This is a genomic window from Pantoea sp. GM_Pan_3, from assembly GCF_026541045.1.
Taxonomy (GTDB): Bacteria; Pseudomonadota; Gammaproteobacteria; order Enterobacterales; family Enterobacteriaceae; genus Pantoea; species Pantoea anthophila.
This window is the reverse complement of record NZ_JALNVA010000001.1, coordinates 173015-230382: the sequence shown is the minus strand read 5'-3', so window position 1 is coordinate 230382 and position 57368 is coordinate 173015. Positions and strand designations below refer to the sequence as shown.

The 57368-nt window shown below is 58.1% G+C and carries 52 protein-coding genes and 2 riboswitches (2 of these 54 running past the window's edge); of the genes, 29 read left to right on the top strand and 23 right to left on the bottom strand.

What is annotated here, in order from left to right:
* From OXR04_RS00945 to OXR04_RS00890, 12 genes are all read left to right on the top strand, one after another.
* Nucleotides 1-743, top strand: partial view of an MdtB/MuxB family multidrug efflux RND transporter permease subunit gene (locus OXR04_RS00945; protein WP_267371616.1) — the end only. The gene continues 2380 nt to the left of window position 1, outside the view; only the last 743 of its 3123 coding nucleotides appear in the window; the start codon falls outside the window, past its left edge; the stop codon is at nt 741-743.
* A complete protein-coding gene (gene mdtC, locus OXR04_RS00940; protein WP_267371618.1) occupies nt 740-3814 on the top strand; it encodes a multidrug efflux RND transporter permease subunit MdtC in 3075 nt (1024 codons plus the stop codon). Before OXR04_RS00945 ends, mdtC begins: the two co-directional genes overlap by 4 nt.
* A 52-nt stretch (nt 3815-3866) precedes the next feature.
* Nucleotides 3867-5273, top strand: a complete 1407-nt coding sequence (locus OXR04_RS00935) for an MFS transporter (RefSeq protein WP_046102204.1) — start codon at nt 3867-3869, stop codon at nt 5271-5273.
* Complete coding sequence (gene baeS, locus OXR04_RS00930) at nt 5270-6655, top strand: two-component system sensor histidine kinase BaeS (RefSeq protein ID WP_058956693.1); 1386 nt, start codon at nt 5270-5272, stop codon at nt 6653-6655. The genes OXR04_RS00935 and baeS overlap by 4 nt, the downstream gene beginning before the upstream one ends.
* A 6-nt stretch (nt 6656-6661) precedes the next feature.
* Nucleotides 6662-7369, top strand: coding sequence for a two-component system response regulator BaeR (baeR, locus tag OXR04_RS00925; RefSeq protein ID WP_009089220.1), 708 nt, complete (start codon nt 6662-6664; stop codon nt 7367-7369).
* 123 nt (nt 7370-7492) lie between these two features.
* Nucleotides 7493-8872, top strand: coding sequence for a tRNA 5-hydroxyuridine modification protein YegQ (yegQ, locus tag OXR04_RS00920; protein ID WP_267371624.1), 1380 nt, complete (start codon nt 7493-7495; stop codon nt 8870-8872).
* Nucleotides 8873-9094: 222 nt separating this feature from the next.
* Complete coding sequence (gene yegS / locus OXR04_RS00915) at nt 9095-9994, top strand: lipid kinase YegS (RefSeq protein WP_267371627.1); 900 nt, start codon at nt 9095-9097, stop codon at nt 9992-9994.
* A 203-nt stretch (nt 9995-10197) separates the two neighbouring features.
* Nucleotides 10198-11412 carry a D-mannonate dehydratase ManD gene (gene manD / locus OXR04_RS00910; RefSeq protein ID WP_009089214.1) on the top strand — a complete coding sequence of 405 codons (1215 nt, stop codon included), beginning with the start codon at nt 10198-10200 and terminating at the stop codon, nt 11410-11412.
* 10 nt (nt 11413-11422) lie between these two features.
* Nucleotides 11423-12433, top strand: coding sequence for a Zn-dependent oxidoreductase (locus OXR04_RS00905; protein WP_267371630.1), 1011 nt, complete (start codon nt 11423-11425; stop codon nt 12431-12433).
* Nucleotides 12434-12513: 80 nt separating this feature from the next.
* Nucleotides 12514-13797: an MFS transporter gene (locus tag OXR04_RS00900; RefSeq protein WP_058956697.1), complete on the top strand. Its 1284-nt coding sequence runs from the start codon at nt 12514-12516 to the stop codon at nt 13795-13797.
* Between the two features lie 65 nt (nt 13798-13862).
* A complete protein-coding gene (locus OXR04_RS00895; RefSeq protein ID WP_267371633.1) occupies nt 13863-15329 on the top strand; it encodes a mannitol dehydrogenase family protein in 1467 nt (488 codons plus the stop codon).
* A gap of 100 nt (nt 15330-15429) precedes the next feature.
* Nucleotides 15430-16116, top strand: a complete 687-nt coding sequence (locus tag OXR04_RS00890; RefSeq protein ID WP_140029045.1) for a GntR family transcriptional regulator — start codon at nt 15430-15432, stop codon at nt 16114-16116.
* Between the two features lie 58 nt (nt 16117-16174).
* Here OXR04_RS00890 and thiD read toward each other — a convergent pair whose 3' ends face one another.
* From thiD to OXR04_RS00870, 4 genes are all read right to left on the bottom strand, one after another.
* Entirely contained in the window at nt 16175-16975 is an 801-nt protein-coding gene (gene thiD, locus OXR04_RS00885; protein WP_267371635.1) for a bifunctional hydroxymethylpyrimidine kinase/phosphomethylpyrimidine kinase, read from the bottom strand.
* Nucleotides 16962-17759, bottom strand: a complete 798-nt coding sequence (gene thiM, locus OXR04_RS00880; RefSeq protein ID WP_267371638.1) for a hydroxyethylthiazole kinase — start codon at nt 17757-17759, stop codon at nt 16962-16964. Before thiM ends, thiD begins: the two co-directional genes overlap by 14 nt.
* 34 nt (nt 17760-17793) lie before the next feature.
* Nucleotides 17794-17890: riboswitch (TPP riboswitch) on the bottom strand.
* A 225-nt stretch (nt 17891-18115) separates the two neighbouring features.
* Complete coding sequence (locus OXR04_RS00875; RefSeq protein ID WP_267371640.1) at nt 18116-18445, bottom strand: DUF1493 family protein; 330 nt, start codon at nt 18443-18445, stop codon at nt 18116-18118.
* On the bottom strand, nt 18439-18897 hold the full coding sequence (locus OXR04_RS00870; protein ID WP_267371642.1) for an STM2901 family protein: 459 nt from the start codon (nt 18895-18897) through the stop codon (nt 18439-18441). Before OXR04_RS00870 ends, OXR04_RS00875 begins: the two co-directional genes overlap by 7 nt.
* 176 nt (nt 18898-19073) lie before the next feature.
* Nucleotides 19074-19172: riboswitch (TPP riboswitch) on the bottom strand.
* A gap of 306 nt (nt 19173-19478) precedes the next feature.
* Between OXR04_RS00870 and OXR04_RS00865 the strand changes: the two genes are divergently transcribed.
* Both OXR04_RS00865 and OXR04_RS00860 read left to right on the top strand, forming a co-directional pair.
* Nucleotides 19479-19676: a hypothetical protein gene (locus OXR04_RS00865; protein WP_072052741.1), complete on the top strand. Its 198-nt coding sequence runs from the start codon at nt 19479-19481 to the stop codon at nt 19674-19676.
* A gap of 99 nt (nt 19677-19775) precedes the next feature.
* On the top strand, nt 19776-20735 hold the full coding sequence (locus OXR04_RS00860) for an AEC family transporter (RefSeq protein WP_267371644.1): 960 nt from the start codon (nt 19776-19778) through the stop codon (nt 20733-20735).
* 63 nt (nt 20736-20798) lie between these two features.
* Here the strand turns inward: OXR04_RS00860 and ahpF are convergent, their stop codons facing one another.
* Together ahpF and ahpC are read right to left on the bottom strand one after the other, a co-directional pair.
* Complete coding sequence (ahpF, locus tag OXR04_RS00855; RefSeq protein WP_009089198.1) at nt 20799-22367, bottom strand: alkyl hydroperoxide reductase subunit F; 1569 nt, start codon at nt 22365-22367, stop codon at nt 20799-20801.
* A gap of 71 nt (nt 22368-22438) precedes the next feature.
* Nucleotides 22439-23002, bottom strand: coding sequence for an alkyl hydroperoxide reductase subunit C (ahpC, locus tag OXR04_RS00850; protein ID WP_010617942.1), 564 nt, complete (start codon nt 23000-23002; stop codon nt 22439-22441).
* 234 nt (nt 23003-23236) lie between these two features.
* Between ahpC and OXR04_RS00845 the strand changes: the two genes are divergently transcribed.
* The gene (locus OXR04_RS00845) at nt 23237-23692 is read left to right on the top strand and encodes a GNAT family N-acetyltransferase (RefSeq protein WP_058956703.1); all 456 of its coding nucleotides are present in this window, start codon (nt 23237-23239) and stop codon (nt 23690-23692) included.
* On the opposite strand, the gene apbC is transcribed toward OXR04_RS00845, so the two are convergent.
* Nucleotides 23689-24801 carry an iron-sulfur cluster carrier protein ApbC gene (apbC, locus tag OXR04_RS00840; RefSeq protein WP_267371664.1) on the bottom strand — a complete coding sequence of 371 codons (1113 nt, stop codon included), beginning with the start codon at nt 24799-24801 and terminating at the stop codon, nt 23689-23691. The genes OXR04_RS00845 and apbC overlap by 4 nt on opposite strands.
* Nucleotides 24802-24976: 175 nt before the next feature.
* Between apbC and metG the strand changes: the two genes are divergently transcribed.
* From metG to sanA, 6 genes are all read left to right on the top strand, one after another.
* Entirely contained in the window at nt 24977-27010 is a 2034-nt protein-coding gene (gene metG / locus OXR04_RS00835) for a methionine--tRNA ligase (RefSeq protein ID WP_046102221.1), read from the top strand.
* Between the two features lie 206 nt (nt 27011-27216).
* Nucleotides 27217-27609: a CidA/LrgA family protein gene (locus tag OXR04_RS00830; protein ID WP_267371667.1), complete on the top strand. Its 393-nt coding sequence runs from the start codon at nt 27217-27219 to the stop codon at nt 27607-27609.
* A complete protein-coding gene (locus OXR04_RS00825) occupies nt 27602-28294 on the top strand; it encodes a CidB/LrgB family autolysis modulator (protein WP_267371669.1) in 693 nt (230 codons plus the stop codon). Before OXR04_RS00830 ends, OXR04_RS00825 begins: the two co-directional genes overlap by 8 nt.
* 120 nt (nt 28295-28414) lie before the next feature.
* The gene (gene cdd, locus OXR04_RS00820) at nt 28415-29305 is read left to right on the top strand and encodes a cytidine deaminase (RefSeq protein WP_267371671.1); all 891 of its coding nucleotides are present in this window, start codon (nt 28415-28417) and stop codon (nt 29303-29305) included.
* Between the two features lie 268 nt (nt 29306-29573).
* Nucleotides 29574-31271, top strand: coding sequence for an NAD-dependent malic enzyme (locus OXR04_RS00815; RefSeq protein WP_046102224.1), 1698 nt, complete (start codon nt 29574-29576; stop codon nt 31269-31271).
* 135 nt (nt 31272-31406) lie between these two features.
* Nucleotides 31407-32126 carry an outer membrane permeability protein SanA gene (gene sanA, locus OXR04_RS00810; RefSeq protein ID WP_267371675.1) on the top strand — a complete coding sequence of 240 codons (720 nt, stop codon included), beginning with the start codon at nt 31407-31409 and terminating at the stop codon, nt 32124-32126.
* A 436-nt stretch (nt 32127-32562) separates the two neighbouring features.
* Here the strand turns inward: sanA and mglC are convergent, their stop codons facing one another.
* The 7 genes from mglC to OXR04_RS00775 form a co-directional block, all read right to left on the bottom strand.
* A complete protein-coding gene (gene mglC / locus OXR04_RS00805) occupies nt 32563-33573 on the bottom strand; it encodes a galactose/methyl galactoside ABC transporter permease MglC (protein ID WP_009089178.1) in 1011 nt (336 codons plus the stop codon).
* Between the two features lie 19 nt (nt 33574-33592).
* The gene (gene mglA, locus OXR04_RS00800; protein WP_046102225.1) at nt 33593-35113 is read right to left on the bottom strand and encodes a galactose/methyl galactoside ABC transporter ATP-binding protein MglA; all 1521 of its coding nucleotides are present in this window, start codon (nt 35111-35113) and stop codon (nt 33593-33595) included.
* Between the two features lie 68 nt (nt 35114-35181).
* The gene (mglB, locus tag OXR04_RS00795) at nt 35182-36177 is read right to left on the bottom strand and encodes a galactose/glucose ABC transporter substrate-binding protein MglB (RefSeq protein WP_009089175.1); all 996 of its coding nucleotides are present in this window, start codon (nt 36175-36177) and stop codon (nt 35182-35184) included.
* A 307-nt stretch (nt 36178-36484) separates the two neighbouring features.
* Nucleotides 36485-37525 carry an HTH-type transcriptional regulator GalS gene (gene galS, locus OXR04_RS00790; RefSeq protein WP_009089173.1) on the bottom strand — a complete coding sequence of 347 codons (1041 nt, stop codon included), beginning with the start codon at nt 37523-37525 and terminating at the stop codon, nt 36485-36487.
* Nucleotides 37526-37672: 147 nt separating this feature from the next.
* A complete protein-coding gene (yeiB, locus tag OXR04_RS00785) occupies nt 37673-38833 on the bottom strand; it encodes a DUF418 domain-containing protein YeiB (protein WP_267371682.1) in 1161 nt (386 codons plus the stop codon).
* Between the two features lie 50 nt (nt 38834-38883).
* Entirely contained in the window at nt 38884-39549 is a 666-nt protein-coding gene (folE, locus tag OXR04_RS00780; protein WP_009089168.1) for a GTP cyclohydrolase I FolE, read from the bottom strand.
* Between the two features lie 124 nt (nt 39550-39673).
* The gene (locus OXR04_RS00775) at nt 39674-40801 is read right to left on the bottom strand and encodes a YbfB/YjiJ family MFS transporter (RefSeq protein WP_267371686.1); all 1128 of its coding nucleotides are present in this window, start codon (nt 40799-40801) and stop codon (nt 39674-39676) included.
* Nucleotides 40802-40918: 117 nt separating this feature from the next.
* Here OXR04_RS00775 and OXR04_RS00770 point away from each other — a divergent pair, with 117 nt between their 5' ends.
* The 3 genes from OXR04_RS00770 (at nt 40919) to fghA (ending at nt 43901) form a co-directional block, all read left to right on the top strand.
* Nucleotides 40919-41830 (top strand): LysR family transcriptional regulator, encoded by a 912-nt coding sequence (locus OXR04_RS00770; RefSeq protein ID WP_046102228.1) that lies wholly within the window; start codon nt 40919-40921, stop codon nt 41828-41830.
* Nucleotides 41831-41921: 91 nt separating this feature from the next.
* Nucleotides 41922-43046 carry an S-(hydroxymethyl)glutathione dehydrogenase/class III alcohol dehydrogenase gene (locus OXR04_RS00765; protein WP_009089162.1) on the top strand — a complete coding sequence of 375 codons (1125 nt, stop codon included), beginning with the start codon at nt 41922-41924 and terminating at the stop codon, nt 43044-43046.
* Between the two features lie 12 nt (nt 43047-43058).
* On the top strand, nt 43059-43901 hold the full coding sequence (gene fghA / locus OXR04_RS00760) for an S-formylglutathione hydrolase (protein ID WP_265138855.1): 843 nt from the start codon (nt 43059-43061) through the stop codon (nt 43899-43901).
* Nucleotides 43902-43972: 71 nt separating this feature from the next.
* Here fghA and OXR04_RS00755 read toward each other — a convergent pair whose 3' ends face one another.
* The 5 genes from OXR04_RS00755 to OXR04_RS00735 form a co-directional block, all read right to left on the bottom strand.
* On the bottom strand, nt 43973-44761 hold the full coding sequence (locus OXR04_RS00755; protein ID WP_046102230.1) for an ABC transporter ATP-binding protein: 789 nt from the start codon (nt 44759-44761) through the stop codon (nt 43973-43975).
* Nucleotides 44761-45837, bottom strand: a complete 1077-nt coding sequence (locus OXR04_RS00750; protein WP_267371692.1) for an iron ABC transporter permease — start codon at nt 45835-45837, stop codon at nt 44761-44763. The genes OXR04_RS00755 and OXR04_RS00750 overlap by 1 nt, the downstream gene beginning before the upstream one ends.
* Nucleotides 45838-46143: 306 nt before the next feature.
* A complete protein-coding gene (locus tag OXR04_RS00745) occupies nt 46144-47610 on the bottom strand; it encodes an amino acid permease (RefSeq protein WP_154927620.1) in 1467 nt (488 codons plus the stop codon).
* A gap of 116 nt (nt 47611-47726) precedes the next feature.
* Nucleotides 47727-48593, bottom strand: a complete 867-nt coding sequence (yieE, locus tag OXR04_RS00740) for a DNA-binding transcriptional regulator YeiE (RefSeq protein WP_111208541.1) — start codon at nt 48591-48593, stop codon at nt 47727-47729.
* Between the two features lie 18 nt (nt 48594-48611).
* Nucleotides 48612-48977 carry a YkvA family protein gene (locus OXR04_RS00735; RefSeq protein ID WP_046102233.1) on the bottom strand — a complete coding sequence of 122 codons (366 nt, stop codon included), beginning with the start codon at nt 48975-48977 and terminating at the stop codon, nt 48612-48614.
* Nucleotides 48978-49083: 106 nt separating this feature from the next.
* Between OXR04_RS00735 and OXR04_RS00730 the strand changes: the two genes are divergently transcribed.
* Together OXR04_RS00730 and nfo are read left to right on the top strand one after the other, a co-directional pair.
* Entirely contained in the window at nt 49084-50136 is a 1053-nt protein-coding gene (locus OXR04_RS00730; RefSeq protein WP_267371700.1) for a YeiH family putative sulfate export transporter, read from the top strand.
* Nucleotides 50137-50187: 51 nt separating this feature from the next.
* Complete coding sequence (gene nfo / locus OXR04_RS00725; RefSeq protein ID WP_058956715.1) at nt 50188-51033, top strand: deoxyribonuclease IV; 846 nt, start codon at nt 50188-50190, stop codon at nt 51031-51033.
* Between the two features lie 88 nt (nt 51034-51121).
* Here nfo and fruA read toward each other — a convergent pair whose 3' ends face one another.
* The 4 genes from fruA to OXR04_RS00705 all read right to left on the bottom strand — a co-directional run bounded on the left by fruA (nt 51122) and on the right by OXR04_RS00705 (nt 55448).
* Nucleotides 51122-52840, bottom strand: a complete 1719-nt coding sequence (gene fruA, locus OXR04_RS00720) for a PTS fructose transporter subunit IIBC (protein WP_058956716.1) — start codon at nt 52838-52840, stop codon at nt 51122-51124.
* A 16-nt stretch (nt 52841-52856) separates the two neighbouring features.
* Complete coding sequence (gene fruK / locus OXR04_RS00715; protein WP_009089145.1) at nt 52857-53795, bottom strand: 1-phosphofructokinase; 939 nt, start codon at nt 53793-53795, stop codon at nt 52857-52859.
* On the bottom strand, nt 53792-54922 hold the full coding sequence (fruB, locus tag OXR04_RS00710) for a fused PTS fructose transporter subunit IIA/HPr protein (protein WP_267371705.1): 1131 nt from the start codon (nt 54920-54922) through the stop codon (nt 53792-53794). The genes fruK and fruB overlap by 4 nt, the downstream gene beginning before the upstream one ends.
* Before the next feature lie 271 nt (nt 54923-55193).
* The gene (locus OXR04_RS00705) at nt 55194-55448 is read right to left on the bottom strand and encodes a YkgJ family cysteine cluster protein (RefSeq protein WP_009089140.1); all 255 of its coding nucleotides are present in this window, start codon (nt 55446-55448) and stop codon (nt 55194-55196) included.
* Between the two features lie 163 nt (nt 55449-55611).
* Here OXR04_RS00705 and yeiP point away from each other — a divergent pair, with 163 nt between their 5' ends.
* The 3 genes from yeiP to OXR04_RS00690 all read left to right on the top strand — a co-directional run.
* Nucleotides 55612-56184 (top strand): elongation factor P-like protein YeiP, encoded by a 573-nt coding sequence (gene yeiP, locus OXR04_RS00700; protein ID WP_267371708.1) that lies wholly within the window; start codon nt 55612-55614, stop codon nt 56182-56184.
* Nucleotides 56185-56256: 72 nt separating this feature from the next.
* Nucleotides 56257-57240, top strand: a complete 984-nt coding sequence (locus OXR04_RS00695) for a GTP-binding protein (protein WP_267371710.1) — start codon at nt 56257-56259, stop codon at nt 57238-57240.
* A gap of 42 nt (nt 57241-57282) precedes the next feature.
* On the top strand, nt 57283-57368 hold the 5' end (the start) of the coding sequence (locus OXR04_RS00690; protein WP_009089134.1) for a phosphatase PAP2 family protein. Its footprint extends 622 nt past the window's final position; 86 of the gene's 708 nt are visible here — the first part of the coding sequence; its start codon is at nt 57283-57285; its stop codon lies beyond the right edge, outside the window.

The following is a 57368-nucleotide window of genomic DNA, read 5'->3' as shown; positions in this document are numbered from 1 at the left end:
CCATCGCCCGCATCGAACAGCGCCATGCGCCCCTCAGCATCAGCCATCTCGACCAGTTTCCTTCGGCGACCTTCTCCTTCAACGTCGCTGACGGCTACTCGCTGGAAGATGCGGTGAAAGCGGTGTCACAGGCTGAAGCGGAGCTGGGGATGCCGGCGGAGATGATGACCCAGTTCCAGGGCAGCACCCTGGCGTTCGAAGCGGCGCTGAGCAGCACCGTCTGGCTGATTGTGGCGGCGATTGTCGCGATGTATATCGTACTGGGCGTGCTCTATGAGAGCTTTATCCACCCCATCACCATCCTCTCCACCTTGCCCACGGCCGGTGTCGGCGCGCTGCTGGCACTGATGCTCAGCGGTAACGAGCTGGATATTGTGGCGATCATCGGCATCATCCTGCTGATCGGTATTGTGAAAAAGAATGCCATCATGATGATCGACTTTGCGCTGGCGGCCGAACGTGAACAGGGGATGAAACCCTATGACGCCATCTATCAGGCCTCACTGCTGCGCTTCCGTCCGATTCTGATGACCACGCTGGCGGCCCTGCTGGGTGCGCTGCCGCTGATGCTCAGCACCGGCGTCGGCGCGGAACTGCGTCATCCGCTGGGGATTGCGATGGTCGGCGGCCTGATTCTGAGTCAGGTGCTGACCCTGTTTACTACGCCGGTGATCTACCTGCTGTTTGATCGCCTGGCGCACGCCACCCGCCGCCGCTTCGGCCGCACGGAGGCCGCAGAGTGAAGTTCTTTGCCCTGTTTATTCACCGGCCCGTCGCCACCACCCTGCTGACGCTGGCCATCGCGCTGGCCGGAATTCTGGGGTTCCGGCTGCTGCCGGTTGCCCCGCTGCCGCAGGTCGATTTTCCGGTGATCGTCATCTCCGGCTCGCTGCCGGGGGCCTCACCCGAGATCATGGCGTCGTCGGTCGCCACGCCGCTGGAGCGGTCGCTGGGACGTATCGCGGGCGTCAGTGAAATGACCTCGATGAGCTCGCTGGGCAGTACCCGCATCATTCTGGTGTTCGATTTCGATCGCGACATCAACGGTGCCGCGCGCGACGTGCAGGCTGCGCTCAACGCGGCGCAAAGCCTGCTGCCGACCGGCATGCCCTCACGTCCGACTTACCGCAAAGTGAACCCCTCTGATGCGCCGATTATGATCATGACGCTGACCTCGGATACCTACAATCCGGGCCAGCTCTACGATTATGCCTCGACGCAGCTGGCGCAGAAGCTGTCACAGATTCAGGGGGTCGGCGACGTTACCGTGGGGGGCAGTTCGCTGCCCGCCGTGCGCGTGGCGCTGAATCCGCAGGCGCTGTTTAATCAGGGGGTCTCGCTGGATGCGGTGCGCACCGCCATTTCCGACGCCAACCAGCGCCGCCCGCAGGGCGCAGTGGATGATTCACAGCAGCGCTGGCAGTTGCGCACCAATGACGCGCTGCAGACCGCCCGCGAGTATCAGCCGCTAATCGTGCATTATAAAAACGGCGCGGCGGTGAAGCTGTCTGATGTGGCGACCGTGGAAGATTCGGTTCAGGACGTACGCAACGCCGGGATGTCACGCGGTAAACCGGCCGTGCTGTTACTGATCCGCAAAACCCCTGACGCGAACGTCATTGAGACGGTTGACCGCATCCGTGCCGAGATGCCGCTGCTGCATGAGGTGATCCCGGCCGCCATCGACCTGCAGATTGCCCAGGATCGCTCCCCTACCATCCGCGCTTCGCTGCATGAAGTGGAGCAGTCGCTGTTAATCGCCGTCGGGCTGGTGATTCTGGTGGTGTTCGTGTTCCTGCGCTCCGGACGCGCCACGCTGATCCCCGCCATCGCCGTGCCGGTCTCGCTGATTGGCACCTTCGCGGCCATGTACCTGTGCGGCTTCAGCCTCAACAACCTGTCGCTGATGGCGCTGACCATAGCCACCGGCTTTGTGGTGGACGATGCGATCGTGGTGCTGGAGAACATCGCCCGCCATGTAGAAGCGGGTATGAAACCGCTGGCCGCCGCGCTGAAGGGCGTGCGCGAAGTGGGCTTTACCGTGCTGTCAATGAGCCTGTCGCTGATTGCGGTTTTCCTGCCGCTGCTGATGATCGGCGGGCTGATTGGCCGGTTCTTCTCTGAATTTGCCATTACCCTGTCGGTGGCGATCGCCATCTCGCTGGTTATTTCGATCACCCTGACGCCGATGATGTGCGCGTATCTGCTGAAGCCTCACGCGCCACGCAGCCAGCCGCGCCGGCGCGGTGCAGGTCGGCTGCTGATGGCGATCCAGCAGGGCTATGGCCGATCGCTTAGCGTGGTGCTGAACCATGCGCGCTGGGTGCTGCTGCTCTTTTTCGCCACGATTGCCCTGACCGGCTGGCTGTTTGTCTCAATCCCGAAAACCTTTATGCCGGAACAGGATACCGGTCGACTCGCCGGGTTTATCTCCGCCGACCAGAGCATCTCGTTTCAGGCGATGCGCAGTAAGCTGCAGGATTTCATGGAGATCGTCGGAGCCGACCCGGCGGTGGACAGCGTGGTGGGCTTTACCGGCGGCATGCGCACCAACAGCGGCTCCATGTTTATCTCCCTGAAACCGCTCTCTGAGCGGAAAGAGAACGCCCAGGCGATTATCGCCCGGCTGCGCGACAAGCTGGCGAAAGAGCCGGGTGCCAGCCTCTATCTGAATGCGGTGCAGGATCTGCGCGTCGGCGGCCGGGAGTCGAACGCCGGATACCAGTATTCGCTGCTGTCGGACGATCTCAATGCGCTGCGCACCTGGGAGCCAAAAATCCGTCAGGCGTTCTCTGCCCTGCCGCAGCTGGCGGATGTGAACTCCGATCAGCAGGATAAAGGCAGCGAGATGGCGCTGACCTACGATCGAGAAAGCATGGCCCGTCTGGGCATCGATGTCTCCGAAGCCAATGCGCTGTTAAATAACGCCTTTGGCCAGCGGCAGATCTCCACCATCTACCAGCCGCTTAACCAGTACAAAGTGGTGATGGAGGTGGATCCGCGCTATACCCAGGATATCAGCGCCCTGTCACAGATGTTTGTGATAAACAGCGAAGGCAAAGCGATTCCGCTGTCGTGGTTCGCCCACTGGCAGCCCGCCAATGCCCCGCTGTCGGTGAACCATGAAGGGCTGTCGGCCGCCTCGACCATTTCGTTCAATCTGCCGGAAGGGGTTTCGCTGTCACAGGCCTCTGACGCGATTGAGCGCACCATGACCGCGCTGGGCGTGCCTTCCAGCGTACGCGGCAGCTTTGCCGGCACGGCACAGGTGTTTCAGCAGTCGCAAAGCAGCCAGCTGTGGCTGATGCTGGCGGCGATTGCCGCGGTCTATATCGTGCTGGGGATCCTCTATGAGAGCTATGTGCATCCGCTGACGATCCTTTCCACACTGCCTTCGGCGGGCGTGGGCGCGCTGCTGGCGCTGGAACTGTTTGATACGCCCTTCAGCCTGATTGCCCTGATTGGTATTCTGCTGCTGATCGGTATCGTGAAAAAGAACGCCATCATGATGGTCGATTTTGCGCTGGAAGCTGAGCGCAACGGCCAGCTCAGCGCACGGGATGCCATTTTCCAGGCGTGTCTGCTGCGCTTCCGGCCGATCATGATGACCACACTGGCGGCGCTGTTTGGCGCGCTGCCGCTGGTGTTATCCAGTGGCGACGGGGCGGAACTGCGTCAGCCGCTGGGGATTACCATTGCAGGGGGTCTGGTGATGAGTCAGTTACTGACGCTTTACACCACGCCAGTGATCTACCTGATGATGGATAAGCTGCGGCGCAGAAAGCGGTCGCGGTCAGCCGCACCGCAGACGTAACGCCTGAGGCTGCGGCAGGGCACCGGGCAAACCATCTGAATCGGGGGAAGGGATGAGTACGCAAAGCACGAACGTCCGCTGGCAGTTGTGGATTGTCGCCATCGGCTTTTTTATGCAGACGCTGGACACCACCATCGTGAATACGGCTATTCCGGCGATGGCGCACGATCTGGGCGTCAGCCCGCTGCACATGCATGCGGTGATCGTCTATTACGTCCTCACCGTGGCGGTGATGCTGCCGGTCAGCGGCTGGCTGGCGGATCGCTTTGGCGTGCGCAACATCTTCTTCAGCGCGATCCTGCTGTTCAGTCTGGGATCGCTGCTGTGTGCCCTCTCCGGCACGCTGGATCAGCTGGTGCTGGCGCGGGTGGTTCAGGGGATTGGTGGTGCCATGATGGTGCCGGTGGGGCGACTGACGGTGATGAAAATCGTTCCGCGTGAGCAGTATATGGCCGCCATGACCTTTGTCACCCTGCCCGGCCAGATTGGCCCGCTGCTGGGCCCGGCGCTGGGCGGGGTGCTGGTCGAATATGCCAGCTGGCACTGGATCTTCCTGATCAATATCCCGGTCGGCATCGCCGGCGCGATTGCCACCCTGATGCTGATGCCCAACTACAGCATGCAGACCCGCCGCTTCGATTTTGCCGGTTTTTTTCTGCTGGCCGCCGGTATGGCGACCCTGACGCTGGCGCTGGACGGTCAGCGCAGCAGCGGCGGCTCCGCCCTGCTGCTGGGTGCGATGATCCTCGCGGGCCTGTTCTCGCTGCTGTTCTACCTGATGCACGCACGCGGCAATGATAACGCGCTGTTCAGCCTGAAGCTGTTTGATAACCGCCTCTACGCTATCGGCCTGCTGGGCAGTTTTACCGGCCGTATCGGCAGCGGCATGCTGCCCTTTATGACGCCCATCTTCCTGCAGCTCGGCATGGGCTACAGCCCGTTCCACGCCGGTCTGATGATGATCCCGATGGTTCTGGGCAACATGGGGATGAAGCGTATTGTGGTGCGCATCGTTAATCGCTATGGCTATCGCAACGTGCTGGTGATGTCGACCGTGGCGCTGGCGCTGGTGGTGCTGCTGTTTCCGCTGGTGGCGATCCTGGGCTGGGTCTGGCTGCTGCCGCTGGTGCTGTTTCTGCAGGGCATGGTCAACGCCATTCGCTTCTCCTCGATGAACACGCTGACGCTGAAAGAGCTGCCGGACACGCTGGCGTCGAGCGGAAACAGCCTGCTGTCGATGATTATGCAGCTGTCGATGAGTATTGGCGTCACCGTCGCCGGGCTGCTGCTGGGCGCCTTTGCTCAGGAGGGCGCAGCCAACAGCGCAGCAGAACATCAGATGTTTATTTACACCTACCTGTGCATGTCACTGATTATTATCCTGCCCGCGCTGATCTTCTGGCGCGTTCCGCCGCAGGTGAGCAGCAACGTCGATTTGCGACGCCGGAGAAAACAATGAGAGTTAACCTGCGCCTGGGTATCGGGGCCAAACTGTTTATGGCGATTTTCGCCACCTGCATGCTGGTACTGATTACCATGCACTGGGGAGTCCGCCTCAGCTTTGAGCATGGCTTCGTCGACTATATCAAGCGCGGCAATCAGCAGCGCCTGAGCCTGCTCGGCGATGCGCTGGCCGATCAGTATGAGCAGCACGGCAACTGGGATTTTCTGCGCCACAACGACCGCCTGGTGTTCACCATGCTGCGTTCGCTGGAGCAGAATCCGGGCAACAGTCAGCTGCCGCCGCATGGCTGGCGCACCCAGTTCTGGATCCTCGACCAGCAGTACAGGGTGCTGGTCGGGCCGCCCACGCCGGTGCCGCCCGAGGGCACGCGACGCAACATCACCACCAGCAACGGTAAGGTGGTCGGCTGGGTTATCGGCTCACCGCCGGAGCGGCTGACGCGCAGCACCGACATTAACTTCGATCAGCAGCAGCGCCGCACCAGCTGGATTATCGTTGGCCTCTCGACGCTGCTGGCGGCGCTGGCCACCTGGCTGATGGCGCGCGGGCTGCTGGCCCCGGTCAAACGGCTGGTCGACGGCACCCATCATCTGGCCGCGGGCAACTTTGCCACCCGCGTCGAAGTCAGCAGCCGGGACGAACTGGGCCAGCTGGCCGGTGACTTTAACCTTCTCGCCAGCTCGCTGGAGAAAAACGAAAGCATGCGCCGCGCCTTTATGGCGGATATCTCCCATGAGTTACGCACGCCGCTGGCCATTCTGCGCGGTGAACTGGAAGCGATGCAGGATGGCGTGCGCAAACTGACGCCGGAAGCGATCGCTTCGCTGCAGAGTGAAGTGGTGGTGCTGACCAAGCTGGTGGATGACCTGCATCAGCTGTCGCTGTCGGATGAGGGCGCCCTGGCCTACCGCAAACAGGCGACCGACCTGGTACAACTGCTGGAAGTCACGGCGGGCAGCTTTGCCGAACGCTACCGCGCGCATGGCCTGACGTTAAAGCTGAACCTGCCCGATGATGCTCCCTTCTTCGGCGATCCCGATCGCCTGATGCAGCTCTTCACTAACCTGCTGGAGAACAGCCTGCGCTACACCGACAGCGGTGGCCGGGTTGAGGTGACGCTGAAGTATCAGGCTCCGCACTGGCGGGTAGAGTTTGATGACAGCGCGCCGGGCGTGGATCGGGAACATCAGGCGCAGATTTTTGAACGTTTCTTCCGCACCGAAGGCTCCCGTAATCGGGCCAGCGGCGGATCGGGACTCGGTCTCGCCATCTGTAAGAACATTGCCGACGCGCACGGCGGCGATATCTCTGCGTCGCACTCTGATTTAGGTGGACTGAAAATCGCGCTACACTTGCGCTATGTTCCCCTTGCGTAGACGCTTATGAGCCTGGAAAACCACGACCCGCTGATTCTGGTGGTCGAAGATGAGCCCAAACTGGCGCAGCTGATGATCGACTATCTGCACGCCTCCAATTACCGCACCCATCACATCGCCGACGGCAACGGCGTGCTGGATTATGTGCGCCAGACCCCACCCGATCTGATGCTGCTGGACCTGATGCTGCCCGGCACCGACGGTTTAACGCTGTGCCGGGAAATCCGCCGTCATTCGGAACTGCCGATTATTATGGTCACCGCCCGCACCGAGGAGATCGATCGGCTGCTGGGGCTGGAGCTGGGTGCCGATGACTATATCTGCAAACCCTTCAGCCCGCGGGAAGTTGTCGCGCGGGTTAAGACCATTCTGCGCCGGGTAAAACGTTCGGCGGAAGAGCCGCAGAGCAGTTCGCTGCTCAGAGTCGATGAGAGCCGCTTCTCGGCCAGCTGGCGTGATAAGCCGCTCGATTTAACCCCGGCCGAGTTTCGTCTGCTGAAAACCCTGTCGCTGGAACCGGGCAAGGTCTTTTCGCGCGAGCAACTGCTCAACCATCTCTATGATGATTACCGCGTGGTAACCGATCGCACCATCGACAGCCATATCAAGAATCTGCGGCGCAAGCTGGAGAATCTCGACAGCGAGCAACCCTTTATCCGTGCCGTCTACGGCATGGGCTATCGCTGGGAAGCGGATGCCTGTCATTTGATCTAGTTTGATCCCGATCAATTTACTTCCCTTTTCTCACTGCCTACAATTCCGCACCTTTTGCAGGGCTTCACGGCCCTGCCTCTGCCGCCTCTGGCGGCATACTGACCTGACATCAGTGAGAACCCCATGAAACCTGAACTGCTCTCCCCCGCCGGGACGCTGAAAAACATGCGTTACGCCTTCGCCTATGGTGCCGATGCCGTCTATGCCGGTCAGCCGCGCTACAGCCTGCGGGTGCGTAATAATGAATTTACCCACGAAAATCTCGCGCTGGGCATCAACGAAGCGCACGCGCTGGGCAAAAAATTCTACGTGGTGGTCAACATCGCGCCGCACAACGCCAAGCTGAAAACCTTTATTCGTGACTTAACGCCGGTGGTGGCGATGCAGCCTGATGCGCTGATTATGTCCGATCCGGGTCTGATTATGCTGGTGCGGGAGGCCTTCCCGGCGATGCCGATCCACCTCTCGGTGCAGGCCAATGCGGTCAACTGGGCCACGGTGAAGTTCTGGCAGCAGATGGGGCTGAGCCGGGTGATCCTGTCGCGCGAGCTGTCGCTGGAGGAGATCGCCGAAATCCGTCAGCAGGTGCCGGAGATGGAGCTGGAAGTCTTTGTTCATGGTGCGCTCTGTATGGCCTATTCCGGTCGCTGCCTGCTCTCCGGCTATATGAACAAACGCGATCCGAACCAGGGCACCTGCACCAACGCCTGCCGCTGGGAATACAAAGTGGCGGAAGGCCAGCAGGATGAGGTGGGCAACATTGTCGGCATCCACCAGCCGGTGACGGTGCAGGAGGTGACGCCAGCGCTGGGCATCGGTCAGCCGACCGACAAGGTGTTCCTGCTGGAAGAGAAGATGAAACCCGGCGAAGTGATGAGCGCGTTCGAAGATGAGCATGGCACCTATATCATGAACTCGCGGGATCTGCGTGCGGTGGCACATGTGGAGCGGCTCAGCGAGATGGGCGTCCATTCGCTGAAGATTGAGGGGCGCACCAAGTCCTACTACTACTGCGCGCGCACCGCCCAGGTGTATCGCCGCGCGATTGACGATGCCGCCGCGGGAAAACCCTTTGATGCGTCACTGCTGCTCACCCTGGAGGGTCTGGCACATCGCGGCTATACCGAAGGCTTTCTGCGTCGTCACACTCACGACAGCTACCAGAACTATGAGCAGGGCTTTTCCGTCTCCGATCGTCAGCAGTTTGTGGGCGAGTTTACCGGCGAACGCCGGGGCGAATGGGCCGAAGTGGCGGTAAAAAATAAGTTCATGCTGCACGACAGCGTGGAGATCATGACGCCCGACGGCAACCTGCAGTGCCAGCTCGATGCGCTGCAGGACAGCCGTGGCGAACCCGCCGACGTGGCCCCCGGCGACGGTCATCGCGTCTGGCTGCGGGTGCCTGAGGCGGTGGATCTGCGCTTTGCGCTGCTGCTGCGTAACTTCTATCACGGCGAAGATACCCGGGCCCCTCATAATCGTTTACCAACGGAAACAAATTGATGAAATCAGAACAGGATCACAGACCCCTGCGCCGGGCTGCTTTATAGTCCCGCCTGCTGCTAACGAGTAACAACAAACGGCAGATTTACCAGGAACCACCTCATTTACCCGCCCGGCTCCCCCGTGCGGGTTTTCTTTTTTCATGCTTTCGCCAATAATCTGGTGCTGGAAGCTGTGTTATACCTTCCCCCTCCTACTCTGTAGATCATCAAGGAACGCACAATGGACAATAAACCGCTTACGCTGCTCATCCTGAATGGGAAAGGCGCCGGTAATGACGATCTGCGCGATGCTATCACGACCCTGCGGGAAGAAGGCTTTGAGATTGCGGTGCGCGTCACCTTTGAGAAAGGCGACGGCGATCGCTATGTCAAAGAGGCGATCCAGCTGCAGGCTGCTACCGTCGTTGCCGGTGGCGGCGATGGCACCATCAACGAAGTTGCGACGGCGCTGGCGGCTTCGGAAGCGGAACATCGCCCGGTGCTGGGCATTCTGCCGCTGGGCACCGCCAACGACTTTGCCACCAGCGTCGGTATCCCGGAAGAGATGGAGCCGGCACTGCGGCTGGCGATTCAGGGCAAAGCGAGTGCCATCGATCTGGCCCGGGTCAACCAGAGTCACTACTTCATTAATATGGCGACTGGCGGCTTCGGCACCCGGATCACCACAGAAACCCCGGAAAAGCTGAAATCGGCGCTGGGGGGTGTCTCCTACTTTATTCACGGCCTGATGCGCATGGACACGCTGAAACCCGACACCTGTGAGATCAGCGGTCCCGATTTTGCCTGGCAGGGTGATGCGCTGGTGATCGGCATCGGAAACGGGCGTCAGGCAGGCGGCGGACAGCGACTGTGTCCCTCTGCCCTGATTGACGACGGGCGGCTTGATGTCAGCATCGTCACCGCGCAGGAGCTGCTGCCGACCCTGTTCCATTCTCTTACCGGCGATGATGACAATCCCGGCATCGTCACCACGCAGCTGGAATCACTGACGATCCGATCGCCTCATGAGATGACCTTTAACCTGGATGGTGAACCGCTCTCCGGACGCGAATTTGTGATTGAGGTTATGGCAGGCGCGCTGAGCTGCCGTCTGCCTCCGCAGTGTGCCTTACTCTCCTGATGCTGAGGGGGCTGCGCCCCCTTTTTTTGTTTCTGCCGCCCCTCCTGATGTTACCTTTATTAACATACACCCCTGTTTTCTAACGCTTTTTCTGGCGATAAAATCAGCATGTGACTGGCTTCACAACTCTGCCCTTTTAACTTGTATGGTAGTATTAATGCGCGTACGTTTTCATCATCGAAGGCTGACTCAAGGCAAACAGGATGAAGATTGTAAAGGCAGAAGTATTTGTAACCTGCGCAGGCAGAAACTTTGTCACCGTCAAAATCACCACCGATCAGGGTCTGACCGGCATTGGTGATGCAACCCTCAATGGCCGGGAACTGCCGGTCGCCTCCTACCTGAAAGATCATGTCTGCCCGCAGCTGATCGGCCGCGATGCGCATCAGATCGAAGACATCTGGCAATACTTCTACAAAGGGGCCTACTGGCGTCGTGGCCCGGTCACCATGTCTGCGATCTCGGCGGTCGATATGGCGCTGTGGGATATCAAAGGCAAAGCGGCCAACATGCCGGTTTATCAGCTGCTGGGTGGCGCCTCCCGCACCGGCGTGATGGTCTATTGCCACACCACCGGTCACTCCATCGATGAAGTGATGGATGATTACGCGAAGCACAAAGAGCTGGGCTTTAAGGCGATTCGCGCCCAGTGCGGCGTGCCGGGCATGAAGACCACCTACGGCATGGCGAAAGGGAAAGGACTGGCCTATGAACCGGCGACCAAAGGTAACTGGCCGGAAGAGCAGCTCTGGTCAACGGAAAAATACCTCGATTTCACCCCGAAACTGTTCGCCGCGATCCGCGATAAGTTCGGTTTCGATGAGCATCTGCTGCATGACATGCATCATCGTCTGACGCCGATTGAAGCGGCGCGCTTTGGCAAAAGCGTGGAAGATTATCGTCTGTTCTGGATGGAAGATCCGACGCCGGCTGAGAATCAGGAATGCTTCCGCCTGATTCGCCAGCACACCGTCACACCGATTGCGGTGGGCGAAGTGTTCAACAGCATCTGGGATTGTAAGCAGCTGATTGAAGAGCAACTGATCGACTATATACGCACGACCATTACCCACGCGGGCGGCATTACCGGCATGCGGCGTATCGCTGATTTTGCGTCGCTCTATCAGGTGCGCACCGGCTCACACGGGCCCTCTGACCTCTCCCCGATCTGCATGGCCGCGGCGCTGCACTTCGACCTCTGGGTGCCCAATTTCGGCGTGCAGGAGTATATGGGCTTCTCTGAGCAGATGATGGAGCTGTTTGACGCCAGCTGGACCTTTGACCAGGGCTATATGCATCCTGGCGACAAGCCGGGCCTCGGCATCGACTTCAACGAAAAACTGGCGGCGAAATATCCCTATGAACCCGCCTATCTGCCGGTCGCCCGTCTTGAAGATGGCACCCTCTGGAACTGGTAAGGAGACCGTTATGAAAAGCGTTGTGATTGAAGAACCGGGCAGGCTGGTCGTCGCTGAACGTCCCCTGCCGCAGCCTGCGCCAGGGGAAGTCCGGGTGAAGGTGGCCTATGCCAGCATCTGCGGCTCAGATGTGCATATCTGGCACGGCCATAATCCCTTTGCGAAATATCCACGGGTGATTGGTCATGAATTTTTCGGCGTGATCGATGCGGTCGGTGACGGTGTTGATACTGCCCGTCTGGGGGAACGCGTTGCCGTCGATCCGGTGGTGAGCTGCGGCAGCTGCTATCCCTGCTCGGTGGGCCGCCCCAACGTCTGCACCACGCTGCAGGTGACGGGCGTGCATCGTGACGGCGGCTTCAGTGAGTATGCGCTGACGCCGGCAAACAATGCCTGGCGCCTGCCGGACACCATTCCCGACCAGCTCGCCAGTCTGGTCGAGCCGTTTACCATCGCGGCCAATATCACGGCCTTTCTCAGGCCGCAGCCGGACGACGTGGCGCTGATCTATGGTGCTGGCCCGATGGGGCTGACCGCGATTCAGGTGCTGAAAGGCGTCTATGAGGTGAAAAAGGTAATGGTGGTGGATCGGCTGCCGGAACGTCTGGCGCTGGCTGAACAGAGTGGTGCCGACCAGCTGTTCGACAACAGCGCGATCCCGCTGGCAGCGCAGCTGGAGGGCGTGCAGCCCACGCTGATTATTGATGCGGCCTGCCATCCCGCCATTCTGGCGGAAGCCGTCGCCCTCGCCTCACCGGCGGCGCGTATCGGCCTGCTCGGCTTCTCCGGTGAACCCTGCAGCCTGACCCAGCAGAGCCTGACCAGTAAAGAGCTGTCGCTGTTTACCTCACGTCTGAACAGCAACCGCTTTCCGCAGGTGATCGACTGGATAGAAAAAGGGTTAATCCAGCCAGAAAAACTGGTCACACACACTTTCCCCCTGCAGGAGATTGAGCGCGCGATGACCCTGTTCGAAAAAGATCCGCGCACCTGCTGCAAAGTGATCCTGCAGATGGGGTAATGCGTTGCTGAACACCAGGTGTCCTGAGCCAGCGTTCGCGCTGGCACACTTAAAAAGAGAAAACAGATCACGGAGTTTTTATGTTCAAGAATCTGCGCTGGACCCTCGTTTTACTGCTGTTTCTGGTTTACATGATCAATTACCTCGATCGTGTCGCGCTCTCCCTGACGGTTCCGCTGGTTGAAAAAGATCTGGCGATCAATGCAGAGCAGTTCGGCATGATTTTCGGCAGCTTTTTCTTTGGCTATGCCCTGTTCAACTTTGTCGGCGGCCTCGCCACCGACCGCTTTGGCCCTAAGATCGTGCTGGCCGTAGCGGTGGCCGCGTGGTCCATCTTCTGCGGTATGACCGCGCTGGCCACCGGCTTCTGGTCGCTGCTGATCCTGCGCGTGCTGTTCGGCATGGCAGAAGGCCCCATCTGCTCCTCGGCTAACAAAGCGATTAACGGCTGGTTCCCGAAAAAACAGGCCGCAACGGCCATGGGCTTACTGAGTGCCGGGTCGCCGCTGGGCGGTGCCGTCGCCGGTCCGATTATTGGCTATCTGGCCCTGGCTTACGGCTGGCGCCCGGCGTTTGTGATTGTCTGCTGCATCGGGCTGGTCTGGATGACATTCTGGCTCTTCTTCGCGGCGGACAATCCGGCGAAGAGCAAGCGCGTCACTGAAGAAGAGCGGCTGCTGATCGAACGCCTCAAGGCGACCAGTCCGAACGATGAGGTTGACCTGTCAGAAACGGCTCATCCGTTTGGTTACTACCTGCGCCAGCCGATTATCCTGGTCACGGCGTTTGCCTTCTTCTGCTACAACTACATCCTGTTCTTCTTCCTGAGCTGGTTCCCGGCCTATCTGGTGCAGGCACACGGCCTGGATATTAAATCGATGAGTATCACCACCATGATCCCGTGGATCGTCGGTTTCGTCGGCCTGGCGCTGGGCGGCTGGATCTCCGATAAAATCTTTAACATCACCGGCAAGCTGTTGTTGTCACGCAAAATTGTGCTGGTGGTCTCACTGCTGGCCGCAGCAATTTGCGTGGCGCTGGCGGGTACGATAAAAGAGGTCGTGCCTGCCGTGATTATGATGTCGGTATCGATTTTCTTTCTCTACATCACCGGCGCGATCTACTGGGCCATCATTCAGGATGTGGTACATAAGAGTCGCATCGGCAGCATCAGCGGCTTCATCCATCTGACAGGCAGCCTCTCCGGCATCATCGGGCCGATTGTCACCGGCTTTATTGTTCAGCACACCGGCAAATTCGACAGCGCCTTCGTGCTGGCCGGTTGTGTCGCCGCGCTGGGCGCCTTCCTGGTCTTGTTTGTGATTCGCAGTCCGAAAACCCAGGACAAACCGGTTTCGGTCTGAGTGTTGTTCCGCTAACAGAACGCTGACTGGGGCGCTGAGCGCCCCGCTTTTCAAAAGGACGGATTATGTTACAGATTGATCGCCTGCCTGCTGAGGTTAAACGCCCCTCCTACGACCGCAGCAAACTGAAGACCCGCATGGTACACATCGGTTTTGGTGCCTTTCACCGCGCACATCAGGCGATGTGCAGCGACAGGCTGGCCGAAGAACAGGGCAGCGACTGGGGCTACTGTGAGGTCAATCTCATGAACAGCACCGGACTGATTACGGCGCTGCGCCAGCAGGACCTGCTCTACACCCTCACTGAGCTGGCGGATGGGTCTCAGCAGACCCGGGTGATCGGCGTCATCACCAGCGCCCTGAAGGGCGACAAAGACGGTATTGAAGCCGTGATCAACGCCATGAGCCAGCCGGATATCGCCATCGTCTCCATGACCGTGACCGAAAAGGGTTACTGCCATCTGCCCGCCAGCGGCAATTTAAACAGCGATCATCCTGATATCGTCCATGACCTGCAGCATCCGCAAGCCCCCCGCACGGTGCCCGGTGTCATTCTGGCGGCGATCCGCCGTCGCCGCGAGCTGGGATTACCGCCCTTCACCGTGATGTCCTGCGACAACATGCCGGAGAATGGGCATGTGACCCGCAATGTAGTGACCCAGCTGGCGGAGCGTCAGGATCCTGCGCTGGCAGAGTACATTCAGCAGCACATCACCTTCCCCTCCACCATGGTGGACCGCATCGTTCCGGCCATGACTGACACCGCACTGGCCGCGCTGCACAAGCGTCTGGGATGTGAAGATCCGGTCGCGATTGAAGCAGAACCCTTCTTTCAGTGGGTGATAGAAGATAACTTCGTTAATGGTCGCCCGGCGTGGGAGAAAGCGGGAGCCGAGTTGGTCAGTGATGTACTGCCCTATGAAGAGATGAAACTGCGCATGCTGAATGGCAGCCACTCTTTTCTGGCCTACCTCGGCTTTCTGGCGGGGTATGAGTACATCAGCGACTGTGTAGCCGATCCCCATTTCCGCGCCGCCGCCCGTTCACTGATGATTGATGAACAGGCCCCGACGCTGCGCACCCAGGGCGTGGATCTCAATGCCTATGCCGATTCGCTGATCGCCCGCTATGAAAACCGTGCGATTAAACATCGCACAGGGCAGATCGCCACCGACGGTACACAAAAACTGCCGCAGCGCCTGCTCGACAGTCTGCGCTGGCACCTGCAGCGTGGCAGCCGCTGCGACCTGCTGCTGCTTGGCGTCGCGGGCTGGATGCGCTATGTGGGCGGCGTTGATGAACAGGGCCAGCCGATTGAGATCCGTGACCCGATGCAGAAAAAACTGGCGGAGTGCGTTGCCGCCAGCGAAGAGGGTGAAGCGCGCGTGCGGGCGCTGCTCGCCCTCCGCGAAGTGTTTGGCGATGATTTGCTGCAGAACGACGACGTGGTCGCCCGACTGACGGCCTGGTATCAGCAACTGACCAGCCAGGGCGCGCGTGCCACAGTGCATCAGTGCCTAAATCGCGGCTGAAGGCGGGACAATAAAGCGCTGGCGCAGACGCAGCGTGCTGATTAGACTGACACTTTGCCAACGCGCTGGCCTCTGCCAGCCGTAATAGGGATATTGCTGCATGTCGAGCGCCTATACCATAACCACCAGCGAACCGGTCAATCAGCAGATTTACCGTTATCTGCGCAAAGATATTGTCACCTGCGCGATTCAGCCAGGTTCGCTGCTCTCTGAAAAAGAGGTCTCCGCACGCTTCAGCGTTTCACGTCAGCCGGTGCGCGAAGCGTTTATCAAGCTGGCGGAAGCCGGACTGGTACAGGTATTGCCGCAGCGCGGCACGTTCGTGCGTAAAATCTCCGCTAAGCGGGTCGCGGATGGCCGCTTTATCCGTGAGGCGGTGGAAGTGTCGGTGGTTCGTCGTGCCGCGCTGGAGATTGATGATTCGGCACTGATGACGCTGGAGCACAATCTGCAACTGCAGCGGATGGCGGCGGAGCGGCATGACAGCCAGGCGTTCCTCACGCTTGACGATGAGTTTCATCGTCTGATCGCGGAAAGCATTGACTGCAAGCTGGCCTGGGAAACGGTCGAGAATATCAAAGCGACGATGGATCGGGTGCGCTTCCTGACGCTGAGTGAAGTCTCACCGCCGGAAAAGGTCATTGAGCAGCATGAAGAGATTTATGCCGCGCTGAAACAGCACGATGCCGATGCCGCCGAAGCGGCCATGCGTCATCACCTGCAGGAGATGATCTTCTCCATCACCCCGATTGCTGAGCGCAACAGCGCCTGGTTTGAAGCCCCCTGAACCCCTCCCGCGGGGTGCCCGCCTCGCCTGATTATCCGGGCGAGAGGGGCAGTCTCTCTTACCACCATTGATGAAAATGGTGAACCGGCCCGATGCCCTTCCCGACCTCCAGCGAATCCGCCTGCATCAGCGCCTGCTGCAGCCAGTTTTTCGCTTCCTCAATCGTCGTCTCCCATCCGTCATGACGCGGACGCAATGCGGCCAGTGCCGCCGATAGCGTGCAGCCAGTGCCATGCGTATGACGGGTCTTCACGCGCGTTGTGCTGAACCGCTGCTCTGCCGATGGCGTAATCAGCCAGTCGGGACTCTCCGCCGCTGTAAGATGCCCTCCTTTCATCAGCACAGCCTGACAGCCCAGCGCCAGCAACGCCCGCCCCTGTTCGCGCATCTCCGTCTCATCGGTGGCAATGGCGCAACCCAGCAGGGCCGCCGCCTCTGGCAGGTTTGGAGTGATCAGCGAAACCTGCGGCAGCAACCGCTCACGAACGCTGGCAACGGCGTCCGGTGAGAGCAGCGCATCACCACTTTTCGCCACCATCACGGTATCCAGCACCACAAAAGGGATCGCCGCCTGCTTCAGCCGCGCCGCCACCTGCTCCACGATAGCCGTTTCTGACAGCATGCCGATTTTCGCGCTGTCGATACGCACGTCATTCAGCACAGAATCGAGCTGAGCAGCGACAAAGTCCGGTTCGATGCGATAAACAGACTGCACGCCCTGCGTATTCTGTGCCACCAGCGCGGTGATGACGCTGGTGCCATACGCGCCCAGCGCCGAGAAGGTTTTCAGATCGGCCTGAATGCCTGCGCCGCCGCTGGGATCGGTGCCGGCAATGGTCAGCGCATTAATGCGTTTCATAATCGCCCTCCAGGGTCCAGAGAGCATCCAGAAACGCCGTGGCAAAACTGCCCGGCCCATTCGCATGCCCCGCTGCCTTTTCACCGGCTGTAGCCATCACCTGACAGGCCGCGGCAATATTCAGCAGGCCATCGCCGGGCAGTGCGCTGAACCCGGCCACCACCGCCGAAAGCGCACAGCCGGTTCCCACAACCCGTGTCAGCATGGGAGAGCCGCCACGAATAGCAAAAGTGCGCTGACCATCGGTTGCGTAGTCCACTTCACCGGTAACGATGACCCGCGTGTTCCACTCTTTCGCCAGCTGCCGCGCCGCGTCGAGCGCCGCATCTGCCGGGTGCAGCGTATCCACGCCGCGTCCGCCACTGGCCTGCTGCGCCAGCGCCAGAATCTCTGACGCATTGCCGCGTATCACCGCCGGTTGCTGACTTAATAATTGCTGGCAGAAGTCGCTGCGCAGCGTCAGGGCACCGACAGCGACCGGATCGAGCGTCCAGGGCGTGCCCGCCTCCCGCGCAGCGTTAACCGCTGCCTGCATCGCCCGCTGACGCTCGCGCGTCAGCGTCCCGACGTTAATCAGCAGGGCATCCGCAAAGCCGCTGAACTGTGCCGCTTCGTCAGCATCGATCACCATCGCGGGTGACGCATTGAGTGCCAGCAGGACGTTGGCGGTAAAGTTCTGCACCACGTCATTCGTCATGCAGTGCACCAGCGGTGACTGACGGCGAAAGGTGTGCAGAAGGGGCGCGAACTGTGCGGCAGAAAGGTGTTGAGATGGCTGTATCATCGTAGCTCCCAACCGGCGGACAAGAAGGCGAATGCGGTCAGGCATCAGACTTCCCTACGCTGGCATTATCCAGATCAGGTAATACGGGTATTTCTCAGCCTTCACAAAGAAGGGCACCCCGAGTCATGAAGAGTGAATCTTTATACTTTTTGCAAGATTAGGGGAAGTTACTCGCAGACGCAAGCGCGCCCTTCCGGTTACCACTTCTTCGCACGGTACCCCAGCGTTACCCCACCACCGAAAAGAAAAAAGAGCCGTTAAGCTCCTTTGTGATATACCCCACGCCCACCGGAATTCATTTTTGTGTTCTGCTTATACCTGCGCTGAAGTGAAGAAAAGGGAGGCGGTTTATCCCCCTATTCGTACAACCATCTTCCAGCTTTAGCTGACTGGATAAACATTTTAATGGTGAAGTCTGGTACATCAACAGGCTCAGGCTTTTTAAACGGGTTCCATGAGAAATTCACCTCGGGGTAGTAGGCTTCGAGATGGAAATCCGACATATCAACGTTAAACTCTTTCGAATACTCTTCCACCAACTCTTCAACATCATCCAGATCAAGCTGCACATCAAAATGAATATTCGATTCTGGCGTGTAAGTATCGTATTTCTTTTTTCTGAACAGGTAAGTACCACTACGGATAGTGAACATTTCGATCACACGTTTCTCGATATCATCTACCATAACTTATCATCACCTCGGGCAATGGTGTTGTATTCAGTGATCGAGTAGTAGATGATCTGCGACATATCAGCTACAAGGATCACCTCACCTGATAGAGGAATTGTTCGCCCTACCCACGTTCCAATCTTCCTCACCATCCTTCGCTTTACAGTCCATGGAGTATAACCGCCAATCCACGTAGGCATCTCCAAACCAAACGGGAACATTCTGTTTCCAAATACCCGCCGTACACCTTTCGATAGCCTGGAGGTGCCAGGGATTGCCGTTCCTGGTTTAGTCCGTGTAGTCTGGTCATTCATACCAGCATAGAGCGCATAGACAGCAGCGATATCCTTGATACCGAACTGATCAGCAGTATTGAAAACAAATACCATAAAAAAGAGTTCGGTGGCGGTAAGGTTTGAACGCCCCGCATAAAAGTATGTTCCATTCACTTCCTCAACAGTGTCCATGTCTCAATCCTTATGACCCTGCATGTATTGCAATCACAACGGCTGATTTATATACCGCTGAATGAATCGTTACTGCGCCTTTTTTAAGGTGTGCAGAAGTGATTTTACCTCATGAACAAACCCTTTATGTACCGTAAGTGCATTACGTACGGACAATAAGAGAGTCAATCTCATAATAAGCAGGCTGAACACAGATGCCTACGCTGGCATTATCCAGAGCAGGTAATACGGGTATTTCTCAGCCTTCACAAAGAAGGGCACCCCGAGTCGAATTACGGTTTGCAGCATAGGCAAGGCGTTCTCTGAAAGCAGGCAACAGCCGCCAGCGGAATGACCGGAACGGAACCTTCCGCATGATCCCGATCAACGTTCCATGGTGCAAAAAAAGGCTTAATGCTGCGGGCCTCAGGAATACCTCTTAAGAGGTACTCCTGCTGTCGCGTCTGATGGATACTGGCCATCGCTCAGACTCTGACCATTTCATAATAATTAACCTGCGCGAAACACCGTTGTAAAAAAACACTTTATTTCATGGAGTTATCGACTCCTGAAGCGGAACTTCATACTACTCAGGATGTATGATGCGATTGTCAGCGCTTATTCCTCACCGCCATCGATGGCAGGATGTTCAAATCGAACGTCAGGGTGCCATCGCCCCTAATGGCCGACATTACCTTTCCACCTATATTTCAGCCCGTTGTGCGGGCTGCGGCGAAACTATCCATCGTGTTTATTACCGGGACATCAGTGACCAGCAGGCGCGTCGCTGGTTAGGCTGACAGCCCGCCCGACGGCCTGTTCCAAAGCAGGGATGAGTTAACAGTTAGTTAGCGATTTGTTAGTCTGGTAACTATCCATGGTTTACCCAGACGCCTCTTATGCCACTGCTGTTTGAAAGCCTGAGCCATCAGATTTACCTGTCAGCCCCGCTATTTATCCTGATCCTGCTCGGATATGGGCTGACACGCTTCGGGAAATGGCCTGCCAGCATCAGCGAAGGCATGAACCGCTTTGTGTTTAACGTTGCGCTGCCCTGCATGCTGTTTCGGGTGATGAGTACCTTCTCGCAAAGCCCGCCGGTGGATGCGCGCCTGCTGCTGGCCTTCTTTGGCAGTTGTCTGCTGGTGTTTATCGTGGGACGCCTGCTGGCGACGCGGCTGTTTCAGCTTGACGGCGTGGCCGCCTCGGTCTTTGCGCTGGGGGGTATCTTCTCCAACAACGTGATGCTGGGGATCCCGGTGGCTACCGTCCTGCTCGGGCCAGAAGCGCTGCCACCAGTGGCGCTGGTGCTGGTGTTTAACAGCCTCATCCTCTGGACCCTGCTGACCGTTTCGGTCGAGTGGGCAAAACAGGGCAGCTTTTCCCTGACCGGTCTCTGGCGCACCCTGATCGGCGTGCTGAAGAATCCGCTCATCGTCGGCATTCTCAGCGGCACGGCCTGGAGCTTTCTGCAGCACCCCTTGCCGCAGATCGCCGCTGAACCGCTGCGGATGCTGGCCTCGCTGGCGGCCCCCCTGTCGCTGGTCACGCTGGGCATGAGCCTGGCACATTATCGGGTGCGGGAGGGTTTAAAAGAGAGTTATACGATCTGCCTGCTGAAGCTGATTCTGCAACCGATGACGGTATGGGCTATCGCGTGGCTGACCGGTCTACCCCCGCTGGAGAGTAAAGTGGTGGTGCTGCTGGGGTCGATGGCGGTCGGGGTTAACGTCTATCTGATGTCGCAGAAATTCAATGTCATTACCGGCCCGGCGGCGGCCAGTATGCTTTTCTCTACGGTGTTTGCGGCCGTGACGACGCCGGTATGGATGATGCTGATGACGCTGGCGGGCTATTAACAGGCGCATAAAAAAAGCCCCTCAGCACGGGGGCTGAAGGGCTTATTGCCAGGCTGATGAAACTTACTCAGCCGTTTTGGTACGGATCAGATAGTCAAAGGCACTCAGTGACGCTTTCGCACCTTCGCCGCTGGCAATGATGATCTGCTTGTACGGCACGGTGGTGCAGTCGCCTGCTGCGAAGACGCCTTTCAGGCTGGTTTCGCATTTCGCATCAATGATGATTTCGCCCATTTTGTTGCGCTCAACCGCGCCTTCCAGCCATGGGGTGTTCGGCAACAGACCGATCTGGACAAAGATACCGGAGAGCGGCAGCTCATGGGTGGTCTGCGTCGTACGGTCAATGTAGTGCAGGCCGGTCACTTTGCTGCCGTCGCCTTTCACTTCCGTGGTCTGCGCGTTCAGGATCACATCAACGTTCTTCAGGCTGCGCAGTTTATCCTGCAGCACGCGGTCAGCACGCATCTCACCAGCAAACTCCAGCAGCGTCACGTGTTCCACGATACCGGCCAGATCAATTGCCGCTTCCACGCCAGAGTTACCGCCGCCGATGACCGCGGTGCGCTTGCCTTTAAACAGCGGGCCATCACAGTGCGGGCAGTAGGTAACACCTTTGGTGCGATACTCTTCTTCACCCGGCACGCCCATGTTACGCCAGCGTGCGCCGGTCGCCAGGATGATGCTGCGTGATTTCAGTACGGCGCCAGAGGCGGTTTCGATGGCGTGCAGTCCGCCCTCTTTCGCCGCCGGGATCAGTTTAATGGCGCTCTGGCTGTCGATGACATCCACATTGTAATCATCAACGTGTGCACGCAGTGAACCTGCCAGTTTTGCACCTTCGGTTTTAGGTACAGAGATATAGTTTTCGATATCGACCGTATCCAGCACCTGCCCACCGAAACGCTCGCCCATCAGGCCGGTACGGATACCTTTACGCGCGGAGTAGATGGCTGCTGCTGCGCCCGCCGGGCCGCTGCCGATAATCAGAACTTCATACGCGTCACGCTTGTTCAGCTCTTCCGCTGCGCGTTTGTCCGCGTTGGTATCCACTTTGCTGACGATTTCCGCCAGGCTCATGCGACCCTGACCAAACTCTTTACCGTTAAGGTAAACCGCTGGCACGCCCATCACGTTGCGTTCCTGAATCTCATTCTGGAACAGGCCACCGTCGATTGCGGTGTGGCTGATGCGCGGGTTAATCACCGCCATCAGGTTCAGCGCCTGCACCACATCAGGACAGTTGTGGCAGGAGAGTGAATAGTAGGTCTCGAAATGGAGATCGCTGTCCAGCTCAGCAACCTGATCCAGCAGGCTCTGTGCTTCTTTAGACGGATGCCCACCGGTCTGTAACAGTGCCAGCACCAGTGAGGTAAATTCGTGACCCAGAGGTGAACCGGCAAAACGCGGGCCGCTGTTCGAACCTGGGTTAGTGATCAGAAACGAGGGCTTACGAACCTGACGATCGTTCTCTTCGCGGAAGCTGACTTTGTCAGACAAACCGGCGATATCAACCAACAGTTCACGGATCTCGGTTGATTTTGCCCCCTCATCCAGGGTGGCGATCAACTCAACAGGTTTGGTTAATTTCTCAAGGTAAGCCTTGAGCTGCGTTTTCAAATTTGTGTCGAGCATAGTGATATCCTGGTCAAAAAATCGGGTGCCGTGGCACCCGATTGGAGAATGGTCGAAAGGCCGAAGCGGGATTAGATTTTGCCAACCAGGTCCAGAGATGGAGCCAGCGTTGCATCACCTTCTTTCCATTTCGCCGGGCAGACTTCACCTGGGTGAGAAGCAACGTACTGAGCCGCTTTCACTTTGCGCAGCAGGTCAGAGGCGTCACGGCCAATGCCTTCAGCGGTGATTTCGATAGCCTGGATAATACCTTCCGGGTCAACGATGAAAGTACCACGGTCAGCCAGACCTTCTGCTTCACGCATGATTTCGAAGTTGCGGGTCAGCGCGCCAGTCGGGTCGCCGATCATCGCATACTGGATCTTCGCGATGGTGTCAGAAGAACCGTGCCAGGCTTTGTGGGTAAAGTGGGTGTCGGTAGAAACAGAGTAGATATCTACGCCCAGTTTCTGGAACTCTTCGTAGTGATCAGCCACGTCACCCAGCTCGGTCGGGCAGACGAAGGTGAAGTCAGCAGGATAGAAGAAGAACACACTCCATTTACCTTCAACGTCTTTCTCGGTTACGTCGATGAATTCGCCGTTTTTGAATGCTGCGTTTTTGAACGGCTTGATTTTGGTATTGATAATAGACATCTGTGGCCTCCGTTAAAATATGTGATGCAGGTTACATAATTTTCGGGCCAACATCTAATATGCAGACGTTATCAATCTGATTAACGAAAGCTATCAAACGCTGAGAGCCTGATGCTCTCTGGCCCGCCGGGCAGTGTACAGCGATTTTCATGACATTAAACCCGCTTTGTCTTTCCCCCTTTCTTCCCGAATCGCTGCTAGTTTTGTAAGACCGGATAAAAAGGGAGCAGAGCTGTGGAGATACGTCCGTTTACTGAAGCCGATCGTCCTTTCCTGCGAACGCTGTTTCTGGCGGCGCGACGGCATAACTGGCGCTGGCTGGATGGCAGCGAGTGGCAGCTGGAAGATTTTGATGGGGTGATTTTGGGGGAGACGGTGCTGGTCGCCGAGGCTGAGGGGCAGCGCGTCGGATTTGCCGGACTGCTGGAGAACGACAACTTTCTGCACAGTCTCTATGTCGATCCCGACTGGCAGGGGCGCGGCGTGGGCAGTGCCCTGCTGGAGAACGTCCAGGCGCGCTTCACCTCAACCGGGGCGCTGAAGTGTCTGCAGATGAACAAAGCAGCCCAGGCGTTTTACCTGAAACATGGCTGGAAGATGATTTCGGAAGGCGAAGGGGAGCATGGCGGCTACGTGCTGATGCACTACCCGCTGGCCTCGGCCTATGCCAGCGGGTCGGGTCGGGCTTAGAGTGCGCGGAAGGCGATCTCGCCAGGGATCACCTCACCCTGCCAGTAGAGCTGGGCGGCGACGCGTCCGGCCAGCTGGCGATAGAGCGCGGTAAAATCGCTGTCTGGCCGGCGGATCACCGTCGGTTCGCCTTCATCGAGATCTTCGCGCAGGTCGATGTGCAGCGGCAGCTGGGCCAGCAGCTGCGTCTGGTAAGTCTCAACCAGTTTCTGCGCCCCGCCGGTGCCGAAAATCGGCTCGTGATAGCCGCACTGACTGCAGATATGCAGGCTCATATTTTCCACCACGCCCAGCACCGGAACATTGACCTTCTCAAACATCACCAGCCCTTTGCGGGCATCAATCAGGGCAATATCCTGCGGCGTGGTGACCACCAGCGCCCCGGTGACCGGCACATTCTGCGCCAGCGTGAGCTGAATGTCGCCGGTACCCGGAGGCATATCCAGCACCAGATAATCCAGTTCCGGCCACAGCGTCTCGTTCAGCAGCTGCATCAGCGCTTTACTGGCCATCGGGCCGCGCCACACCATCGCGTTATCATCGGTGACCAGATAGCCAATCGAGTTCGTCGCCAGCCCGTGCGCCATAATCGGGGCCATATGGGTGCCATCCGGCGAAGTCGGCCGCTGGTCCTGCGTGCCGAGCATGTTCGGCACTGACGGGCCATAGATGTCGGCGTCGAGGATCCCGACGCGCGCGCCTTCGGCAGCCAGCGCCAGCGCCATATTTACGGCAGTGCTCGATTTGCCGACGCCCCCTTTGCCGGAGCTGACCGCGATGATATTTTTTACACCGTTCACGCCCGGCTGATTTTTCACCCGCTTCAGGGTGGCAATATCATGACTGAGCCGCCAGTCGATCGCACGCGCGCCGGTCTGGCGCAGCAGTTCGGCGCTGACCTGCTCTTTCAGGGCGTCGAACCCGCTGGCCCAGGCAAAAGGCATCATCACTTCAATGTGCAGCGTACCGTCAAGCTGCGCCACATGATGCAGCGCCTTCAGCGCGGTCAGGTTCTGGTGCAGGGTCGGATGCTCAAAGCGTTTCAGTACGCCAGCCACGATGGCGCGCAGCCCTTCTGGCGTATGCGGTTCCCGGGATTGTGCTGTCATCCCTCACTCCTTATTTCTGCTCTGCTTACGCTGTTTTCAGCGAGGTAACCTCAATGATATCAGAAGCACATGGATTCGCGGCGACTGGCGGGATGAATCCCTTGTGTTTACGCAGGAGAAGCCTTCAGTTACCATCTAAGCCCGTTTTTTCAATCAACAGAAAGCTACGCAAACTATGACTCAAGTCGCTAAAAAAATTCTGGTAACGTGCGCCCTGCCCTACGCGAACGGATCAATCCATCTCGGCCACATGCTCGAGCATATCCAGGCAGACATTTGGGTGCGTTATCAGCGAATGCGTGGCAATCAGGTTTATTTCATCTGCGCCGACGATGCGCACGGTACCCCTATCATGCTGAAAGCGCAGCAGCTGGGGATTGCACCGGAGCAGATGATTGCAGAAATGAAACAGGAGCATGAAACGGACTTTGCCGGTTTCAATATCAGCTATGACAACTATCACTCAACGCATGGCGACGAAAACCGTGAGCTGGCCGGGCTGATCTACGGCCGCCTGAAAGAGAACGGTTTCATCAAGAACCGCACGATTTCGCAGCTGTATGACCCGGAAAAAGGGATGTTCCTGCCGGATCGCTTTGTGAAAGGCACCTGTCCGAAATGTAAGTCACCTGACCAGTATGGCGACAACTGCGAAGTCTGCAGCGCGACCTACAGCCCGACAGAGCTGATCGATCCGAAATCCGTGGTGTCCGGTGCGACGCCGGTGCTGCGTGATTCCGAACACTTCTTCTTTGATCTGCCCTCCTTCAGCGAGATGCTGCGTGCCTGGACCCGTTCTGGCGCACTGCAGGATCAGGTTGCGAACAAAATGCAGGAGTGGTTTGAGTCGGGCCTGCAGCAGTGGGATATCTCCCGCGACGCGCCTTACTTCGGCTTTGAAATTCCGGGTGCGCCGGGCAAATATTTCTACGTCTGGCTGGATGCGCCTATCGGCTATATGGGCTCGTTCAAAAACCTGTGCGATAAGCGCGGCGACATCGACTTCGACGAGTTCTGGCGTAAAGACTCCACCACCGAGCTGTACCACTTCATCGGTAAAGATATCGTCTATTTCCACAGCCTGTTCTGGCCCGCGATGCTGGAAGGCAGCAACTTCCGCAAGCCAAACAACCTGTTTGTGCACGGCTATGTCACCGTCAACGGTGCAAAAATGTCGAAGTCGCGTGGCACCTTTATTAAGGCCAGCACCTGGCTGCAGCATCTGGATGCCGACAGCCTGCGCTATTACTATGCGGCGAAACTCTCTTCACGCATCGACGATATCGACCTGAACATGGAAGATTTTGTTCAGCGCGTGAACGCCGACATCGTCAATAAAGTGGTTAACCTGGCGTCACGTAACGCGGGCTTTATCACCAAACGCTTTGACGGCAAACTGGCGGCTGAGCTGGCCGATCCGGCCCTTTATCAGACCTTCGTGGATGCCTCAGAGAAGATTGGTGAAGCCTGGGCCAGCCGTGAGTTCAGCCGTGCGATTCGTGAGATCATGGCGCTGGCCGACCTGGCTAACCGCTATGTCGATGAGCAGGCACCGTGGGTGGTGGCAAAGCAGGAAGGCCGCGATGCCGACCTGCAGGCTATCTGCTCAATGGGGATTAACCTGTTCCGCATCCTGATGACCTGGCTGAAACCGGTGCTGCCTTCCCTGAGCGCACGCGCCGAAGATTTCCTTAAGTGCGAGCTGAGCTGGGATGCTATCGCCCAGCCGCTGCTGGATCACCAGGTCGCGCCGTTTAAAGCGCTCTACAGCCGCATTGAAATGGCGAAGGTTGAGGGACTGATTGCGGCCTCAAAAGAGGATGCCGCTGCCGCAGCTGCACCGGCCGCAAGCGGCCCGCTGGCAGAGTCACCTGTCGGTGAGCCCATCACCATCGACGATTTTGCCAAAGTGGATATGCGCGTGGCGCTGATTGAGCAGGCGGAACTGGTTGAGGGCTCAGACAAGCTGCTGCGTCTGCAACTTGACCTGGGCGGGGAAAAGCGTCAGATCTTCTCCGGCATCCGCGCCGCTTATCCTGATCCGTCAGTGCTGGTCGGTAAAATGACCATCATCGTCGCCAACCTCGCACCACGTAAGATGCGCTTCGGCATCTCTGAAGGCATGGTGCTGTCAGCAGGACCGGGCGGCAAAGATCTCTTCGTGCTCTCCGTGGATAGCGGTGCGGTACCGGGTATGCCGGTTAAGTAACCCGCGGCTGACGGAATCCGTTCCGGACTGAAACCCTTTGCGCCTCTGCGGGTGCGAAGGTTTTTTTTATATCGGTCAAGCACGCTCTCTTCCTGCACAGGTGAACGCGGCCTCCTCTCCTGCCGCTTTCCGGCGCATAAATGTGATCGCTAGCACGCTAAGCGGTTAATGCGTATGATGAAGCTCAGTAAAAACAGGAGCCTGCCATGCTCACCGTGCTGTCTATCTGCGGGCGCTATCTGCGCGCCTTTATCATCATTTATCTCTGCCTGTATGCCGGAATCGGCATCGCCTCGCTGCTGCCCATTACCCTGCCCGGCAGCATTATCGGCATGTTAATTCTGTTTGCCCTGCTCGCGTCGCAAATCCTGCCGGTAACCTGGGTGAAACCGGGCTGTCATCTGCTGATTCGCTATATGGCCCTGCTGTTTGTGCCGATCAGCGTCGGGGTGATGAACTACACCGATGTGCTGACCGCGCAGTTTGGCCCTATCGTGATCTCCTGTGTCGTCAGCACCCTGCTGGTGCTCTCGATTGTCGGCGTGAGCGCCCACAAGCTGCACAGCCGGAAGCCGGCCGGGGAGTCGGGCGATGAGTGACATCTGGTGGTCACTGCCGCTGACGCTGGCGGCCTTTTTCCTGGCGCGCAAACTGGCAATACGGCTGAAGCTCCCGCTGCTCAATCCGCTGCTGGTCGCGATGGCGATAATTATTCCGATACTGCTGCTGTTGCAGCTGCCCTACTCGCGCTATTTCGCTGGCAGCCAGATTCTCAATCAGCTGCTGCAACCGGCGGTGGTGGCCCTGGCACTGCCGCTCTATGAACAGATCCATCAGATCCGCGCCCGCTGGAAATCCATTATCGGCGTCTGCTTTATCGGCAGCCTGACCGCCATGACCTCGGGCACGGCCATTGCGCTCTGGCTGGGGGCAACGCCCGAAATTGCGGCCACTATCGTGCCGAAATCGGTGACCACACCGATTGCCATGGCCGTCTCCGGTTCATTGCACGGTATTCCGGCCATCAGCGCCATCTGTGTGCTGATCGCCGGGGTGCTGGGTGCGGTCTTCGGTCATATGGTGCTGAACCTGCTCGGTGTGAAGTCTAAAGCCGCACGCGGTCTGGCGATTGGCAATGCGTCACATGCACTCGGCACGGCGCGTGCAGCCGAACTCGATTTTCAGGAGGGCGCCTTCAGTTCGCTGGCGCTGGTGATCTGCGGCATCATCACCTCACTGCTGGCCCCCTTTGTTTTTCCGCTGCTGCTGCACTGGTTTGGCTAAAACTTTGCGAGAGATCTCGCAAAGTTGAAACATGCAACACAGGTTACATTGTCAGAGCGACCTGGATCACATATAAACCGGTGACCGGCACGTCGCCCTGCTGAATTTAATGAGGCTCTCATGCAATCCCGTTTCCTCTCCGCTTTTGAGGCATTGCCATCAACGCTGCAAACGGCGCTGGCTCCCCTGCTGGACGATCCTGACTTTGAGGCGCGACTGAGCGCCAGCCAGGTCGCTGCACTGCAGCAACAGACGCAGATGGATGCCGATACGCTGGCGCTGGCGCTGCTGCCACTGGCAGCGGCCTGCGCTGTCGCCACCGTCTCCCACTTCAACGTCGGCGCGATTGCCCGTGGCGTCAGCGGTGCCTGGTACTTCGGGGCGAACATGGAGTTTGTCGGCGCCCCCCTGCAGCAGACGGTTCACGCCGAGCAGAGCGCGATTACCCACGCCTGGCTGTGTGGCGAGCCGCAGCTGGAGAGCATCACCGTCAACTACACGCCGTGCGGTCACTGCCGCCAGTTTATGAACGAGCTGAACAGTGGCAACGCTATTCGTATCAGCCTGCCGCAGCGCGCGGTGAGTACCCTGGCTGACTATCTGCCGGATGCATTTGGCCCGCGCGACCTCGACATCAGCACTTTCCTGATGGACCACGTTGACCACGGCTACGTCGCTGCGGGTGACGAACTGGTGCAGGCGGCCGTTGCCGCCGCCAATGCCAGTCACGCCCCCTACAGCCAGTCGCACGCCGGGGTTGCCCTGCTGACCGTGAGCGGTTCGATTGTCACCGGCCGCTATGCGGAAAACGCCGCGTTTAATCCCAGCTTCCCGCCCCTTCAGGCGGCGCTGGTGCGGCTGAACATGCAGGGCGGCGATGTCCGTCAGATAAAAAGAGCGGTATTAGCGGAAGCAGAAAATGCCACGCTGAGCCAGTTTGCCGCCACGCAAGCCACGCTGCAGACATTTGGCTGCAGTGAGCTGCTGCATGTGACGCTGAACAAAGCATAACCGGCTGTCAGAAAGGCCACAGTTTTGTGAGCTTTTATGAACAAACGCTGTACTTCTGCGGGAAATTTCATAGGATCTGGCGCCAGAATTCACGTCATGACAAATTACTCTGAATAATTCAGGTTGCAGGATGGCAGCACGGTCGTGAATTTTCCCGCAGCGGTGACCCTGCCGCTACAGGCCTGCAGTCTGAGCTATAACGGGTAAGAAAACTGGCGCTACCTTTCCGGCGTGACGCCAGACAACACTGCAACCGGAGCATCACCGCATGGAACTCGACTACGAAAGTAAACGCCCGCTTTATATCCCATATGCTGGCCCGATTTTGCTTGAATTTCCCCTGCTGAACAAAGGCAGCGCCTTTACCCTCGAAGAACGTAACGAATTTAACCTCAATGGTCTGCTGCCTGAAGCGGTGGAGTCGATTGAAGAGCAGGCAAAGCGTGCCTGGCGTCAGTTCCAGGACTTTAAAAACAATAACGATAAGCACGTCTACCTGCGAAACATCCAGGACACGAACGAAACGCTGTTCTACCGCCTGCTGGATAACCATCTCGAAGAGATGATGCCCATCATCTACACCCCGACCGTCGGCGCAGCCTGCGAACACTTCTCTGAAATCTACCGTCGTGCGCGTGGCGTTTTCATCTCCTACCCGAACCGCGATCGCATCGAAGATATGCTGCAGAACGCCACCAAACAGAATGTGAAGGTGATTGTGGTGACCGATGGCGAGCGTATCCTGGGTCTGGGCGACCAGGGCATCGGTGGAATGGGGATTCCGATTGGTAAGCTTTCACTCTATACCGCCTGCGGCGGCATCAGCCCGGCTTACACTCTGCCGGTCGTGCTGGATGTCGGCACCAATAACCAGCAGCTGCTGAACGACCCGCTCTATATGGGCTGGCGTCATCCGCGCATCACCGGCGAAGAGTATGACGCCTTCGTCAATGAGTTCATTCAGGCCGTTAAGCGCCGCTGGCCGAAGGTGCTGTTGCAATTCGAAGATTTCGCCCAGAAGAACGCAATGCCGCTGCTGAACCGCTATCGCGAAGAGGTCTGCTGCTTTAACGATGATATTCAGGGCACTGCCGCCGTCACCGTCGGCACGCTGATCGCCGCCAGCCGCGCAGCCGGCAGCCGTCTGTGCGAGCAGAAAGTGGTCTTCCTGGGAGCCGGTTCCGCGGGTTGTGGTATCGCTGAGCAGATCATCGCGCAGATGAAATCTGAAGGTCTGAGCGACGACGAAGCCCGTAGCCGGGTGATGATGGTGGATCGCTTTGGCCTGCTCACTGACAAACTGCCTAACCTGCTCGATTTCCAGAGCAAGCTGGTGCAGAAGAGCGAAAACCTGCAGAACTGGGATGTCGCCAGTGACGCAATCTCGCTGCTGGACGTAGTGCGCAATGCCCAGCCCGATATCCTGATTGGTGTTTCCGGTCAGCCGGGGCTGTTCACCGAAGAGATCATCCGTGAGATGCACAAGCACTGTAAGCGCCCTATCGTGATGCCACTGTCGAACCCGACATCACGCGTGGAAGCGACGCCAGCCGATATCATCGCCTGGACTGACGGCGCAGCACTGGTCGCCACCGGCAGCCCGTTCTCGCCAGTAAGCTGGAACGGTAAAACCTACCCGATCGCGCAGTGCAACAACTCCTACATCTTCCCGGGTATTGGTCTGGGTGTGATTGCCTCAGGCGCCAGCCGCGTCACCGACAGCATGCTGATGACCGCCAGCCGCGCACTGGCTGACTGCTCTCCGCTGGTCAACGAAGGCGAAGGCCCGGTACTGCCCGAGATCAAAGATATTCAGGGCGTGTCGAAGATTATTGCGATGGAAGTGGGCAAAGCCGCTCAGCTGGCGGGCGTTGCCGTGGTGACCTCAGAAGATGTGTTGTCACAGGCTATTGCCAACAACTTCTGGCTGCCGCAGTACCGTCACTATCGCCGTACCTCGATTTAATCTTCAGCCTGCCGGACCTGATGGGGTCCGGCAGTGTTCAAAAAGCGCACAGCCAGCCGGCAGTAACTTGCTTCGCTGCGACGCCTCAAGTAGCCTTGTGCCATCTCAACATTCTGATACCGAGTCTCCAGGCGCATGCTGAAACGCGTTTTCATTGGTCTGCTTTTCATCATCTTAGTGATGGTGGCAACTGCGCTCGGCCTCGATCGCTGGATCAGCTGGAAAACGGCGCCTTTCATCTACGAAAACGTCTCTTCTCTGCCGCATCGTCAGGTGGGCGTGGTACTGGGAACGGCAAAATATTACCGCACCGGCGTGATCAATCAGTATTACCTCTATCGGATGCAGGGTGCGCTGAACGCCTACAACAGCGGTAAAGTCAATTATCTGCTGCTGAGCGGGGATAATGCGCTGCAGAGTTACAACGAGCCGATGACAATGCGCCGTGATTTAATCAAAGCGGGCGTCGATCCGGCCGATATCGTGCTCGACTACGCCGGATTCCGCACGCTGGATTCGATCGTACGTACCCGTAAAGTCTTTGATACCAACGACTTCATTATCATCACGCAGCGCTTTCATTGTGAGCGCGCACTCTTCATCGCCCTGCAGCTGGGCATTCAGGCGCAGTGTTATGCCGTGCCCTCGCCGAAGAACATGCTTAGCGTGCGCTTCCGTGAAGTGGGGGCCCGGCTGGGTGCGCTGGTGGACCTCTTCCTGCTCAAGCGAGAACCCCGTTTCCTTGGCCCGCTGGTGCCGATTCCCGCCGTGCGAACCGTTCCGGATGATGCGCAGAGTTATCCTGCTGTAACGCCGGAACAGCTGCTGGAGCTGGAACAGAAGTTACGGAAGTAGCTGACGTTCAGCGGTTGAATGAAACTCTGTTATATGCGCTGAGCTGCAGTCTGGCAGCAAGGTACAAGACTCAGGGAGCATACGCCTTTCGCAAAGACGCAAAAGATGCCATCCCTGGCAGGCTCAGCGCGGGCCATCCATGGCCCGCTATGCTTTGCTACAGGCATACGCTCCCATCGTTTTAAGTGGGTGAGTCGTCTGTTTGAATTCCCTGAGGCTTAGGCGAATCTAACAGCAATAAATAAGCCTGAAGCGCAGGGAACAGGGTCAGAAGAGGAAAGCGTCCCGCGCCAGGGACGGCGCGGGCCGAGCGTGTCATGGATGACGGCCTTTGCGACTTTCCGATCTGACCCTGTTCCCTTCGCAGATTCGATCTCACAGCAACGACCCCATAAAAAAAGCGACCCGAAGGTCGCTTTTTTCGCAGCAGAGAACGTTACTTCTTACGCGAATACTTCAGTGAATCCAGCGCCACGGCGAAGATGATGATGCCGCCTTTAATAATGTACTGCCAGTAAGGGTTAACGCCGATATAGGTCAGACCGTAGTTGATAACGGTGAAGATCAACACACCGGTTACCACACCCGCCACGCTACCCACACCACCGGCGAACGAGACGCCGCCGACCACACAGGCTGCAATCGCATCCAGCTCATACATAAAGCCAAGGTTGTTAGTCGCCGAACCGATACGACCCGCTTCCAGCATCCCGCCAAAGGCGTAGAACACACCAGACAGCGCATAAATCAGGATCAGGTTCAGCGGCACGTTCACACCTGACACTTTCGCCGCTTCCGGGTTACCACCGATAGCGAAAATGTTTTTGCCGAAACGGGTTTTGTTCCACAGCACCCAGACGAACACAATCGCAATCACCGCGTAGAAGGTGATGAACGACAGTTTAAAATCACCAAACCGCAAAAAGCCCTGAGCGAATTTCGAGAAGCCTGCATCAAAACCGGCAATCGGTGACGCACCCACATAGTCGTAATAGAGTGAGTTAATACCGTAAACGATAATCATGGTGCCCAGCGTGGTGATAAAAGGCGTCACCTTCAGATAGGCAATGATCACACCGTTCACCAGACCAATCACTCCCCCGATCACACACACGGTCAGGATAACCAGCGGAATTGGCACCGTATCCAGCGTCGGGAACACTTTGTTCGCGTTGTCCATCGACTGCAGCAGCGTCGCTGCCACAACCGCCGCCAGCCCAACCTGACGTCCGGCTGACAGGTCAGTCCCCTGGGTCACAATCAGGCCCGCCACGCCCAGTGCAATAATAATGCGCACTGAAGACTGGGTCAGGATATTACTCAGGTTCATTAAACTTAAAAATGTCGGGTCCTGGAAAATAATAATAGCCAGCAATACCAGCAGCACGACATAAATGCCGCCCTCTTTTAACCAGGTTAGCGCATTCTTTTTTGTAGTCGCTTTCATGTTAACAGCCCTTGCTTCATTAAAGGTGTAATGACGCTAAACGCAATATTTCGTTCTGCGTGGTCGTTTTGGTATCAACTATGCCTGCTACCAGACCATTACTCATTACCAGAATACGATCGGTAATGCCTAACAGCTCCGGCATTTCGGATGAGATAATAATGATGCCCTTCTCTCTTTTCGCCAGCTCAGCAATCAGCTGGTAAATTTCGAATTTTGCACCAACATCAATACCGCGTGTTGGTTCATCAAGCATCAGGATTTCAGGCTGGGTCAATAACCAGCGGCCAATAATCACCTTTTGCTGATTACCGCCCGAAAGCGAACCAATCTGCGTATGGTGGCCCGGCGTTTTTACCCGCATGGAATCGATCACCCACTGGGTGTCACTTTTCATGCGTTTATTATCCAGCAGCCCCATACTGCTTTTATATTTTTTAATATTCGAGATAAGGGAGTTAAATCCGATATCCAGATAAGCATAAATACCGGTTGAGCGACGCTCTTCCGTCACCAGTGCGAAACCGTGATTAATCGCTTCATTCGCACTGTGGTTATTAATCGGTTTACCATGAAGTTTGATGGTGCCGCCCGATTTTTCGCGAATGCCAAACAGCGTTTCGACGATATCGGTACGTTTGGCGCCCACCAGCCCGGCGATGCCGAGGATCTCCCCTTTACGCAGATCAAATGAGATGTCACGAATCGAAGGCTGACGCAGAGAGGTCAGATTCCGCACCTCAAGAATGGTTTCCCCCGGCACGTTAGTACGGTCAGGGAAACGCTGGTTCAGTGAACGGCCGACCATCATCGCGATGATCTTATCCATATCCAGCCCTTCCAGCGGCTGAGTCGCAATCCACTGTCCGTCACGCAGAATCGTAATCTCATCACACAGCTGGAAAATCTCTTCCATTTTATGAGAGATATAGACGATGCCGCAGCCACGATCTTTCAGTTTACGAATAATCGTGAACAGGTGATTAACCTCTTTCTCCGTTAACGAGGAGGTCGGCTCATCCATAATCACAATTTTTGCGTCATAAGAGAACGCTTTGGCAATTTCAATCATCTGCATCTGCGACACAGACAAATTCGCCACTTTGTCGCGCGGATCGATATCGATATCCAGCTCGTCAAAAATGGCTTTGGTATCCTGATACATCTTATCCTGATCGACAAAGAAGCCTTTGCGCGGATAACGCCCCAGCCACATGTTGTCCATCACGGTGCGCTGCAGGACCAGGTTTAATTCCTGATGCACCATCGACACGCCATTTTCCAGCGCCTCTTTGGAGCTTTTATAGTCGATCTCTTTACCCTGAAACAGGATACTGCCGGAATCTTTTTTATAAATACCAAACAGGCATTTTAATAAGGTGGATTTACCGGCACCGTTCTCGCCCATTAACGCATGAACAGAGTGAGGCCGCACTTTTAAATTCACATTATCTAACGCTTTAACGCCGGGAAATGATTTTGAGACATCCTTCATTTCCAGCAGATATTCTCGCTGCGCGGTCGTATTATCACTGGCCATATTTTACCTGGCTAAAAAACGGTGGTGACATAAAAAAGGCGCGACAGGGGTCGCGCCCGGAATCGAACTTACTTCTGGAACTGAGCCAGATTCTCTTTATCAACCGGAACGTAAGGTACGCGGACGATCTTATCCACCATCTTGAAGTTCGTACCTTCGGTCGCGGCTTTGCCGTTAGCCAGGTTGTTGGCTATATCCAGCGTGGCTTTCGCCTGGTTTTCCGCATCGTTCAGCACGGTACCGGCCAGCGCACCCGATTTCACCAGCGCCATCGCTTCCGGCAGGGCATCGACGCCGAAGACCGGGATAGAGGTCATGTTGTGCGCTTTCAGCGCTTCAACGGCACCCATCGCCATCGCATCGTTATTGGCAATCACCACTTCGATTTTCTTCGCGTTCGGGCCTGACAGCCACGCATCCATCTTATCTTTAGCCTGTGCGGTATCCCACATCGCCGTATCCATCGCTAACTGCTGGGTTTTCAGACCATCTTTGTTCAGCGTATCGATCACATATTTGGTACGGGCTTCCGCATCAGGATGGCCTGGCTCACCTTTCAGCAGCACAAACTGAATGGTGCCATCTTTGTTCAGATCCCAGGCCGGGGTCGCTTTCCAGTGTTTCTCAATCAGCTGACCCTGAATGATGCCGGACTCTTTAGAGTCGGTCCCGACATAGTAGGCTTTGTCATAACCGGCCAGTACTTTCGCGTTAGGCTCTTTGTTGAAGAAGACCACCGGCACGTCATTCGCGCGCGCTTTGTCGACCACCACGGCCGCGGCAGCCGGGTCAACCAGGTTAATGGCCAGCGCTTTCACGCCTTTTGCCATCAGTACGTCAACCTGGTCGTTCTGTTTGGACTGGTCGTTCTGCGAGTCATTCATCAGCAGCTGAATGCCGCCAAGGGTTTTCGCTTCTTTCTCAATGTCTTTGCGCACCATTGACATGAAGTTGTCATCATATTTGTAAATGGTCACGCCGATACGGGTGTCAGCTGCGTGAGCGGTTGCACCAAACATCATGCTGGCAACCAGTGCGGTAAGCGTGAAAACCTTCTTATTCATGGTATCTCCGGTTTTATTATGCAGGGTCTTTTTAGCGCTGCCGCGCGACGTGGCGCGAAAGCAATCGGTAAAACAGATCGGCGGGGCAGTCTGCGCAATTTGCCGCTTACCGCTGACGCCGTCTAAAACCTGACTTCCCTGTGCCTGAACACGTCCGTGAAGAGGGGATGAACCCGTTAACCGGCTACTGAGACCACAACTGATGCCGTTACACTGGCGTTACATAATGTTTCAGTCCGGTAAGACGCTGCCATCATAGTGAGAGCAATGTTAATTAACTGTGAATGTAATCACAGATTGAAAGCGGTTACATGGCTGAATCGCCTGAATTAGTGACGGACTCCACATTTTGCCGCTGCGCGACTGAATGACGCCGCACCAGCGTCGGCATAAAGATGTGCGTGGCGGTGTCATCCAGCAGGCCTGCCGCCCCCTGCAGCGCCAGCTCTGTCGCAATTTTTGCCATAGAAACAATAGGATAACGCACAGTGGTAAGCTGGGGATCGGTGTAACGCGAGATAGGGATGTCATCAAAGCCAATGACAGAAAAATGCTGTGGCACCTGAATGCCGTTGTCTTTCAACGCCGTGAGTGCGCCCGCTGCCATGCCGTCGTTGTAAGCAAACACCGCGCTGAGATTGAGATTGCGCCCCAGCAGCTCCACCATCGCCGCTTCGCCGCCCTGCATGTCGGGCTCTGCGCTGGCAATCCAGCTCTCATGCGGCCGGATGCCCTGCTCTGCCATCGCCTGCATCCACCCTTCGCGGCGCTGGGCGACATCTTCGATAGGATGACTGGAACAGAGATAGCCGATGCGGCTATGCCCCTGTTGTATCAGGGTCCGGGAGGCCATCAGCGCACCGGCGACGTTATCCAGACTGACGCTGCGCTGCTCAAATCCCGGTATGACGCGGTTGATGACAACCATGCCCGGCACATGCTGCATAAAGTCTGCCAGCTCCGCGTCTGAAAGCGTTTTCGCGTGCACCACCAGGGCGCTGCAACGCTGGCGGATCAGCACTTCAATGGCATGACGCTCTTTCTCTTCCTGATGCCAGGAGTTGCTGATGAGGACATGCTTATGGACGCGCTGCGCCACGGTATCCACCGCTTTAACCAGTGCGCCAAAAAAGGGATCGGAAACATCCATCACCACCACCCCGATGGTGTCGCTGACCTGAGTCGCCAGCGCCTGCGCGTTGGCATTAGGACGATACCCCAGCGCCTCAACCGCCTGTAACACAGCGTCGCGGGTATCAGAGGTGACGGCGCTGCTCTGATTGAGGACGCGCGATACGGTCGCCACTGAGACGCCAGCCTGACGGGCAACATCACGAATTGTTATCATGCAGCAGTTCCAGAAAGGAAAAAGAGGGCATCACGCCGGGTTGAACACCGGCGCTATTTTGTCAGGGGCGGACGATATGCAGCGTGAATTGCGTCACATCAATGAAAGCGGTTACATACAATTCTGTAACCTTTGTGATGGCGGTCATTATCTGGCGTGGTCGGACAGGCGTGGTTTTCCGGCTGAGAGCTGGGTAAGCCGCCGCCACAGCCACTCCAGCGGGCCCTGAGCGAAGAAATGTAACCAGATGAGTGAAAAGAGGATATTGATAAGCCAGACCGCAGGCACCATCAGCACCAGCTCCAGCCGGGTAAAGTGCATATAGAAGCCAAAGCGGTAGAACAGCGTGGTGCAGATCAGCGACTGCATCAGGTAGTTGGTCAGCGCCATGCGCCCGACACACTGAATGGCATAACTGAACCGCCAGCGTGAAATCTGCGGCCACCAGGCCAGACAGAGCGCCGCATAGCCCAGGCTGATCAGCGGGCTGGCGAGGTCGCGCGGGGTCTGCAGATAAAAGCCGCTCCAGCGGAACTCCCAGTGTAACAGCCACTGCGCAGCGACACCGGCCACTGCTATCGAGAATCCTGCCGTCAGCAGCACGACGGCGGCCTGACGGTAGTGCCGCAGGGGAAACTGGCCCGTCAGCCAGCCACAGCGCAGCAGCGCGCCACCGATCATCATCAGGCCCGCCAGCTGCCAGCCATACTGCGCCGCCAGCGCCATCAGCCCCGATGAGAGGTGATCAAGCCGGTTCTGAATCGCTTCCCAGCCGCCGGCCAGTTTCCAGTAGCGCTCATATTGCAGATCGGCCGCGCCGGGCAGCCAGGAGCGGGTCGGCTCAGGATCGGAGATCGACCCGAATACCAGCAGCACACCGCAACCCACCAGGTAAAGCAGAATACCGGTATTCATCAGGCTGCGGGTGGAAGGAACATCGCGTACGACCCGCCACACCACCAGCCCGATGATGCCGTAATCGAGCAGGATGTCCCCCTCCCAGAGAAACACCCCGTGCAGAAAACCGATCAGCACCAGCAGTGACAGCCGGGCAGTCAGCCAGCGACTGCCGCGCGGCAGTTGCATCTGCAGACCGGCACCAAACAGCAGCGCAAACAGCGTCAGGAATTTGAGCTGGGCAAAGGTATCGGAGAGGGCCCATGTCCAGGCGTCAGCGAGGGTGACACTCCCCTGCCAGGCCGGATTCAGGTAGGCCGCAGAGGGCAGACCAAAGCCGACGATATTGAGCAGCAGAATGCCGAGAATGGCACAGCCTCGAATAAAATCCAGCGCGTGATAGCGTTGCATGCGGCACCCTGCCCCATTGAGGCGGGCAGCATTATGCGCCCGCCGTTAACTCAACTATGACGTACCGCGCGCAAAAATTCCTGGCGGGTATTCTGACTGGACTTGAACAGGCCGCCCAGTGAGGTGGTGGTGGTCGCGCTGGTGGCATCCTTCACGCCGCGCGCTTTCACGCAGTAATGCACCGCATCAATGGAAACGGCCACGTTGTTGGTGCCGAGCAGGGTCTGCAGGGCAACCAGTACCTGCTGTGTCAGACGCTCCTGCACCTGCGGGCGCTGTGCAAAGAACTGCACGATGCGGTTGATTTTCGACAGGCCAATCACCTTATCTTTGGGAATATAGGCGACGGTCGCTTTACCATCGATAATCACAAAGTGGTGTTCACAGGTGCTGGTCAGGGTGATGTCACGCACGGTCACCATCTCATCCACCTTCATCTTGTTTTCAATGACGGTGATTTTCGGGAAGTTGGCGTAATCGAGACCGGAAAAGACCTCATCCACATACATCTTCGCGATGCGATGCGGGGTTTCCATCAGGCTGTCATCTTCAAGATCCAGATTCAGCAGCTGCATGATTTCGGTCATGTGCCCGGCAATCAGGCTCTTGCGCGTGTTGTCATCAATGTCGCGTGTCGGTGCGCGTAATGGCGTTTCCAGGCCACGCGCCAGCAGCGCTTCATGAACCAGGGCAGCTTCCTGACTTAGGGTGCTCATCGTACTCTTCTCCGGCTGGGTGTTGCGCCCGTCGGCTGTTGCGGCGGGCCCTGTAATCAGGCGCGTATTGTGAAACTTTCTTTGCGGGGAATCCAGCAATCAATCAGATTGGTGAAGAAAGCGTTTATCGGCTCCGCCGCCAGACCAGCAGGCCCGCCCAGATGAGGCTCGCGCCGGCCACCCACAGGGCGGGTTCCAGCCGGTGTAAAAAGGCGGTGGAGAGAAACGAGAGCAGCGGGCCCACCAGTTGTCCCACGGCATAGCCGGTGGTCAGCAGGCCAGCCATATAGCGCAGATGATTGGGGGCCAGCTCACGCGCGCAGAGCAGCGACAGCTGCACCACGCTGAGGAAGCCGCCGCCGACCAGCAAGGCGCCCACCAGCAGGCCGCTGAAGCCCGGCAGCAGCGCCGCCGCAAAGACCCCCAGCGCCTGCGCCCAGAGCACCAGCGCCAGACGGACGTGGCTGCGCCCCCGGTGGCGCGTGAGGATGCCCAGCAGGATCCCCACCATCGCTGCGCCACCAAAAATCGGCCAGACAAACTGGGCGAATGCGCCATCCGGAAAACGCGCGGCAGCCATCTGCGACAGGAAGGTCGCAGGCAGGATATAGCCAAAGCCCGCCAGACTGTAGCTCAGCACCAGTCGTTTAAGGTTGCGGTCCAGCACCAGCGGCTCCGGGGCCTGATCGGGGCGATGCAGCTCGCCACGCCGGGGCAGATTACGGGCAATCAGCGCCACCAGCAGCAGCGCCAGTGCGCCATAGGCGGCCCAGGCCAGCCCCGCAGAGACCTGCAGCGTGTGCAGCGCCACCCCCAGCAGGCCGCTGACAAAGATGCCGCAGCCTGGCCCGGCAAACACGGCCGCCGACAGCCCCGCCCGGCCATGACGATGCAGCTGTTCATTACTCCAGGCGGCCACCAGCACCATCGCCCAGCCACTGGCCCAGCCGATCAGGAAACGAATGGCCCCGTGCAGCCACGGCCCGCTGGCCCAGGCCGAGAGCAGCGTCAGGATCACCGCGCCCCATATGCCCGCCGTCAGGCGCAGCTCCACCCGCTTGTGCGCCCGCATGGCATCGAACGAGCCACAGAGATAGCCAAGATAGTTGAGTGCGGCCACCAGGCTGGCGCTGGTGAGGGTCAGCTGGTGCGCCTGAATCATCAGTGGCACCTGCGGCGTAAAGGCAAACCGGCCAATACCCATCGCGACAAACAAAGTTAAAAACGCGCTGAGCGCGACGCGTAACGCCATGGCTGAACTCCTGTGGTTTCGGGCTAGGATCTTTTCTGACTTGCTAACAGCTTGCAGGATGTTTACACTCACGAAAAGTGAATAATCATGACCAACTTGTTTACAGGAAGAGAAGATATGGATTTAGTACAACTACGTATGTTCTGTTCCGTCGCCGAAACGGGTTCCCTGGCACGCGCCGCCGAACAGCTGCATCGCGTCCCCTCTAATCTCACCACGCGGCTGCGTCAGCTGGAAGAAGAATTGGGTGTGGACCTCTTTATTCGTGAGAAGCAGCGCATTCGCCTGTCACCGATGGGCCATAACTTCCTCAATTATGCGCAGCGCATTCTGGCCCTGAGTGAAGAAGCGATGAGCATGACCCGCACCGGTGAACCGGCGGGTAACTTTGCGCTTGGCTCGATGGAGAGCACCGCCGCCACCCGCTTGCCCGGTTTACTGGCCGCCTATCACCAGCGCTTTCCCGGTGTTGCCCTCTCGCTGATTACCGGCACCTCGGGCGAAATTATTGATCGGGTGCGTGAAGGCACCCTGGCGGCTGCGCTGGTGGATGGCCCGGTGGCGCATGATGACCTGAACGGCTGCATCGCGTTTCGTGAGGAGATGGTGCTGATTACCGGGCTGGATCATGCCCCTATCACCACCGCCCGCGACGTGCAGGACGATACCCTGTTTGCTTTCCGCAACAGCTGCTCCTACCGCGTTAAGCTGGAGAGCTGGTATCGCGACAGCCAGACCGCGCCGGACAATGTGATGGAGATTCAGTCCTATCACGCCATGCTGGCCTGCGTGGCGGGCGGTGCGGGCGTCGCCATGATCCCGGCCTCGGTGCTGAAACAGATGCCGGACCGTTCACGGGTGCAGGCGCACACCCTCCCCCCTGCTTATCGCAATACGGCCACCTGGCTGATGTGGCGACGGGACGCCTTTACTCCCAACGTGGAGGCGCTGAAGTACCTGATTATCGAAAAATTTGACGATCGGCCGCTCAATGATGAGCTGATCTACCCCTTACAGGCGGCGGAATAAGCGTTCCGCGCTATGTTTAAGAGCCTGGCTCTGATTACTCACGACCACCTGGCGCCACCGTGCGTCACAATCTGACTGGAAGAGGGATTGCATGAAAATGATCAAAACCCGTGCCGCCGTTGCCTGGGCTGCTGGCGAACCGCTGAAAATTGAAGAAGTGGATTTGATGCCACCGCAGAAAGGCGAAGTCCTGGTGCGCATCGTCGCGACCGGCGTCTGCCATACCGACGCCTACACCCTCTCCGGCACCGATCCGGAAGGCGTCTTCCCGGCGATCCTGGGCCATGAAGGCGGCGGCATCGTGGAAGCCGTAGGCGAAGGCGTGACCAGCGTGGAAGTGGGTGACCATGTCATCCCGCTTTACACTCCGGAGTGCGGCAAGTGTAAGTACTGTCTGTCGGGTAAAACTAACCTCTGTCAGGCGATCCGTGCAACCCAGGGTAAAGGTCTGATGCCGGATGGCACCACCCGCTTCTTTAAAGATGGCAAACCGATTTTCCACTATATGGGCACCTCGACCTTCTCGGAGTACACCGTCGTTCCGGAGATCTCACTGGCTAAAATCAGTAAAGAAGCGCCGCTGGAAGAAGTGTGCCTGCTGGGTTGTGGCGTCACCACTGGCATGGGCGCGGTCATGAACACCGCCAAAGTGAAAGAAGGCGACACCGTGGCGATTTTCGGCCTCGGCGGCATTGGCCTGTCGGCCGTTATCGGTGCCAAAATGGCGAAAGCCGGCCGCATCATCGCCATCGACATCAATACCAGTAAATTCGACCTGGCGCGCAAGCTGGGTGCCACTGACCTGATCAACCCGAAAGATTACGATAAGCCGATTCAGGAGGTGATTGTTGAGCTGACTGACGGCGGCGTGGATTTCTCCTTTGAATGTATCGGCAACGTCAACGTCATGCGTTCTGCGCTGGAGTGCTGCCACAAAGGCTGGGGCGAGTCCGTGATTATCGGTGTAGCCGGTGCCGGTGAAGAGATCTCTACCCGTCCGTTCCAGCTGGTGACCGGGCGCGTCTGGCGCGGCTCCGCCTTCGGTGGCGTGAAAGGCCGCTCACAGCTGCCGGGTATCGTGCAGGATTACCTCGACGGTAAATTTGCCCTGAACGACTTCATCACCCACACCATGCCGCTGGAAGAGATCAACGACGCCTTTGATTTAATGCACGAAGGAAAATCGATCCGCTCGGTTGTGCATTTCAACAGGTAATCAGGAGGCGTTATGGCATCCACTCTGGAGCTACTGGAAGAACACCGTATTTTTGGTGGCTGGCAACAGCGCTGGCGTCATGCGTCGGCCGTGCTGAACTGCCCGATGACCTTCAGCATCTATCTGCCTGAACCGCAGGGCGATGCGCCGCCACCGGTGGTCTGGTTTCTGGCCGGACTGACCTGCAACGACGAGAATTTCACCACCAAAGCGGGCGCGCAGCGGGTGGCGGCGGAACTGGGTCTGGTGCTGATTATGCCGGACACCAGCCCGCGCGGCGATCAGGTGGCCAACGATGAGGGCTACGATCTGGGTCAGGGAGCGGGATTTTATCTCAATGCCACCCAGCAGCCCTGGGCCGCGCATTTCCGCATGTTCGACTACCTGAGCAGCGAGTTACCTGCGGTGATTGCGGATAACTTTAAGGTCAGCGACCGTCAGTCGATCATGGGTCACTCTATGGGCGGACACGGCGCGCTGATGCTGGCGCTGCGTCTGGGCAACCGCTTTGCTTCGGCGTCGGCTTTCGCACCGATTGTAAACCCGATGCAGGTGCCGTGGGGTCAGAAAGCGTTTCAGGCCTATCTGGGCGATGACCCGGCGGCCTGGCGGGAATATGACAGCTGTCAGCTGATGGCGGAGGTGGCGCATCGTCTGCCGATCCTGATCGACCAGGGCGACAGCGATCAGTTCCTGGCCGACCAGCTGCAACCGGAGCGGCTGGAAAGCGTGGCCAGTGAGGTGGGATTCCCGCTGACGCTGCGCATTCAGCCGGGCTATGACCATAGCTACTTCTTTATCGCCAGTTTTGTGGAAGATCACCTGCGCTTCCACGCGCAGCATCTTCTGGCGTAAAAAATCAGGGCCGCAACTGCGGCCCTGAACTTTTTTGCACGATGCCGGGCCGGTGACGGCCTGCTGTTGTGTCAGACCAGCGCCGGACCGGTCAGGCCATCAATCATCACCTGCGGAATGCCGCGCGAGCAGTGCTCGATTCGTCCATCGACGCCATAGACTTTCGCCAGGGTCGCGGGCGTAATCACCTTATCCGGCTGCCCCTGCGCCACCAGTGCCCCCTGTTTCAGCATCAGCGCATGCTGCGCATGACGCAGCGCAATATTGATATCATGCACCACCACCACCGTGACGATGTTGCGAAGGGCGGTTTCGCGCCGCACCAGATCCATCACATGAAACTGGTAGTTGAGATCCAGCGCGCTCAGCGGTTCATCCAGCAGCAGCAGCTCAGGGCGACGGATCAGCGACTGTGCCAGCCCGACTAACTGCTTCTGTCCGCCGGAGAGCTGATCGAGATAGCGCATCGCCAGATGGGCAATGCCCAACTGCTCCAGCAGGTGCATGATTTCGGCTTCGCTGCTGGCGCTGTGGAGGCCGCCGGAGGCGCGCTGTGCCACAATGATCGACTCCAGCACATGCAGATGCACGCCCGCAGGCAGGGACTGCGGCAGATAGACCACGTTCTTCGCCCGGCGGGCAAACGGCTGGGTCATGAGATCCTCGCCGTTGAGCCACATTTCGCCCTGCCCTTTGTTCAGTCCGGCCAGGGCCCGCAGCAGTGTCGATTTGCCGCAGCCGTTGGGCCCCAGCAGCACGGTGATCTCCCCACGCGGCAGCGGCGCCACGTTGAGATTCTCAATCACCTTATGTTTTGGGTAACCGGCACTGAAGCCGCGTAACGTCAGGCCCTGTTCCATCACACTGTCCCCCGGTAACGCAGAATAATACTCAGGAAGAACGGCACGCCAATCAGTGAGGTCACGATGCCGACCGGGATGATCACGCCCGGAAGCAGGTTTTTCGACGCGACCGAGGCCAGCGACAGCACCAGCGCACCGACCAGTGCGCTGGCTGGCAGATAGAAGCGGTGATCTTCGCCAAACATCATGCGGGCAATATGGGGAGCGACCAGGCCGATAAAGCCAATCGGGCCGACAAAGGCCACGGCCAGCGCCGAGAGAATACTGATGCGCAGCAGCGTCGCCAGACGCAGACGACGCACGTCAATGCCAAAGCTGACCGCCCGATCCTCACCCAGCCGCAGCGCCGTCAGCTTCCAGCTGCTCATCATGGAGAACGGCACCAGGATCGCCAGCGCCACGGTCAGGACGCCCAGCTTCTCCCAGGAGGCGCGCGCCAGGCTGCCCATGGTCCAGAAAACCAGCCCCTGCAGGGTATCTTCGCTGGCGATGAACTGCATCATGGAGACCAGCGCGTTGAAGGTAAAGACCAGTGCAATGCCGAAGAGCACCACGCCCGCCGAGGAGACCTGGGTCCAGCGGGTGATGCCGTCCAGCATCAGGGCGGCAAACAGCGCAAAGACGAAGGCGTTGGCGGAGATCAACCACTGGTCAGGAATGCCGGGGATGCCGATGCCGAGGATGATGGCCAGCGCGGCACCAAATGCCGCCGCCGAGGAGACACCGAGAGTAAAGGGGCTGGCCAGCGGGTTATTCAGAATGGTCTGCATTTCTGCGCCCGCGAGGCCGAGCGACAGGCCTACCACAATCGCCATCAGGGCATAGGGCAGACGGATGTCCCAGACGATGACGCGGGTTCCGGCGTCGACGCTGTCGGGACTGAGCAGCGTATTCCACAGCGTCTCCAGCGAGAGTCCGGCCGGACCCAGCGTGAAGTCGAGGACCAGCGAGGCAATAATGGCCAGCAGCAGCACGCCGATCCAGATGACGCGGCGACGCAGCACCAGGTGGTAGCTATGCATGCTGTGCTGACGCGTCTCTTCTCCCGCCAGCAGCGAAGTTTCGGTAGTCATGTTTTAACCCTGTGTGGCTATCCTGTCAGAAAACGCAGCCACAATAGTGCAGGTGATAATAATTATCAATTCGTGATGGGAAGCGAGGCGTGAAAAAAGGGTAAAAAACGGTGTTGCAGGCGGGAGAATGGCTCAGGGAGCCTGTGCCTTTCGCAAAGACGCAAAACCCGCCATCCCTGGCGGGCTCAGCGCGGACCATCCCTGGCCCGCTATGCTTTGCTACAGGCACAGGCTCCCATCGCTTCACGATTCCTGCGGCCTGCCAGAACTGCGGCAGGCACCGTGCGCAGGAGTCAGCGCACAGAACTAATCTTTATGAACCGGGAACTCCATCTCGCTGTACTTCACGAAACGGCTGCCGCGCGTCAGCTTGTAGCCGAACCAGATGATCAGGAACAGCGGAAGGCCGATGTAGGTGGCCGCTACGCTGTACCAGTCGATGGTGTCGTTGAGAAACGCCTGATAGTTCTGACCCAGCGTGATGATCAGGCAGAGCACAAAGGCGAAAATCGGACCCAGCGGGAAAAAGCCGGAGCGGTAAGGCAGCGCGTTCAGGTCATGTCCCTGAGCGACATAGCCGCGACGGAAGCGGTAGTGACTGATCGCGATACCGAGCCAGGCGATAAAACCGGTCATGCCTGAGGTATTCAGCAGCCAGAGGTAAACCTCCTGATTGCCAAATTTCGAGGTCAGGAAGCAGAGTCCCGCCACCACCGTCGTTGCCCAGAGTGCATTACGCGGCACGCCGCCTTTAGAGAGTCTGGCGAAAATCCGCGGCGCTTTGCCTTCACAGGCCAGGTTGTAAAGCATACGGGTTGAGGCGTACATGCCGGAGTTACCCGCTGACAGCACGGCCGTCAGGATCACCGCATTCATCACCGCCGCCGCTGACAGCAGACCGGCATTCTGGAACACCAGGGTGAACGGGCTGACGCTGATATCGTTGATGTCATTGTGCAGCAGCTTGGGATCGGTGTACGGCAGGATCAGGCTGATAATCAGAATCGCGAAGACGTAAAACAGCAGGATACGCCAGAAGATCTGCCGCACCGCACGCGGGATATTTTTTGCCGGATCTTCAGATTCGCCCGCCGCGATACCGATCAGCTCGGTGCCCTGGAAGGAGAATCCCACAATCATCGCCACACCGATCATCGCCGCAAAACCGCCCGCAAACGGCGCTTCGCCCACCTGCCAGTTATGCCAGCCCGCGTGTTCTGCACCGCGCATAATGCCGGTGATCATCAGCACGCCAACCACGATAAAAATCACCACGGTGGCCACTTTGATCAGCGAGAACCAGTATTCCGCTTCACCAAAGCCTTTGACGGAGATGTAGTTGAGCAGGAACATCAGGCCCAGGAACAGCGCGCTCCAGATCCAGCCTGGCGTGTCGGGGAACCAGTAATTCATCACCAGCTGTGACGCCACCAGATCAACCGCGATGGTCACCGCCCAGTTGTACCAGTAGTTCCAGCCGAGTGCGAAACCAAAGCCCTCTTCGACATATTTTGCGCCGTAGGTAGCAAACGACCCGGACACGGGCATAAATGCCGCCAGTTCACCCAAGCTGGTCATCAGGAAATAGACCATCAGACCGATGAGCATATAGGAGAGAAGTGCTCCGCCGGGTCCGGCCTGAGCAATAGTGGCACCCGATGCGACAAACAGGCCGGTTCCGATGGAGCCGCCGATGGCGATCATGGTGAGATGACGTGCTTTTAGTGCACGCTGTAACGCAGGTTGTTGTGTTGTTTTTGAGTCATTATGCATGTGTAAACGCTACGAAGGGTAAAAATGAGGCGAGATTGTAGCAGCCAGCTCGCCTCTGTATAGCGGAGCCACGCTGTTATTAGTTAAGTTCATGATCGCGCCCGAATTATTAGCGGTCACTCACGGCAGTAGGATAAAAAGCGCGTCAGCGCTTTGGAAATATGCTTCTGCCGGTGATGGATGCGATACAGCGTCCGGGTCAGGCGCGGCAGCGGAATCGTCAGTTCAATCAGCGTTCCCGCCTCCAGCAGATCGGCGATCACCCGGCGCGACAGGCAGCTGATCCCCATGCCGTGGCGCACCGCATGTTTAATCGCTTCAGAGTTGCCGAGCTCCATCCCCAGCTGAAAGCTCGGCAGGTGAGACAGCAGCAGATAATCGACGATTTCACGGGTGCCGGAGCCGCGTTCGCGCAGGATCCAGGGGGCGTCCGCCAGCGTTTTCAGGGTGACCGGCTGCTGCAGAACAGGCGCATCCGGCGCGGCAAACACCACCAGCTCATCCTCCAGCCAGGGTTCACTGACTAGTTCTGTCATATGGCACGGCCCCTCAATCAGGCCGACATCGACGCGGAAGTCGGAGACCGCCTGAATCGCATCCTGACTGTTGCCTACGCTCAGCTCCAGCGGCAGGCCGGGAAAATCGCGTCGCCAGGCCGCCATCATGCCCGGCAGCAGATAGTTACCGATGGTGCTGCTGGCGAAGATGCGGATGGCCCCGTTGTCCTCTTTGAACAGCTGCTCAATCTCCCCCGCCTGCTCCAGCAGACCCACAGCGCGGGGATAAAGCAGGCGGCCATGTTCGTTCAGCACCAGTCGTTTACCGACCCGATCAAAGAGCTGAACTCCAAGCTGACTCTCCAGATCGGCCAGCGCCGCGCTGACCGCCGACTGCGACAGCGCCAGCAGCTGCGACGCCTGGGTCGTCGAGCCACTCTTGAGCACTTCGGTAAAGACTTCGATTTGCCGCAGCGTAATGTGCATCGTCGATCCTCTAGTCTGTTAATGTCTGACGAGATAGATGATCAGCGCCAGCCAGATCAGCCCCACTACCACCAGCCAGCCTGCGATTTTTTTGCCGCGGGAACGCCGGGATGCGGCCCTTTCGCTGCTGCTGATGCGCACCTCACGCGGCAGCAGGCGCAGCAGCAGCATAACACCGGTCGGGATGATGACCGCGTCATCCAGCAGTCCCACAAACGGTATCACATCCGGGATGAAATCGATCGGGCTGACGCCATAGGCGACCAGGCCCAGCATGCCCAGCTTGTTCCACCAGGGCGTGCGCGGGTCGCGAAAGGCGAACCAGAGTACCAGCACATCCCTCTTGATCAGCGTTGCCCAGCGGCGCAGACGCAAAACGCTCATAATGTCGGCCTTATCGTTTATTCCGGTTGATTATAAATATATTATCAATTTCACTTTTAAGCCAGTGCGCGCCATGATCGACACTCACTGAAGAGGAGTGACCCTTATGGCCGAACTGAGCATCGTTAAAACGCACTATCCCGTTGTGCGCCTGTTTCCCGGTCTGCTGCTGACCGCCGCGCTCGCCGCAGCGGCGAGCTGGCTGGGGCAACAGCCGTTGATCGCGGGGCTGGGACTGGGTTCACTGACGCTGGCGATCATGCTGGGCATCGTGGTCGGGAATAGCGTCTGTTCCCTTCTCTCATCACACTGCGACAGCGGCGTCGCGCTGGCGAAGCAGAAGCTGCTGCGGCTCGGGATCATCCTGTTTGGCTTTCGTATTACTTTACAGCAGATTGCCGATGTCGGCGTCAGCGGCATCCTGATCGATGCGCTGACCCTGAGCAGCACCTTCTTTATCACCTGTCTGCTGGGTATCCGGTTACTGAAGCTGGATCGCGAAACCGTCTGGCTGATTGGCGCAGGCAGCAGTATCTGCGGTGCGGCAGCGGTGCTGGCGACCGAGCCGGTGGTCAAAGCCGCGCCGTCGAAAGTCGCGGTGGCCATCGCGACCGTGGTGCTGTTCGGCACGCTGGCGATCTTCATCTATCCCCTGCTCTGGCCGCTGGCGCATCATCTGTTTCCGGCTCTGAGCGCTGCACAGTTTGGCGTTTTCACCGGGTCCACGATTCATGAAGTGGCGCAGGTGGTGGCAGCCGGACACAGTATCAGCCCGGAAGCCGAAAACAGCGCGGTTATTGCCAAGATGCTGCGGGTGATGATGCTGGCCCCATTCCTGCTCTGCCTGGGGACGATGCTGCGCGGTGGGCGTCAGGGCGGCGCCCGTCAGCCGGTGACCTTTCCCTGGTTTGCCTTACTGTTTATTGCGGTCGCGCTGTTTAACTCGCTGCAGCTGCTGCCTGCTGCGCTGGTGGCCTCACTGAATCAGCTGGCTGGCCTGCTGCTGGCGATGGCGATGGCCGCGCTGGGCTTAACCACCCGTTTCAGCGCGCTGCGTGAAGCGGGTGTTAAACCCCTGCTGCTGGGTGCGCTGGTCTTTGGCTGGTTAATCGCAGGCGGTGGCACGATCAATCTGCTGGTGCAACATTTCATGGGCTAACCGCATCGGGTATCATGCCGTTTCATCCGTGCATAGCCCCAGGAGAAAGGCATGAAATATATTGGCGCACACGTCAGTGCGGCAGGGGGAGTGGATCAGGCCGTGATCCGCGCCCATGAATTAGAAGCCACCGCCTTCGCCCTCTTTACAAAAAATCAGCGTCAGTGGAAGGCCGCCCCGCTGACCACTGAGGTCATTGATGCTTTTCGCGCCGCCTGCGAGACTTATCACTTCACATCACAGCAGATCCTGCCGCACGACAGTTTTCTGATTAACCTGGGCCATCCGGTTGAGGAGGCGCTGGAGAAGTCCCGCGCGGCCTTCATTGATGAACTGCGGCGTGCTGACCAGCTGGGGCTGACGCTGCTGAACTTCCACCCCGGCAGCCATCTGCATCAGATCGATGAGGAGAGCTGCCTGAAGCGCATCGCCGAGTCGATCAATGTCGCGCTCGACCAGACGCAGAACGTTACCGCCGTCATCGAAAATACGGCCGGTCAGGGCAGTAATCTGGGCTTCCGCTTCGAGCATCTCGCCACCATTATTGAGCATGTCGAAGACAAATCGCGTGTCGGGGTCTGCATTGATACCTGCCATGCGTTTGCCGGCGGGTATGATCTGCGTACCGAGGCAGACTGCGAAGCGACCTTTGCCAGCTTTGAGCGCATCGTCGGTTTTCAGTATCTGCGTGGCATGCACCTGAACGACGCCAAGAGCGCCTTCGACAGCCGCGTTGACCGCCATCACAGTCTGGGAGAAGGAAACATCGGCAGGACGGTGTTCAGCTGGCTGATGAAAGATCCCCGCTTCGATGGCATCCCGCTGATTCTGGAAACCATCAATCCCGATATCTGGAAAGATGAGATTGCGTGGCTGAAAGCCGAACAGCAGGCATAGAAAAAGGAGCCTGAAGGCTCCCTGAGCAGGTACCTTAACAAAGCAAACAGGGAGCCATCTGGCTCCCTGTTTATTTCACTTCCGCATATCAGGCTTTCGCCAGCTGCTCTTCCGGACGTTTCAGTACCGCGTAGCTCAGACCCGCAATCGCGGTGCCGATGACGATCGCCATCAGATAACCGAGTACCGGGGTAATCGCGCCAGGGATCAGCAGAACGAACAGCCCACCGTGCGGCGCCATCAGTTTCGCGCCAATCGCCATGGAGATGGCACCGGTCACCGCGCCACCCACGATGCAGCAAGGCAGAACACGCATCGGGTCGCGGGCCGCAAACGGAATCGCACCTTCAGAGATAAAGCAGAGACCCAGAACCAGCGCCGCTTTGCCCCCTTCCTGCTGACCTTTGTTGAACTTACGACGTGCAACCAGCGTGGCCACACCCATCGCCAGCGGTGGCACCATGCCGGCGGCCATGATGGCGGCCATCGGTGCATACGTCTGCGAGCTCAGTAAGCCAACGCCAAACGCGTAAGCCACCTTGTTCACCGGACCACCCATGTCAGTACACATCATGCCGCCCAGAATCGCGCCCAGCAGAACCGCGTTGGCGGTGCCCATGTTCGCCAGCCAGTGGGTCAGACCGTTCATGATGCCCGCAACCGGTTTGCCTACCACGTAGATCATCAGCAGGCCGGTAATCAGACTGGCAAACAGCGGAATAATCAGTATCGGTTTCAGCGCTTCCATACTCTGCGGCAGTTTAACTTTGCCGCTGATCAGCTTCGCCGCATAACCGGCAATGAAGCCCGCGATAATGCCGCCTAAGAAACCGGCGTTGATGCTGGTGGCGATCATACCGCCAATCAGACCCGGGGTCAGACCCGGACGGTCAGCGATGGAGAAGGCGATAAAGCCCGCCAGTACCGGCACCATCAGGGCAAAGGCGCTGCCACCACCGATTTGCATCAGGGCAGCCGCCAGCGTGCCCGGCTCTTTAAATGCGGTGATACCAAAGGCAAATGAGAGTGCGATGCTCAGACCGCCTGCGACCACCATCGGCAGCATATAGGAGACGCCGGTCAGCAGATGACGATACGCCCCTGCGCCGCCCTGCTTTTTCTCCTCTTCTGCGCTGGCGTTGCTCTGTCCGCTGGCAGCCGCTTTATAAGGCTTCGCTTCGGCTACCGCTTTATCCAGTTCCTGGGCGGTTTTCTTCAGCGCCAGTCCGGTTGAGGTGCGGTACATCGGCTTACCGGCAAATTTCGCCAGATCGACTTCGATATCGGCGGCCACGATCACCAGATCGGCTGCCGCTACTTCTTCCGGGGTAATCGCGTTACCGGCCCCGACTGAACCGCGGGTTTCAACTTTCACCCACCAGCCGCGACGGGTTGCTTCGGCCTGAATCGCCTCAGCCGCCATAAAGGTGTGCGCCACGCCGGTCGGACAGGCGGTAACGGCAACCACACGTTTCTGCGCGCCAGCCTGAGCCGGAGCCGCAGCAGATGCGCCCGCCGGTGTCGCCACCGCAGCCTGCGACTGCCAGGTCTTGGCTTCTGCTTTCGCGCGGTTCAGAAAGGTTTCCGGCTCACGGACGGCCAGCTGGACATCGCCCTGCCAGAGCGCTTTGCCGTTCAGCGCCGCGTCGTCCGGCACGTTTTTACCCAGCACAATCACCAGTTCAGCATCGGCAGGGTTTTCAGTCAGGGTCAGGCCCGCAGCAGCTGCCGCAGCAGCCAGGCGCTGTTGCGCCATGTAAGCGGAAGCCAGTCCCAGTGTAGGGTCTTTTATCAGCAGCGTTTTCATTATCGCTCTCCTGCTGTCAGTTAACGGGTTGTAAGTCGACACGCGCCATCATGGCGGCCAACTGAGTTCGATCGGATACACCAACATTACTCTGGCTGACGGCCATCGCCGCCACGGCAGTGGCAAGACGCAGCGTATGCTCGCTGGACTCGCGCATCAGCAGACCATAAATCAGGCCGCCCACCATTGAGTCGCCGGCACCCACGGTGCTGACCACATCGCAGACCGGGGGTTTGGCAATCCATTCGCCGGAGGCGTTGACCCACAGCGCCCCTTCTGCGCCCAGTGAAATCACCACATGGGCGATGCCCTGCTCGCGCAGTTCGTGCGCGGCACCAATCACATCCTGCAGCGTCGGCAGTTTGCGACCGGCCCAGATTTCCAGCTCACGGCGGTTAGGCTTCACCAGCCACGGGGCGGCTTTCAGTCCTGCCACCAGCGCCTCACGGCTGCTGTCAAAGATGATGCACGGGCAGTGGGTGCGCAGTTCGGTCATCCAGCGGGTAAAGGCGTCGTGATCGACTCCTTCCGGCAGGCTGCCGCTGACGCAGACCATATCGAACTGGCCCAGCCAGGTCAGGGAGTCGGTGGTGAAGCGATCCCAGTCCTGACCCGTCACCTGAAAACCGGAGAAATTCAGATCGGTCACATCGCCGGTCTGTTCGGTGAGTTTCACGTTGATGCGGGTGCGGCCTGGCACCACCTGAAAACGGTTAGCAATACCCAGCTCGCTGAACAGCTGCTGGAAGCCATCCTGATTCTCTTTGCCCAGGAAGCCGCCGACGGTCACGTCAATGCCCAGATCTTTCAGGACTTTGGCGACGTTAATGCCCTTGCCCGCCGCATGCAGTCCGGTGGTTTTCACCAGATTGACTTCGCCGCGTTCAATTTCAGGGGTATAGCCCACCAGGTCATACGCCGGATTCAGCGTAATGGTGGCGACACGTCTGCTCATGCTGCCCCCTCGCCCAGACCACTGCTGATCGCCTCTTCAATGGCGTTCAGCGCCTGCTGAGCATCATCGCCGCTGGCGGTAAAGCGCAGGCGATGCCCTTTCTTCACGCCCAGCGCCACCACTTTCATCAGGCTGCGACCATTGGCAGGTTTACCGCTGCCGTCGAGGTTGGTCACGGTGATCTCGCTGTTGAACTGCTTGATGACGCTGACCAGCGCCGTGCCCGGACGGGCATGCAGGCCATGTTCGTTGCGGATGGTGAATTCAGCGGTCAGCACGTCAGCCTGCTCATCGACTTCGCTGGTCAGCAGCGCATAAACGCCTGCGGCATCCGCTTTCAGCAGACGATCGGCTTTCCCCTGCTGCAGTAAGGCGCTCAGGTAGCCCAGCACCTCCAGTGGACGTTCATCGGTTGCCGACACGCTGATCAGCATCGCAGCCGATTCGCCCTGATGGTCGAAGGGATGGGCAGCACGGCTGATCGCCACGCCACTGCGCAGGTTGCCCAGGCTGCTGTCGCTGAGCCAGATGCCCTGCCCCAGGTTCAGCGGGGAGGCTGAAACCACATCCGCCACATAGCTGGCATCCACAACGCCAGCGGATTGCAGACGACCGGCGTTCATCGCCTGTAGGGTGATCAGGTCGCTGGCCGCGACGTTAAGGGTAATTAATGCGGTGTCGAAGCTGAATTCGGCGGCTTGTTTCTCGCCCATCAGCAACGCACGAAGATCTTCAGCAGAGGCGGTTTTCAGCTGTTCGGCAACGGAGTCATCGCTCAGAACGTGGGTCAACTGACGCAGCAGCGCCAGATGCTCATCAGACTTCGCGGCAATGCCGATGGCGACATAGGCGGTCTGATCGTCACCCCAGGCAATGCCCTGCGGGAACTGAAACACCTGAACGCCGGTTTTCAGCACCAGATCGCGGGTGTCTGTGGTGCCATGAGGGATAGCGATGCCGTTACCGAGAAAGGTGGAGGTTTGCTGTTCGCGCGCCAGCATGCCGTTGACATACCCTTCAGTCACATTGCCCGCCGCGGTTAACGCGGCAGCGACCTGACGAATGGCCTCTTCTTTATTCTGGGCGCTGGCTCCGGTATGGATAGCCTGCAATTCGAGCTGGAACATAATTCTCCTCGCTTGCTGAGATTGAATCGTTTCAGCCGGTGGGGAGATTTTTGCGTCGCACTGTCAGGGACAGGTTGCCGGACCACCGCTGAAACGTTTCAGGGATTGTGGTACAGCGCGATTCTGCAGGCAAGAAAATGCGCAAACGGCGTAGCAGATTTTTGATGTTACGCACATTTCATGACGGTTGTGAGGCAGAAAGGTCGATCCGGCTGAAGCTATTGCTGTAAGGCAACCACGCCATCAGAAAAACGTCAGCTGCGTCAGCGCCTCAGGGGGCCGTATCCGCTTCCAGCTGCAGCAACCAGGTCATCGCCTGCTCGCGCGAGTCGCCGCACATGCTCGCTTGCGGCTGCAGCCCGGAACAGACGGCGGGACGCAGGGGCGAACCAAAGAGTTTGCAGCGCAGCAGCGCATCAAGCTGAATGCAGGGGGTATTGGCGGGCTTGCCGTCGGGCATACCGGGGATGGGGGATGAGATAGAGGGTGCCGTGCAACAGGCACCGCACTGGCTACGGCATTGCATGCTGAGCTCCGGCAAAGAAAGTCGCGGCGACAATAGCAGTCCGGCGCGACAATTACCATGAATGCGGCGGCCTGACGCAAAATTTCGCACCCGCGATATTGCCAGTTTTCACCGGCGCGAGTAACGTTGCGCGCACTTCACTCTCAAGATAGCGAGAACAGCAATGCCAAAAGCCAACGAAATCAAAAAAGGGATGGCCGTCACGCACAACGGTAAACTGCTGCTGGTTAAGGACATTGATGTCCAGAGCCCCAGCGCACGCGGTGCCGCCACCCTCTATAAGATGCGCTTTACCGATGTCCGTACCGGTTTAAAAGTTGAAGAGCGCTTTAAGGGCGACGAGATTATTGATGCGATTTCGCTCAGCCGTCGCAGCGTGACCTTCTCTTATATAGATGGTGACGAATATATCTTTATGGATGACGAAGACTACACCCCCTACACCTTCAAATGCGATCAGATCGAAGAAGAGCTGCTGTTTATTCCGGAAGGAGGCATTCCGGGTATCCATGTGCTGACGATGGAAGGTCAGGTGCTGGCACTGGAACTGCCCCAGACGGTCGATATGGAGATCGTTGAAACCTCGCCGGGTATTAAAGGTGCTTCTGCCAGCGCCCGCACCAAACCCGCCGGAATGAGCACCGGCCTCTCGATTCAGGTGCCGGAATATCTGAGCAACGGTGACCGCATCCGCATCCATATTGCCGAACGTCGCTATATGGGGCGCGCCGAGTAAGCGAGGGCGGGAAACCGATCGTGATAATGTTATAGTATTACATTATCACGCTATCCCGGCAGGAGCCTTCCCATGACGCGCGTTAATCTCATCACCGGTTTTTTAGGCAGCGGAAAAACCACCCTGCTCTGCCATCTGCTGGCCGCCAGGCCCGCAGGCGAACAGTGGGCCGTGCTGGTCAATGAATTTGGCGAAATCGGCATCGATGGCGCGCTGCTGGCGGATCGCGGCGCGACGCTGAAAGAGATCCCTGGCGGCTGTCTCTGCTGCGTCAATGGCCTGCCCATGCAGGTCGGGCTGAATATGCTGCTGAAGAGCAGGCCTGACCGGTTGCTGATAGAGCCGACCGGCCTGGGGCATCCGCGCCAGGTGCTGGAGATGCTCAGCGCGCCGGTCTATCAGTCGTGGCTGCAACTTAATGCCACCCTGACGCTACTCGATGCGCGCCAGCTTGCCGATCCGCGCGTGGTCGCCGATGAGAACTTCCGCGACCAGCTGGCTGCCGCCGACATCATTATCGCCAACAAGCGCGACTGCTGGGAGGATGAAGATCGTCAGCGTCTGACTGACTGGCAGCAGCAGATGCAGCCGCCACGTCCAGTGATCGCGACCGAGTTTGGCCGGATTCCCTCCGGCCTGCTTGATACGCCGCGCCAGCCACGTGAACTTCCCCTGCCACACCATCATCACCATCATCACCCTCATACGACGAAACCGGCGAGCGGTCTGGCCGCCTTACAGCTGGAAGGGGCGGCGCGCTGGCGGCGGGCGCTGAACCACGGACAGGGCTATAGCGCCTGCGGCTGGCTGTTTGATAGTGACACGTTGTTTGACGCCGCTGCGCTGCTGGAGTGGGTCCGGCAGGCGCCGGTGGATCGGATCAAAGGCGTGATGCGCATCCGCGAAGGCACAATGCGTATTAACCGTCAGGCAAAAGAGTTGCAGAGTGAGACACTCGCCGCCACGCCATCCGACAGCCGCATCGAGATTATTCATTCTGAGCAGGCTGACTGGAATCGGCTACAATCGGCGTTGTTGAAGTGCCGTTTACGCTAACAGAGGTATTGTCGGCGGTTATTTTTTTAATTGAGCTTACTTATGCGCGCAATTCGTCTTATTACTATCCTGCTGCTGAATGCCCTGGGCGTCGTGCTCTTTCTTTCGTGGTATCTGCCGCCTCAGCA

What these genes read in the sequence shown, in the direction of transcription:
- OXR04_RS00935 (WP_046102204.1), top strand. Translation starts at nt 3,867, where the DNA reads ATGAGTACGCAAAGCACGAACGTCCGCTGGCAGTTGTGGATTGTCGCC.
- baeS (WP_058956693.1), top strand. Translation starts at nt 5,270, where the DNA reads ATGAGAGTTAACCTGCGCCTGGGTATCGGGGCCAAACTGTTTATGGCG.
- baeR (WP_009089220.1), top strand. Translation starts at nt 6,662, where the DNA reads ATGAGCCTGGAAAACCACGACCCGCTGATTCTGGTGGTCGAAGATGAG.
- yegQ (WP_267371624.1), top strand. Translation starts at nt 7,493, where the DNA reads ATGAAACCTGAACTGCTCTCCCCCGCCGGGACGCTGAAAAACATGCGT.
- yegS (WP_267371627.1), top strand. Translation starts at nt 9,095, where the DNA reads ATGGACAATAAACCGCTTACGCTGCTCATCCTGAATGGGAAAGGCGCC.
- manD (WP_009089214.1), top strand. Translation starts at nt 10,198, where the DNA reads ATGAAGATTGTAAAGGCAGAAGTATTTGTAACCTGCGCAGGCAGAAAC.
- OXR04_RS00905 (WP_267371630.1), top strand. Translation starts at nt 11,423, where the DNA reads ATGAAAAGCGTTGTGATTGAAGAACCGGGCAGGCTGGTCGTCGCTGAA.
- OXR04_RS00900 (WP_058956697.1), top strand. Translation starts at nt 12,514, where the DNA reads ATGTTCAAGAATCTGCGCTGGACCCTCGTTTTACTGCTGTTTCTGGTT.
- OXR04_RS00895 (WP_267371633.1), top strand. Translation starts at nt 13,863, where the DNA reads ATGTTACAGATTGATCGCCTGCCTGCTGAGGTTAAACGCCCCTCCTAC.
- OXR04_RS00890 (WP_140029045.1), top strand. Translation starts at nt 15,430, where the DNA reads ATGTCGAGCGCCTATACCATAACCACCAGCGAACCGGTCAATCAGCAG.
- thiD (WP_267371635.1), bottom strand. Translation starts at nt 16,975, where the DNA reads ATGAAACGCATTAATGCGCTGACCATTGCCGGCACCGATCCCAGCGGC.
- thiM (WP_267371638.1), bottom strand. Translation starts at nt 17,759, where the DNA reads ATGATACAGCCATCTCAACACCTTTCTGCCGCACAGTTCGCGCCCCTT.
- OXR04_RS00875 (WP_267371640.1), bottom strand. Translation starts at nt 18,445, where the DNA reads ATGGTAGATGATATCGAGAAACGTGTGATCGAAATGTTCACTATCCGT.
- OXR04_RS00870 (WP_267371642.1), bottom strand. Translation starts at nt 18,897, where the DNA reads ATGGACACTGTTGAGGAAGTGAATGGAACATACTTTTATGCGGGGCGT.
- OXR04_RS00865 (WP_072052741.1), top strand. Translation starts at nt 19,479, where the DNA reads ATGCGATTGTCAGCGCTTATTCCTCACCGCCATCGATGGCAGGATGTT.
- OXR04_RS00860 (WP_267371644.1), top strand. Translation starts at nt 19,776, where the DNA reads ATGCCACTGCTGTTTGAAAGCCTGAGCCATCAGATTTACCTGTCAGCC.
- ahpF (WP_009089198.1), bottom strand. Translation starts at nt 22,367, where the DNA reads ATGCTCGACACAAATTTGAAAACGCAGCTCAAGGCTTACCTTGAGAAA.
- ahpC (WP_010617942.1), bottom strand. Translation starts at nt 23,002, where the DNA reads ATGTCTATTATCAATACCAAAATCAAGCCGTTCAAAAACGCAGCATTC.
- apbC (WP_267371664.1), bottom strand. Translation starts at nt 24,801, where the DNA reads ATGACAGCACAATCCCGGGAACCGCATACGCCAGAAGGGCTGCGCGCC.
- metG (WP_046102221.1), top strand. Translation starts at nt 24,977, where the DNA reads ATGACTCAAGTCGCTAAAAAAATTCTGGTAACGTGCGCCCTGCCCTAC.
- OXR04_RS00830 (WP_267371667.1), top strand. Translation starts at nt 27,217, where the DNA reads ATGCTCACCGTGCTGTCTATCTGCGGGCGCTATCTGCGCGCCTTTATC.
- OXR04_RS00825 (WP_267371669.1), top strand. Translation starts at nt 27,602, where the DNA reads ATGAGTGACATCTGGTGGTCACTGCCGCTGACGCTGGCGGCCTTTTTC.
- cdd (WP_267371671.1), top strand. Translation starts at nt 28,415, where the DNA reads ATGCAATCCCGTTTCCTCTCCGCTTTTGAGGCATTGCCATCAACGCTG.
- OXR04_RS00815 (WP_046102224.1), top strand. Translation starts at nt 29,574, where the DNA reads ATGGAACTCGACTACGAAAGTAAACGCCCGCTTTATATCCCATATGCT.
- sanA (WP_267371675.1), top strand. Translation starts at nt 31,407, where the DNA reads ATGCTGAAACGCGTTTTCATTGGTCTGCTTTTCATCATCTTAGTGATG.
- mglC (WP_009089178.1), bottom strand. Translation starts at nt 33,573, where the DNA reads ATGAAAGCGACTACAAAAAAGAATGCGCTAACCTGGTTAAAAGAGGGC.
- mglA (WP_046102225.1), bottom strand. Translation starts at nt 35,113, where the DNA reads ATGGCCAGTGATAATACGACCGCGCAGCGAGAATATCTGCTGGAAATG.
- mglB (WP_009089175.1), bottom strand. Translation starts at nt 36,177, where the DNA reads ATGAATAAGAAGGTTTTCACGCTTACCGCACTGGTTGCCAGCATGATG.
- galS (WP_009089173.1), bottom strand. Translation starts at nt 37,525, where the DNA reads ATGATAACAATTCGTGATGTTGCCCGTCAGGCTGGCGTCTCAGTGGCG.
- yeiB (WP_267371682.1), bottom strand. Translation starts at nt 38,833, where the DNA reads ATGCAACGCTATCACGCGCTGGATTTTATTCGAGGCTGTGCCATTCTC.
- folE (WP_009089168.1), bottom strand. Translation starts at nt 39,549, where the DNA reads ATGAGCACCCTAAGTCAGGAAGCTGCCCTGGTTCATGAAGCGCTGCTG.
- OXR04_RS00775 (WP_267371686.1), bottom strand. Translation starts at nt 40,801, where the DNA reads ATGGCGTTACGCGTCGCGCTCAGCGCGTTTTTAACTTTGTTTGTCGCG.
- OXR04_RS00770 (WP_046102228.1), top strand. Translation starts at nt 40,919, where the DNA reads ATGGATTTAGTACAACTACGTATGTTCTGTTCCGTCGCCGAAACGGGT.
- OXR04_RS00765 (WP_009089162.1), top strand. Translation starts at nt 41,922, where the DNA reads ATGAAAATGATCAAAACCCGTGCCGCCGTTGCCTGGGCTGCTGGCGAA.
- fghA (WP_265138855.1), top strand. Translation starts at nt 43,059, where the DNA reads ATGGCATCCACTCTGGAGCTACTGGAAGAACACCGTATTTTTGGTGGC.
- OXR04_RS00755 (WP_046102230.1), bottom strand. Translation starts at nt 44,761, where the DNA reads ATGGAACAGGGCCTGACGTTACGCGGCTTCAGTGCCGGTTACCCAAAA.
- OXR04_RS00750 (WP_267371692.1), bottom strand. Translation starts at nt 45,837, where the DNA reads ATGACTACCGAAACTTCGCTGCTGGCGGGAGAAGAGACGCGTCAGCAC.
- OXR04_RS00745 (WP_154927620.1), bottom strand. Translation starts at nt 47,610, where the DNA reads ATGCATAATGACTCAAAAACAACACAACAACCTGCGTTACAGCGTGCA.
- yieE (WP_111208541.1), bottom strand. Translation starts at nt 48,593, where the DNA reads ATGCACATTACGCTGCGGCAAATCGAAGTCTTTACCGAAGTGCTCAAG.
- OXR04_RS00735 (WP_046102233.1), bottom strand. Translation starts at nt 48,977, where the DNA reads ATGAGCGTTTTGCGTCTGCGCCGCTGGGCAACGCTGATCAAGAGGGAT.
- OXR04_RS00730 (WP_267371700.1), top strand. Translation starts at nt 49,084, where the DNA reads ATGGCCGAACTGAGCATCGTTAAAACGCACTATCCCGTTGTGCGCCTG.
- nfo (WP_058956715.1), top strand. Translation starts at nt 50,188, where the DNA reads ATGAAATATATTGGCGCACACGTCAGTGCGGCAGGGGGAGTGGATCAG.
- fruA (WP_058956716.1), bottom strand. Translation starts at nt 52,840, where the DNA reads ATGAAAACGCTGCTGATAAAAGACCCTACACTGGGACTGGCTTCCGCT.
- fruK (WP_009089145.1), bottom strand. Translation starts at nt 53,795, where the DNA reads ATGAGCAGACGTGTCGCCACCATTACGCTGAATCCGGCGTATGACCTG.
- fruB (WP_267371705.1), bottom strand. Translation starts at nt 54,922, where the DNA reads ATGTTCCAGCTCGAATTGCAGGCTATCCATACCGGAGCCAGCGCCCAG.
- OXR04_RS00705 (WP_009089140.1), bottom strand. Translation starts at nt 55,448, where the DNA reads ATGCAATGCCGTAGCCAGTGCGGTGCCTGTTGCACGGCACCCTCTATC.
- yeiP (WP_267371708.1), top strand. Translation starts at nt 55,612, where the DNA reads ATGCCAAAAGCCAACGAAATCAAAAAAGGGATGGCCGTCACGCACAAC.
- OXR04_RS00695 (WP_267371710.1), top strand. Translation starts at nt 56,257, where the DNA reads ATGACGCGCGTTAATCTCATCACCGGTTTTTTAGGCAGCGGAAAAACC.